The following is a 57,671-nucleotide window of genomic DNA, read 5'->3' on the forward strand; positions in this document are numbered from 1 at the left end:
CTATACGCGTATTGAGTTTGCGTTCGCGGGAACCATTCCGGCTATCCATGCGTTCATCGCTGCGCTCGTAACGTTCAGCACCAAGCTGCTCAGTTGATTCAGCAACCAGGACAGCATTAAGGCTGTCAGTTAAAAGCTTACGAAATGCCTCATCATGGTCTGATGACAATAATTGTAGAATTTCATCCTGATTTAAAGTAATATTGAGTTGAGCCATTGTGTTCTACCTCCGGTATTATTTAGGGTTGTGGTGATTCTATTATACCTAAAGGTAAGAGCCTGTGGCTTTTATAATACAATATTCAATTTACACCATTATAAGGACGTTACTCTTCTCAAGCATCAATCTCGCCTCTCGCGCAGAGGAAATCCTATTTTTTCTCAAAATATATGCGCAAATGCCTCTCTGCCTGGTTTTCTCGCGCCTCCTGCGCAGAGGAATTTCAATTTTTGGCGATTTTCTATGCGCGGCAGCATCTTATACCGGCTTACATCCCTCTCATGGCGCTGTCATCAGCCTTTGCCGTTATCATCAACCCTTGCCGCTGTCATCAGCCTTTGCCGCTGTCATCAGCCTTTGCCGCTGCCATCAACCCTTGCCGCTGTCATCAGCCTTTGCCGCTGCCATCAACCCTTGGCGCTGTCATCTGCCCTGTTTTGAGATTTTTTTATGCTCATACATGAGCTTGTCTGCTTTTCCAACCACGTCGCCCACTGCATCTCCTCTTAGGCGCTCTGCGATACCATAGGCAAAATCGATCTTGAAATCGCCGTATTTTTCGTCGCATTTTCCCTTATGCAGTACGCTGTCGATGGTGTCATTCAGTACTGGCTTGGTGTATTTGGAAATAAGGATAAATTCATCACCGCCAATGCGATACAGCGTTCCCATTCCTTTAAATGCGTCTGCCAAAGTCCTGGCCGTCGAAAAAATATACTGATCACCCACCTGATGTCCCATGGTGTCGTTGAATTTTTTAAGGCCGTTAAGATCGATCAAAACAATTGTGTTGTAATTATCCTTGATATGGGATATGGCCCTTGCATACGCATTTCTGTTGGGTAGCTCCGTGATTACGTCAACCTTATTGAACAAAGCAGTCAGCGCCAGATACATGAGCAAATATGAAATTCCAAGGCTTAACCACAAGGTTTTCAGATCGTAATTGATCCAGGATGCCAAAAATCCGATAAACATTGTCACTGCCACAAATGTAGCCAGGAACACATCCTCATAATCAAAGAATCTGCTCCTTATCATGTCCCATAGCAAAATAACGAAAGCCCCGTAGCATATAACATGCATTCCAAGCCCCCAGGGAACATAATACATATATGAATCCTTATGGTAGAAAAAGATAGGCCTGAAAATATTGACTATATCTGCAACCGCCAGAAGTGCGATAAGGGCAAGTCCGAGATTATGCCTGACTGTCCTCTTCCGAAGTGTGAAAATTATGAAAAAAGGGCTTAGAGTTACCGGCACCATCAGATAAACTAAACAGGTTATGGCATTCAGGATAAAATCTGTGTGCTCCGATACCGGAAGAAAATAAATACCCACATACCAAAACATGTCCAATGCATACAAGATGGCCAGCGCAATACCCGTGGCTATTATACCTATCCTTATATCCTTGCGAAGGTAAGAATTGTTAAGGGTAAGTACAGAGACATATATGACAATTGTGATGCCGATAATATCGGAAAATTCAATCCATTCAACCATATGTCATCTCTCCGGCCGGGTAAACATACTAAATCTACTTTAATTATCCAACAAATATATAAAATGCCTATAAAATCGGGCTAAAGTTACACTTAAAAAAATACAGCCCGTAGGCTGCATTTTTTGCCCTGTTTATTCATAATTAAACAATTGCGAAATAACCAAAATGGTGTATTATATATATTCATGAATAACTAAAGGAGATAAGAAAATGCCAAATATAAATCCCATGGCTATCATGGAACTTCAGCAAAAATTCAACGTTTTCAAGCAGGAACACCCAAGAGTACTGCCCTTTTTCAACGCAGTAAAGGACAACACTCCGGAGGTGGGATCTGTTTTTGATATGAAGATCACTAACCCTGATGGCACAGAAATGCAGTGCAATATCAAGATCACCGAGAATGATATTGAGCTTTTCAGAGCTTTGATGAACATGAAGGGTTGAAAACGTTTAAAAGATAAAAGCAGCAGGCCCAAAGCCTGCTGCTTTTTTGCGAATTTTCTTAATGTTTTAGATTGAACAACGCTTGTTATTTTTGAAAAATATGGATCTTTACGCCACCCTCAATGCCTTCTACTGTGCCGAAAAGTTCAGCGGTTTCAAGAAAAGCAAGGGCCTTGCTGTCTGTGATGATCTTGGGAGTTGTTGTAATCTCGCCTTTATCATTAATTACGCCGTTGTTCTCAATAAAGATGTGGGCGGGATTGCCCTCTTTATCGGTTCCCTCCAAAATATATCTGGCAGAAAGCTGTGTTGGTGCGCCGCCAAGCTCCTTCTGTGTATCTACGCCGCCGGGAAGGATTTTCCCTTTGAAATTATCGCAATCCACAGTGCCGTCAAAAAGGATCATTCTGGCTGTATCGGTACTGCCCTTAACTTCGTTCACTTCTGTGATTCTGACATTCACTGTAAGTACTTCTGTAGCTGACATCATTTATCCACCTCACTAAGTACCCATTCAACACCGCTAAATATATATTTATTCCAGAATACCCAGTCATGGATTCCGGGGCCCTCTTCATACTTGAGGTTAGCACCGTTCTCCTCGAAGAATTTTCTCATGATCTGGTTGTTCTCATAGAGGAAATCCTCTGTTCCAACTGCCATGTAAACTGCGGGAGTTTCTTTTCCGCTCTCCTTAAGACGCGTGAAAAGCACCTCAGGATTGTTATCTGACTGCTCTACAGTTGCAAGGTCTCCGAAAACTTCATGATAGTACTCGTAGTTAGCCACATCGTTGGATTCGCCGGGCTTAATGTGAGCGATCTCGTGAATGATAAGAGCTGATGAAAGAGCCACGATTCCGCCAAAGGTCTCAGGGAATGCAAGACCTGTGTGAAGTGCACCAAAACCACCCATTGAAAGGCCACCGATGAGAGTATCCTCTCTCTTATCTGAAAGGCCAAAGAGCTTTCTTGTAAACTCAACAACTTCTTTTCCTGCAAAAGTGCAGTACTGACGACCTGTAGCCTTGCGATCAAGGTAGAAATCATTGCCTGTTGTGATCATGATAACAGCAAGATTGTATCTTGCTGAAATATCCTCAGCCACGCCGTTATACTCCCAATCACACTCATTTCCTGAATATCCGTGCAAAAGATAAAGAGTCTTCATTGGTCTCTTATAATGCGGATTGTCACCCATCATCATCTCCGGAAAATCTGTAGGAATCACGAATCTGATGTTAACCTGTCCCCCCTGTGCTGCTGAAAAAAATCTTAAACTTCCTGTTGCCATACTATACCTTCTCCTTCTATTTATTTTATATCTGCGAAAAGATTCGCAGGTATATCCCCATTTAATTAAGCTGATATTTCCACATGTCCCCGTTGGGAACATACTTTATCGGAACTTTTCCCTCTGTTATTTCTGTGAGCCAGTCTACAGCATACCTTGCCCCCAGCTGCTCCCAGTTATAATGGCCGATATTGAAGCATGCCATATTTTTCCCAAAAGAAATCGCATCCCTAATATATGAAAGCAGGTTCCACTCAATGATCTCACCGGGAATAATGGCGTCAATATGCTCTTTTTCTATGGCTCTGATAATCTCTGTTGAATAATCCGTGTAATAGCCATCCTTTTCACTGGAAGGTATAAATGCCTCCGGATAAATATGTCCCACGATAGCTATTCTCTTGATCTTATCATCAGGTCTTCCGATGTATCTTGTGCCGTTCATCTCGTTTTTCTCGATAAACTCTCGGTTTATCTCCTCAACGGTTTTGACCTCAGGGAACTCGATGAGATATCCGAAAGGCACCTTGTCGTGAGTCCCCACAAGATAGTCCTCCCAGCCCATATATTTCAGCACACCTGTGAAAATGCTGTCGGGCGTGTGGGCATGCATGTGGTCGTGGTCCCTGTAGATAACTATACCATTATCCTCTATGAGCTTCTTCTTTTTTTCATATATTTCGCAGTCAAAATCTGCCTTCCACTCCGAATAATCCGGGGTCAGATAATATGTGGGCTCATGGATGTATAGAAAATTGTAGCCAAGCTCTATAGTTTTCCTGATAACCTCAATATTGGGCACCAGCGCTGAAACAACGCCGGTGCACTCTACGTCAGGATCTCCGCACTTCACCCCATCACATCCGGCATAATCAGGGCCCAAATCCGGATGATACTTATTCACAGCATCTATTATTTCTGTTATCTTCATAATTTTCCTTTGTTAATTGTTTTCCATGAAGCTTATCATGTCTTCCATCCAGTTTGCAGCAGATGTTCCTACGCCTGTAGCACAGCCGTGGCCACCTGTGGGATAGGATTTATGACAAGAAACTACGCCGGCTTTCTGCAAAGATTCGTACATTCTTGATGCATTGCTGGGAGGCACAAGATCATCATCATCGCAGGCCCATACGAAGGTCTTTGGATAATCCTTGGTCACATGGAGCTCAATTGACATCTTATCGCGAAGGCTCTCATCACCGCCTGTAAGATTGGTGAAGCTGTCCTCATGCTGCTCGGAAACGAAGCTTATAACGGGATAACATAAAACCACCTTATCGGGCTTCGCTGAAAAGCCTTTAAGATCACTTAACAGCTCGCTGTGATCCCTAGCCAGCTCTTCTTCCAGTGTTTTCTCTATTTCATCATAATAGGCTGCCTGTGATGCTACCAGGTGTCCGCCTGCAGAATATCCTACAACCATGAGATCATCCTGAAGGTCATACTCTGAGGCAAATTTTCTCATGCGCTTTATGGCAAGAGACAGATCAAGCTGCGGCACAGGATAGTGATTTGGAGCACAGCGATAATTCATAACAACCACCGCATAGCCGGCTTTTTCCAGTGCCCTTGCAGTATCCAGGCCTTCATTGGAAATCGCCACGTTGGAGTATGCTCCTCCGGGAACTACCAGTGCCATTTTTCTGCCTGCCTTAAAGGAATCATTGAATTTAAGAAGACCTAAATGCATTTTTTCTCCGTCAGTTACAGGGAAGAACCCTTCCGGCGTCTCCTTCGACCAAAGCTGCATGAAGGTATAAGCATCGGAATCGATGAGCTCGTGAATCTGATTGGCGATAGCTGCAACCCCTTCGCTAAAATAGGGCACTCCCCAGGGCAGCATCACCTTCTCTTTTACCTCTTCCAGAGTAGCATCCCGCAAATCCTCCGGAACCAGCTCAATGAATTCCATTGGCATCATATATTCAAAATGAGCCTTTACTACTTCATCCTTGAAGATTTCATTTATAGAATTTTTTATAGTGTACATTTGCTATTTCCTCCCTTTTATAGTGTGCTTATCAATCCTCGTTTTCAGACTTTTCTTCAAAATCTTCATCGTTCAGCAAATCGTAGGTAACACCGTATTTTTCTGCAATATCCGCAGCAAAGGACAGTCCTACCGGTGGTGCAAGACTGACTTTATAGGAGCGCACACCCTGCTCTGAATGAACGATAAGCGAAGCAGCCTTGAATCGGTCGCTTTCTTTGTTGAGTTCATCCACGTCGTATGCCAGCTTGTGCATATGGGTGTTGTATATGGTCCTGCATCCCTTACCAAGCAAGGCTCTTGTGCAGTCCCTTGCTATGTAGTAGCCCTCTTCAAAGGATGTGGTTGAGAAGGTTTCATTTAGCAGAATCAGGCTGTTTTCCGATGCATCGGTATAAATGGAGCGGAATCTCTTACACTCTTCGCCAAGTCTTCCAAGATCCAAAGTTTTGTCCTCATCCGCAGGGAAATGTGTGTAGATGGCATCCACGGGACGATATTCAAAGCTTGTTCCTGTTACATAGATTCCCCCCTGGGCCATGAAGAAAAGCTGTCCAATAGCCTGAGTAATTGTGGTCTTACCGCCTCTGTTGGCACCTGTCAGCAGATAAATGCAGTGTTCATCGCTAAAATCAAGGTCATTTCTTATAATATCTTCAATTTTCTCGATGTCCGAATCAAGAAGCTTCATATTGTAGACGCCAATAGAATTCATGGAAACGTCTGCATTTTCATCCATTATCACTTCCGGTTTGCAGAAGAAAAAGCCCTTATCCATGAGCTTTTCAATATATTCTGCCCATCTGATATAGTAGATAAATTCAGGCATCAGATCTGTGATGTCTGTAATTGTGAGCATGGTATATTTTCCGAGAACATCCCTTAAATGCCTTGCTGTGTTACTAAGCATCCTCTCGGTGATCTCGTCCATGTATTTAGTGATGCCCCTTGTGGTCTCATCTGCTTCAGAGACATATTTGAGACTCATGAAGGCCATGGGGCTAAATGCCGGTATTACAAAGGAGCCATCCATGGCATTCGGATTTTTAGCGGTGAATTCGTCGAATTTGTAATCACCCTTCCATTCATTGCCGTTCTGGATGTTATCTTTTCCGGAAACCCTGTCTATAAAATGACTTACAATATGAGACTTGGTAAAATGCTTGTTATTTATGGAAACAACGCCGATTCCGCAGGCTTCAAAGCGCTCGTTTAGGTTGATTCCTACTGTAACACTCTTAAGATTCTGCGTGTCCGCACGAAGAGCTTTTATATCCTTTTTAAGGCCGTCATAGCCGTTATCCGTGTAGAGTGCATGAACAAAATCACGAAGCTTCAAAAGACCCTCGGATTTGATGTCTGCGTTTTTTAGGCACACATACATTGAATCGATGCACTGAATATAGTCGTTAAGCTCCTCCAATCTGTGCACCAGGTCCCACACACCGGGCTCATGATCGTGGTCGTGCTTGTGACTTCCATACTCTCTAAGGAAATTTATTCTGTCAAAGAGTGTCACGATTTTATCGCGCATCTCCTTGTTTTTCATGATGTCATCGAATATCTCGCCTCTGTATCTGGCATTTTCAGGTGAATCCGTCATCATTTTCATGACGTTGTAGATGTAGGTCTGCTCATTTTTCTGAATTGTGAGCTTTGTAACGATGTTGTCCATGCCAATGTCATGGAGTGTTGTTTCACTTAATGTTTTAAAGTTGAGTTTCTGATTCGGAAACAAAAGACTAAGTTTTTCTGCCATTATTAATTCCCCGTAATATTATTTTTGTTTGTAATCGGCAAAGTTTTGACGCTTACTGTATATCCTCCAAAAGAACGCCGTCTCCGGCTATGGGCGTAACGCTTATACCCTCTCCTAAGTCATCATTCATCCACCCTTTGGGAATTACTGCAAAGGGTACGATCATGGGCCTTGCACCCTTTTCCAGATCATTAACCGAGGTGGTTTCCCCAGATAATTCCAGGGTAGTCTGGATCGCTGCAACGCTCTCAAAGTCCCATATCTTTACGATGAGCTGCTTTAAATCCTCCATAATCGCAGGTTTATAGGAAAATTTGCCATCCTTTAGCTGTATCAGCTCATCCTCGGGAACGATTATTATGAAATTAAATTCATCATCCTCTGTTACGTTCAGAATGAACATCCTGACTTCTGATAATCCGTGGTAATCAAAGCACACCTGCCTGAAATCATGGGAATAATGCTCATCTACTCCGATTGAAAAGTCCTCAAGGAGCTTTTCTTCATTCCATGAGATAATCTCCTCAAGAGTTTCATCCATGAATTCCATGTATCCCCCTGCAAATCTCAGGCCCTCTTCCTGCAAAAGTCCGATAAAATCTGCATAAATACCTTCATATATATCTTTTTTCCTGATACTTATATCTATTGAAAAATAAGCCGGCATCTCTCGCCACCTCCCAAAATTCCGTAGATAGCACTATTATATCAAGAAAAATGGAGATTTATGGAAAATAAATGGGATTTCGCACGCGAAATCCCAGTTGGTCATGTTTTTATGCAACTAAAAGATATCAGGATATTTTTAAGCATTGGTATTCTCCTGATCTGTACTGTTTGCAGCCATGAAGGAAAGTGCTACAAGATTTGCTGCATTTTTCTTAAGTCGTCTGAATATGTAGAACTGGAAAAAGAATATCGGAACTACTATGATCACTACCATGCCAGCACCAATATATACAGTTCTTTGTATTTCCTCTGTTATAGTCTCTACATTATCCCCGGCATGTATGAGCATGTTTGCTGCAAAAAAATCAAAAACAGTATGCCAAAACACAGGGACAAAATATGCAAGGAGGTATTCTTTTACTACAGACCCTCTGCCTGTTACTTTGTTATATCTGGCAAGTCCAAGATGTCTTCCCATGGCAAGCCCCAGCATCATATGCACTGTTATACCCGGCAACCTCATCAAAAGAACAGGAAGACTGCTACTATATACAAAGTCTTCTATAAGAATAAACCCGAATCCGACAGCACCTGCTATCAGCATATATTCATATACATTTCTAATTTTTTTCCTATAGATGCATAATACAATAAGCGTAATGATCAATTTTGCAAGTTCTTCATTCAGCGCTGCAGAAAAAAGCGCATGATTGAAACTGGCAAGTAATAGAGATCCATCTGTAGGTACAAACCCGGTTACAGCCTTGAATGCAAGACCGATTATCAGGAAAAAGACAAATGAAAGCGGCACCGATAAAAGTCCGAGTATTACCGGCAGCAAAGCTTGTCCTCTTGAAATTCTGTAATCTCCTTCCCAGGCTATCATATTCTTATAAAGAATCCCCACAATAATCAAACTTAGAACAAAACTGATAATCGATGTCATATTTTACCTCCTCATATTTTCATAATTATCCTCAAGATATCGCATATTTAAACTATTTCAGAAATCCAGTTCTTTTTTTCTAAAGAGCAAATATGCCAAAATAATGGAAATAGCACAGATCTTTGCAACATGCCAAAGAAGTGTAATAATTGCCGTGCCACCGGTAAGCAGCAAATCTACTTTTGCACATTCGAGGGCCTGTGAAAAAAAATGCCTGTCTATATGCCAATGATTGATCACAGGAATGACATTCAGCCCTCTCAGCAGTGTATCTCCAGCAAAAAGGAGGAATGCATCCACGAGTGTTGCATAGGCAACGTTCTTGCTCCAGAAAAGAATGATCATGGATATTGTTGCATAGCCCAGAACAATAAAAGCATTGGTTAGTATCGTGCTATATAAAAAGCTGCTTTCTGCTCCGTTCATCTTCGCTCCCATAATCAGACCTGTAATGGTGATAAAAAGTGTATAGATTCCATATGAAATAAAGGTTACGATTACGCAATTAATGAACTTGGCGATCAGGAGTCTCCTTCTTGAAATCCCTCTTCCAATAAGGCACTGCATCGAATTTGACGTGAACTCATCGGCATATACACTCACGTATATGGCTATTCCTATAAACAGGTTCATTGTGTTTATAGCTGTTCCCTGACTGGAAGCAAATGAAAATCCACTCATCCCGCCGCTACCTTTTGATTGAATAGTCCAAAAGAGTGAAATAAGGAGGCAAATTCCAAGTACAATCCAATATGACGTTTTTCTCAGGATTCTTTTCACATCTGCAAAAATTAGATTTTTCAAAAGTCAAACTCCTTTCTCCGGAAAAAATAAGTCGTAATCGCCAGTGCTGCAAAAAGATAACAGACAGCTGGCAGAAGCTGCCAGGGAGCCGCTCCCACTTCTATTCCGGTATATGCCCAATCCAGCAACCCGTCAAAGGTATAATCATATAATGAAAGAGAAGAAAAAAATTCTACTATGTTAAACACCAGTTTAAATATGGCCGTAAACGCGATACATGCGATAATACCAAGAACTGTAGAACCGGAAATGTACATGATCATGGCGGAAAAAACAATGTAGCCAAAATGTCTAAGCCACCTCAGGATGATATATATAATAAGATTCACCTGTTGCTGCGGGCTTAATACGATTGCCGATTCTGTATTTATTACAATAAGAGCCGCTACAATTATGACCAGATAAAGGCAAAGAAGTAAAATGGCAGCATCAAGAAGCTTGGCGATTATGAGCTTGTCCCTGGTAATACCATGACCAAGCACAGTCTGCATCGATTTTGAAGACAACTCATGTGCAAAAACAGCATAGAACGTGGGAAAGACTATGAAAAGAGCTATAGGTGCCCCGCTAAGTGATTTCTGCACACCATTTATCAGTCCGATTGAACCATCATTTACAACACCTTCAAGAACTGTATATGAGATGTAGATCAGCGCAAGCAAAAGACCAAAGTAAATAAGGCCAACCCGAAAGATACGTTTCAAATCTGCTCTTAACAAATCTCTCATTCTGCTGATCCTCCAATGAGTTCAAAGTAATAGTCTTCCAGAGTAACTTTCTCTTTTCCTTCCTTTAGGACATCAATACCATTTTCCGCAAGAATACTTTTGGCTCTTTCCAGATTACCGGCAGAAACTGTCAGTTCTACTTCAGGGCGCTTTGCAGAAAGGTCATCCTGTGTGATTTCTTTTGCTATAACTCCATTGTGTACTATGCCGAAGCGATCTGCGGTATTTTCCAGCTCCCCAAGAATATGGCTCGACACTATGACAGTCATACCAAACTCATCCCTGAATCGCCGTATCATGTGGCGGATATCAGCTATACCCTGAGGATCAAGACCGTTGGTCGGCTCGTCAAGTATGAGAATATCAGGATTGCCAAGGATTGCATTGCCTATTCCAAGACGCTGTTTCATTCCAAGGGAATACCCCTTGGCTTTCTGATTTTCTTTACCATCGACGAGACCCACAACCTTCAGAACACGATCCACCTCCTGCTTCAGCGCTTTTCCCCTGATACCCTTTGCAGCTGCATAGTATTCAAGATTTGCTCTCCCGGAAAGATATCCATAGAAATTGGAGCCTACGAAAAATCCAACCTTTGACCTGTTTTCAAACAGCTCTTTTCGATTCTGCGAGCCGTCTATAGAAACACTGCCGGAAGTGTATTCCGACAATCCAAGAATCATCTTGAATATCGTGGTTTTTCCTGCACCGTTTTTGCCCACGAGACCATAGATGTCGCCTTTATTAACCTGCATAGTGACGCCTTTTAGTACGTCATGCTTGCCATAGCTCTTGATTATGTTATCAAGCCTTATTGCTGCATTTGAAATCTCTGATCCCATAATTAGACTCCTTCCTGAATAAGACATCACCAGACATTGACTCTTCTATCCGGGCTTAAGTACATTCCATCTCCCGGCTTAATATCATAGGTTTCGATGAATTCATCATATTGCTGAAGCATAATGTTTATTCTGTAGAATGGAAGGGGATGTATGTCACTTTTCATTGTTCCAAGCTCGTTTTCCTTAGTTGTCTGCTGCGCATATTGCCTTGCAAAAGCTCTGAAAAACTCGTCATAATCAAAATCAGGCCATTCCCTTGCCACATATAGAACTGACTTGATGCCTCCCATATCAGCTATGGCTTCATCTTTTATAATGCTTCCATTCACTTTCTGTTGCCCGGGAATAGGTCTTGCCAGTGAGAAATAACCAGCAAGCATTGATCCCTTTTCATCCATCTTTGACCTGTCCTCTACAGCCATCCAGTCAATGGCAGTTATATTTTCATCAAACTGCCGCCCATACAGATCAAACTTTGTTCCATTAGAATCAAAGCCATGAGTTATCTCATGACCAATAGTAGTTCCTACGATTCCCGCAAACTGCTCAATTGATGAATCCTCTCCGAATGCAGCATCGCACATAGCTAAATACCCCGCCATTATATAGATGCCGTTTTCGGTTGTATAATACACACAGTTAACCTCTGTAGTAGTTCTATCTGCGTCATAAATATCCCACTTGAATCTGTCCCAATCCGGACTCTTACTTATAGCTGCCCTGTGAGCTTCCACTACACGCCTGCCTTCAGCAGCAGCCTCAACAAGGTTGCCTCCTTCTTCGTAGGATTTTATTTCTGCCAGGGAATAGTCCGCAACATTATCAGGCTTTATGAGATGCAGCGCCATATTTTGCAATTTTTCTTTTGCAGCAGTTTTTGTATCATCTGACATCCAGTCTTCTTCATCAAGTATTTGCAAATAAGCCTTTATCAGTGCATCAGTAAATTCTTTTACCTGATCTGTTTTTTCGCTGCCCTTAAAATATTTTTCCAGGTATAAAGTATCCAATAATGGAAGAAAGCCGCAGATTTTCATATCATTTCTAAAGAGAACGCTAAGCTGCCCATCTGATAATCCCTCATGGTTGCCGGCGCTTGGCATATAAAGCATGGCCATCTTTTCATATGATTCGCGGTCATAAAGATACTTGGTCGAATCAATGGTATGGACTATAAGAAATGACTTGATATCCTTAAGATTCTTTTCGGTATAAATACCGGACAGAGACTTAAGATATGTATAATCCACATAAAAACTATCGCATCCCGAATAGCCTCTGCTATCCAGTATCTGTAAGAGCGGATAGTCCCCCTGCAGGGCACCTATCCCCTCTCTGTTATTTTGTGCCTGTGTAAACATTTCTCTTATGCCGAAGTTATCTATATTACTACTTCTTGCGATAAAAGTTTCTATTCTGTAATTGCCTTTTAAGGTATCTTTGATCTCTTTTTCAGAAAAACCAAGTCTTCCAAGATAATATCCAATTACATCATCGCATCTTTCCTTTGCTGATAATGTGCTACTTGTATATTGCACATATGAAGAGGCAGATCCGAGGGAAAGATTTGGAGCCTTAAGATTTAATGTACTCTTGTCCGGGAACTGCAATTGTACTCCTACGGATTCCGGTATTAGTAACCCAAGGCCAAAGGGGTTTCTCGTGGTGCTTCCCTGATATTCTGTAAGGTCACTTATAGAAGATATGCTCTGTATGTCTGAAATGTATTTTTTTAGTGGTTCTACACCAAGCTTATTTCTCTCATTCCAATCAGAGTGCAGCTTTATCAGGGTTTTGTATTTTAAAGCATTGTCGTCTGTCATAGTATCGTCAGAGGCAATTGCCATACATCTTTCATATACCAGCTTGGATGCATCAAGGACTATACTGGCCTCTTCATAAGCAGGATCCATAACCGCAGACAAAATATAGTCTTTATTCGCAGCCGCAGCAAAGTCGTCCTGAAGACGTATGTTATCTTCCTGCTTGACCATGCCGGAAACGTCAGAATCAACCCATTTTCCTCCTCCGGGCACTCCGGAAAGATCTGAATTTTCTACTTCCTGAGAAGATATGTCAGAGCCTGCCTTGCTTTCTTTGTTTCCACATCCGGCAGACATTATAGCCAAAGCAGTCAAAAGTATCACTGAAGTAGTTTTTCTGAATACATTCCATCTTTTGCCTATCATTAGCTGTCCTTCTCCTTTTTGAGTTTAATGTTACTTATAGCTTCATCCATGATGGCCGGGACATCTGCCCCCACAATATCAAGACCGATTGCCTTAATTATTTCCACATTTTTAATCCCATAAAAAATCTGGGCAAGTGCTTTTATTGCTCCTTTATCTTACCACCAAGGAAAACTATCACTACGATAAATACCCCCTGAACAAGGGCGTCAAATACAAGGTCTGATATATTTAGATTGGTTGAAACTGTCTGTATCCCGAAACCATTTATGATATATAAGGTTACATTGTTCAGAATATGATAAGCACAGGATGCCTCAAGGCCCCCGCTGATATATACCATAACTCCCATGAGAATTCCGGATATGAGTACAGATAGTTTTCCGGTGATATTATATGGATGGATTACGGCAAAGGGGACCGCCTGAAGAACGATCGAAACGATCGTAATTCTTGTCCACCCGCCAAATGTCTGCATCAGAAGCCCTCGAAAAATATGTTCCTCCGCGCTGCATTGACAGAATCCCAGCACCACGCAAATGATAAAGCCGGCTACGGTAAAATGAATCTCCCCTGTAGCTTCACCTTTGATGAAAGAAGAGATTATCAGAGGCAGAGCGACAACGATCAATCCCATCACAAAATATATCAGGAAATGCCGCATTCTCCATTTACCGGTGACGGACTGATATGAGCCAAACGGTCTGTAACCCACGACTAAAGTGGCAAAAAAGAGTGCAGGTAATGAAACAGCAATACTTCCAATGTTCATGATGGCACCGACAGGTGAATACATATCTACGGTGTCATACCCACCGCTATTTCCGGAAAGTATTTCTCCCAGACTTATTCCTGACAACTGTCCCGCCAGTAAAGCCATCAATAACACAATTCCTAACAGCACTGCATAAAATACTATGGTAAGCAGAATGACCTGAAGCGGTTTGAACCATCTATATCCTTCATATTCTCTGCCAAATAGCACAAAATTTGGGTCTTCGTCTCTCTTCATACACACGCATTTCCTTTATCTGTTAAATGCATAACTAATGGAGACTTCAGTCTACTATATTTTCATTGTATTAGATATCGACTGATCAAGTCTACTTTGCAAGATGAATTTAGACTTATTTCAGAAAATCTTTATATTGAATAAAAAAGAAAGCCCCAAATAAACTTAGGGCTTTCCCGTCAGACTTTCTCATCTTGTCATTGTAATATCGTCAGCGATATGATCCTGATCATCTATCCAGATGATTGAGCTGTCATCCACGATCTGAATACTTCCGGTTCCGTCGGTGTAAGCAGTTATATCTGAATCGATCTCACCATTCTCCTGAAGTGTGTAGTCATGTTTCTCGCAGTCGCTGTAGGTAATCGTTTTTGTGGCTTCATCATAATCGCCGTGCATTACCCACTCGCTGTGCTCTGATGCGCTGCTTCCCCACCAAACCTCGATGAGATATCCATCACTGCCTTTACCGGTTATGCTAAGATTGCCGCGACCTGCGTAATACTGTCCTTCAAATGGCACTCTCTTTTCCTGAATATCATCATCCTCAAATGTAGATGAAAGCGGCTCTTCCTCAGGCTCGATCACCTCTGTTGCAGCTGTTTCTTCTGAGGTTGCATCTTCAGCTACATCAGCGTTTTCTGCAGATGTCTCCTCTTCAATGATCTCTTTTTGCTCACGTTCAATTGCAGCCTCCGGCTCTGCGGTGCTCTCTGCTGCTCCGCATGCTGCAAGCTGCAATGCAAGTGAAGCGAAAACAATAGTAGCTACTATTTTATTTCTCATAAACTAACTCCCCTCCTCATAACAGTTTACTTTGAAACTATATCAAGGCGAGTCCAACAGATGTCCAACACAAAACGCTACTATTTTTTGTTTATTAAAATACTATAATTCGTAACCCTTGGATTTGAGTACTGTGCATCTGTCTGTAAAAATCTCATTACAGATGCGAAGTTCCAATTCCTGTCTGTGCTGCAAATGCTTGATAAGTTCTTCTTCTCCGCTTACGCCATGCTTTTTTGCATAGGGGCAATCATTAAAATATCCCATCATCAACGGGAACCAGAGCTCATTCCCCTTGTCATCCGACCTTTCTTTTCTGATAACATCGATATTTGCCTTTACATCGTCTGTTTTCAGATAGTAGATGTGGTAATCTTTTCCATCAAGGGCTTCTCTTACTTCCTTATAAAAGTCCACAATCTCATCATCTGTCATCACACGGAAAAGGATCATATCCTCAACTGTGTTCTGTAAAAGTGAACACTCAAAAATGGATTTATCTCCGGTCCAGCTGCGATATCTGCCAAGTACTATCTCCTTGAACTCAGCTAAATCCCTTCGTCCGTTGTAAATCTCATACTGCTCAAGATCCTTATGAAAACCGGGAACATCAGTGAGTATCTGCGTGTAGCACACTACCATCTCCCCATTTTCTTCAAAGCTCTTGGGCTCGATCATGGATTTGATCTCACTGTATTTTTCCAGAATTTCACTGTACTTCTCTTTACTTATATAAGCGCACCATGCCAGCTCAACAGGAGAATAATCCCCTTCTCGCACTGCCTTAAAGTCCGGGTGCTTTTCAGAAAGCTTCCCTACTAATGTGCTCTTTCCGCTTCCCTGTAATCCTTCAACAAAATAGTTCATTATTTCTCCTCTTTTTTATTGGCTTCCTGCCATCCATCAAAAGGCTATTACCCCTTAAATTTGCCTCTGTAACTGTGTCTTAAGTGAATTGCATATAATATTTCCATATTCTTACACCTCCTGTCCCAAATTCCATGCAAAACCTTTGGCGCTTCTTAAATCCGGATCTCTGAAATGATTACCCTCATTCCATTCGAGAGTGCAGTTTACTTTCTTTTCATTGAGAAAAGCCTGTGCCTCGCGGATTCTGTCTCCGACTGTAGCCATCACAGGATTCCTTGCCTTCTCCTCCTTGTTGCCAAGACTCAGGTAGACATTCTTACACTTAATCTCCTGCTCTTTCATATAATCATCAAATCCGGGAAACCACATGGAAGGCGAAACAGCCGCAACGCCTTTGAAAAGGTCTGTTTGATATACAGCCCAAAGCGCAAAAAGCCCCGCCAAAGAATAGCCACCTATGTAGTAGCTCTTTGATTCATCCTTGCAATAATCCAGAATCTCTGCCAGGGTATCCTCTGCACCTTCGCCAAAATCCTCGTTTCCGAAAACAGCCGGGGCTTTCCATGGAGATAGGTCGCTATTCCAGTTATCTACCTGAAAAGCGACCAGTAAGAAATCTTCCCCCGTCTTCTCTTTGATCATTGCAATTTCGTTTTCTATCACCTCAAGGTCATGGCCATCTACAGGCTGCACAAGTACCTTAGAAGCTGACTTATCCCCAAATTCATAGACTTTTTTCAAAGGAACTCCCCTCCCGTAAACTATGATAGTTATCTAAAAAGCGTCTACTCCATTATATCCCTATCTTATCTTTACCTCCAGTTTTCTCTTTAAAACTAAAATCCACACGCCGGAGACCATTGCCGCAACCGGCAGAAAAAATGGCTGCTTCTCCGTAACCTGTGCGCCTGTCCAAAAGGATGGCATGAAGGCCAACAGGTAACCGTAGGTTTTTGGCATAACATATGGAACTACGGCTCCAAGCATAAGTAGTGATGAAATCTTAGTAAGGGCCATCCCCTCCAGTTTATTGGAAGAAAGCGTCACTACCAGCATGGATATTATGATCGCCTGTAACGTTCCCCCAAGCGCCATTGAAAACATCTCAAATACAGACAGTTTTGATATGCAAAAAATCGGCAAAACCGCCATGGTTACCACAAATGAAGCTGCCGCAGGGATCACTATTCGGGAGACAAAATAACCGCTTCGCCCAAGCTCCGTCACGAAAAGATACCTGTCTATGTGATCGTCGTGCTCCTCCAGCATTACCATTGCCGCGATAAAGCAAAACATTACAGGTGTTATTGCAGCATAGAAAATGTCAAAAAGGCTGTAATAGGGCTGAAGAACCGCATTTGTGCCAATAGCGTTCGTAAGTAACTTTTCTATATAGGGAATCCCCAGGCGGATGACCACGCCAATCAAAAATGGCAAAATTCCCGCAGCAAGAAGCATCATGTCCTCTCGCACGAATCCTAACATGTGAAAAAAACTAATCTTTACAGCTCTCATATCTTCACCCCACCCTGCTCCTGCCACATTTTCTCTACGCAGCGGCAGGCTGCATAAGCCAGAAATCCAATCAATATAAGTGTTAAAAGAATCCCTATTACAGAAATCCCGCTACCAGCCACCATTTCCATGCAGGCACTTGCAGGATAAATCCTTCCCCAGACTCCGGACACCCCAAACAGGTGCAAAATAGCCGGAACAAAGCCAAATATCTCCACAGGAATAGTAAGCAGCAGAAACTGGTTAAGGCTGGAGGTTTTGGTTGCAACAATCACGCCAAACAGCGTAAAAACCGATCCTGCCAAAAAGGTGCCAAAAAGCGCCAGCCCAAGGGATTTTGTGCCTGAAACTATAGATAAAACCGCTGCTACCACCAGAGCAATGGCATTTAATGACAGCACCTTTGAACTGACATATTCAAAGGCCTTAATGGGTGTTATGGCCATAAATGATGTCACGCGCTGGCTTTTTTCAAGAAGTACGATGGCTCCCATGAAAAACAGTCCCATAGCCGCAGGATCAGAAAAGATCAGCATTGCTGCGACCTTACTTTTTACTGAAGAAGGCAGAGCAAAAAGTACCGCCATATAAAAAATCGTAAGAAATCCATATAGCAGGTAAAAGCCGTACCTTGCCTGAAATCTCATATCCCAGGCGAGAAGATTTCTAAATCTCATACAAGAGTCCTCCCTGTTATTTCAATGAAAATGTCGTTTAATGTAGGCTCGCTGCTGTGTATGGACTGCAAGCGGTTTTCTGCTATAAGCTGTCTTAGCTTTTCATCTCCAGATACCGCATCTAACTCGCAAGTCGCCGTCTGCTCACTGCCATCAATCCATGAATATGTGATTTTCGCAGCTCCCTTGGACATTATCAGATTGTGAGGAGTATCCAGCGCATATATCTGACCACCCACGATAAAGGCAACTCTGTCACAAAGCTCAGTGGCATCCTGCATGTTGTGAGTAGTAAGAAGTATAGTTTTGCCTCTCTTCTTCTCTTCCAGTACCATATCCTTCATAAGTCTGCTGTTGGTGGGATCAAGGCCACTTGTGGGCTCATCCAGGAAAAGCAGCTCCGGATCATGTATCAGAGCCTTTATGAAGTTCAGTCGGCTTTTCATGCCCTTTGAATAATCTGAAACCCTCTTATCGGCGTCGTTCTCAAGTCCCACAGATGCAAGAAGGTCATCAATATTGCGGACTTTCCTCTTATACAGGGATGAGAAAAATCCGAGATTTTCTCTGGCAGAGAGCTTTTCATACATGGTTGAATACTCAAAATCAACGCCTATTGACTGATAGAAATCAGAATTATGCTTCTTACACTCAGCTCCTCCCACCGTGGCAGAGCCCTCATAACCGGGAAGCATACCCAGAAGGATTTTCTGCAGAGTACTTTTTCCGGCACCGGAAGGCCCAAGAAATCCGAAGATTTCCCCCTTTTCCACGTTGAAATTCATATTTTGAATAAAAGGTTTTCCTGTGTAACTAAAAGTAAGATCTTTTACCTGTATCATGGTCATCTCCTCATATCTTTTTGACTACTTTCGAATAAATAGTCAATAAATATTTTTATTTAAAGCCCGACGAGTCGCCGGACCTTATTGTTTTATGGTTAGCCAATTCTGATAGCCTGACCCTATCCTCTTCTTGAGCTATCACATTATCTGCTTCACTACTCCGTAAATCAGCATCCTCAAGGCTTCATCATAACTTTCTTCTCCAATATCCGCCTTATGCAAAGTAGCGAAATATATTGCATGAAAAGCTGCACTTATGGCCTTAACGTCCACCTTCTTTTTCATAGGGAACATGGCAAGCATCTTCTCGATAGTGCCTGTATCCTCCTGAAGATGTGCTTCAACCACTTCTCTTGGAAGCTTTCGCACAAGAAGCTCCACCTCGTCAGTGTTAAGAAGCCTTAAAATGGGCATCTCCTCTGTCTTTTTAAAAAAATCAAAGATCAGATCAGTAAAAGTATCAGCCGACATATCCTTTACAGAAATCTTCGAAAGCGCCTGTGCCAAACCATTATTTATGGCATCGTGCTGCTCCTGAATCACCTCGAACAGGAGGATCTCTTTTGATTTATAAAAAAGATAAAAGGTACCCTTGGGAATGTTAACCCTTTTTACAAGCTCATCAACCGTAGTGCGTCGAACTCCGTACTGGGCGAGGCACTTTGCTGCTTCTTCCTTCAGGCGCCTTATGATATATTCTCTTTCCTCATCCGAATAACACTTAGGCAATTTCTTTTCACATCCTTTTTGACTAATTCTGTTTATATGGTCAATATAACTCCGGTTAGATTTCTTGTCAATGTTTTTTGTGACATTTAAATATTCCAATAGCAGGCATCTCTGGTCCACTTCAGACTTAGATATAAATTGACATCCTAACCATTCTGTTATATTATCTCAATAATATTTAACTATATTTATTTTAGGTATTTTTAAATGAATAGATAGGGAGATTCAGATGGATATCAATGGAAAAGAACTGGCACACGGGATAATTCAAAGTCCCGTAGGAATGCCTGCAAGAGCTATTTATACTCCTCTTCTGGAAAATCTGGAGAAGGGCAAAACCTTTTTTGCAAAGAAGTGCAACAGCTGCCTTACAGCCTGTCCTAAAGGTGAAAACATACCTTACTGTATCAGCAGAGCTCTGATTGCCGCTGTTGAAGGAAATCGAGAAGAAGGTCTTTTCTTCTGCGGAGAAAATGCATCAAGAGTTAACGAAATTGTGACAGTAAAAGAACTTGTAAACGAACTAATTTACCAGTAACCGGGCAATTCACTAATGTGGGCCTATAAACTCTTCTAAATAAACAAAGCCGGGCATTAAACCCGGCTTTAAATCAAATAACTGTAAGTAATTTCTTATCGATGCATACTGACGCAGCAAATACTTTTTCAGCAGAATCCTCAAAAAGCACTCTGATCTTGCCCTCAAGAATGGCTTTAACTGTGCCTTTTCCATACTTTTTATGTGATACGGCGCATCCTTCAGGGATTACATTCTTGATCTCGTCATCGGTAAGCTCCGGAAGAGCAGGCTTCTGAATGGGAACAACCTTCTGTACAAGAGGCCTTGAAACTGTCATGGTCTTAACCTGTTTAGGCTCCTTGCTTTCAAGGTAGTTCTCGCAGAGACAATCAAGAACAAACTCAAGATTCTCATTGGTAAAGAAATAGATTACGTGAGACAGCTTCTTCTCATCAGGATTCTGAAGCAGTCCTTTATTACCATTTCTGATAAACAATATTGCCTTACTTGAAACCTCTTCATACTGAGCTACAAGCATCTCAAGCGCTTCTTTTTTGCTCTCCTTGAGCACTATGCCAAGATTAGCGGCATCTGCCTTTCTCATAAGAAGGTTATAGTCCTTCTCTGTAGCATAGAGAACGTAACGGCTCTGCATTACAGTCTTTACATGAAGTGATGAACCATTTTTGGCAAACTGCCAGATGAACTTATCTTTAGCTCCCTCCCTCTCATACTGATCAAGCTTTCTCTCTTTGATCAGGTCACAAACTTCTTCATAAATATACAGTGTATTGTTCATGGTTTTTCCTCGCTAAAAATATAAGTCAGAAAACCCATTATACACTTTTGGTGTTTTTATTCCATTACCAATTTTTTCCAAAAAAATCTGCAATATTTTCCTTCGAATCAGCAATACGTCAATTTACAGGGCATACTCGATCAAAAGACGAAGCACATTCTCTGCGCCATCTCTGTGGCTTCTCTCATAGCCATGGGAAGCATAAACGCCTGCTCCGATAAGTCCGTGCTTTAAGTCGTTGCCGGCTTCAAGAGTGGCTTCAACATCACTTCCGTAGTGAGGGTAAATATCGACAGCATAATCTGCGCCGCTCTTTTTAGCTGCTTCAACCAGACCCTTTACGATCTCATAGTTGTAGGGGCCACCGCTGTCCTTAGCGCAGATGGAAACCTGCTTCTCTGTGCAGGTAAGGCCATCGCCAACACATCCCATATCTACAGAAATAGCTTCTGTGCAGCCCTCGGGAACGCTTGCGCATCCGCCGTGTCCAACCTCTTCAAATACCGTGATATGAGCATAAAGCGCTCTCTTGGGAGTGATCTTTTTCTCGCTGATATACTTTGCAAGTCCCAGTAAAATTCCTACGCTGAGCTTATCATCAAGGAATCTTGACTTGATATATCCGGTCTTTGTAACCCTCACATTGGGCTCAAAGCAAACAAAATCACCCACTGAAATACCAAGCTTCTCAGTATCTTCCTTGCTCTTAACGTCCTCATCAAGAACAACCTCGCAGCTATCCCATTCTCTCTTGGTATCGTTGTATTCACCATTTACATGGATGGACGCATTATTGAGCTGGAAGGTACCCTCATAAATTCCGTCAAATTTGGTCACAACGCGAACATTCTCTGTCTCTGCGTTGTTGGGATTCATACCGCCAAGGTTTGTTAGCTGCAGTCTTCCGTTATCCTTGATAGTTGCAACCATTCCGCCAAGAGTGTCTGCGTGAGCCTCAAGTAAAAGACCGTTTTTCTTATCCTTACCTGTCAGGTCCACAACGACGCCTCCCTTATTGGTCTTTGTAGCTTTAAAACCGAGCTTTTCAAACTCTTCCTTCACCCAGTTTGCAGCTTCCTCTGTATATCCTGTGGGAGAATCAATATTAAGAAGTTTCGTGGTCTCTTCCACTATAAAATCTGTGTATTTGTTTAATTGTACTTTTTTCATGTTCGCATCTCCTGTCTTAAAATTAGTCTACTTCAATCAGTATATACCTTTATTGCGGAAAATGCGCCAAAAATCACACACCTGTCACCTGAAATTAAGGATTTTCTTAAGATTCTTAAGTTTCCGCATTTTTCCTTAATGTTTTCTTAATTCGCTTTTCTTTTCAATCCTACTCTGATATATTCGCTGGTGCAGTCAATTTCTCAGACCTGCATTTCATTTGGCAGACTGCCAATTTCCCCAGACTTTACCGGTATTGTTAAGTTATAAAATTAGTTTGAAAGGAAAAGAATGGAAAATAAGAATTATAAATTCATGTCTGCCAAAGGCAGACTTCAATACAACATGACTAATGACTATATGTTTCGTATAGTTCTGCAGAAAGACCGCGAAACTTTGATCGGACTTATATGCTCTGTTTTGCATTTGTCCAGAGATGAAGTTGATGATGTGATTATTGAAAATCCCATCACCCCGGGCGAAGCTATTGATGATAAGGAATATCAGCTTGATATCTACGTATCTCTCAATAACAACACCTATATAAACCTTGAGATGCAGGTACTAAACTATAACAACTGGCCTCTGCGCTCTCTTGCATATCTAAGCCGAAAATTCGACAACCTCCACAGAGGCGAGGATTACTCTGTAATTAAACCCGTTTATCAGATTGGCTTTTTGGACTTTACTTTGTTCGAAGACCATCCTGAATTTTTCGCAAGATATCAGATGCGAAACGCTCGTGACGGCTATCTTTATACTGACAAGTTCAATCTTCTGGTGGTAGAATTAAATCACACAGATATGGCATCAGACGAAGATAAACAGTACGGTATTGATGTCTGGGCAAGACTTTTCAAAGCCAATAGCTGGGAGGAAATCAAGATGATCACAAAGAATAATCCTTCACTTAGTTCTACAGCTGAATCAATTTATTTATACAACTCCGATGAGCAGGTTCGTGAGCTGTGCAGAAGGCGTGAGGACGCCATAGCACACGAAGCTTTCCAGAAGAAAAAGATTGAAGAACTGACTTCCGAGAATGCGTCCCTTACATCTGAAGTCGAGTCTCTTTCCTCTAAGAACATATCTCTTGTCTCTGAGAACGAATCCCTTGTCTCTGAGAACGAATTACTACACTCTGCTATTTCTGATAGAGATGCAAAATTGCAAAAGTATATAGAATTATATGGTGATTTGGATCAATAAATACAGTGCATTTATACCTCATTAAGAAAGCTAGCCTATAAACAGGCTAGCTTTCTTTAATTTCAGAACATATTCGCAATTTTCGTGTTGATCCGCAGAGTTCTTCGATTCACACCCCTGTCACTGTTCCGTCTGCGAGGTGAACGATGAGGCGGCCTGTTCCGTAGGCGTCCTGATGTTGACCTCTCTGCAATACTTCCTCGATGACACCTGCGCAGGAGGTGCAGACCTGCCTTGATTTCTTATTCTTATCAAGATCCTCTAACTCTAAATCGAAGGAATCCTTCACATTGGTATAGTGGAATTGCTGCAAGCCTACAGAATAAACCTTATTCTCATCAATGGGAGCTCCCTGGAAATTGAACTTTAAAAATGAATGACTTTTCTGGTCATACTCAACCTCAAATCCTTCAGAGAGCTGATAAAACTCAGTGTGAGCGCCTTCTAAGGCCTCATCTCTAAGCATTCTTAAAAGTCCGTGCTTAATCTGCGCTCCCGTCCAATATGTTGCAAAGACACTATCGTCATAAGGGAAATTCTCATCCAAATCCTTCTTGGTCACAACAGGCCCCAATTTCTCTGTTCGAATGGAACCTGACCCCAGGAAAAACATATCAAGTCCTAAGGTTTCGCACAGTGCATCTGCGTAAAGGTCCCCCAGCTCTGTCTCTCTGATTCTTGACGGATGTGTCAACTGGCGAACAAATTTTGTGATGATCCTGCCATATTTTTCGTCAGTGCTGTGTTTATAGTTATTTATTATCTCCTCTATGCCCGGATCCTTGGGGCAGGTAGACTCGTTTATGGGAATCGCTTTCCAGCTGTAGCTGTTTATACAATTGTTATCCGTATCAATCAGGATATCAAATCGACCAATCTGGTCAGTACCGGTACCCGCTTGTACAATCGGGATTCCATTTACTACCGCAGGCTCCTCTATAAAGGTATGTGAGTGACCTCCGATGATCACATCAACACCCCAGGCAGGGTCAAGCATCTCAGCAAGCTTCTGATCCTCCTCAAAGCCAATATGGGTAAGAAGTACCGTAAAATCAATATCCATGGCATTGTAGGTATCACAGATTCGGCCTATCTCCTCTGCAGCTTCATTCAGTGTTACAAAGGTTCCGATAAGCTTATCAGCCTTAACCTGCATAAGCGCAACCTCGGTTATGATACCGATGAAAAGTATCTTCATTCCGCCTATCTCAATGACTTTGCAGGGCTCGAAGAGTCTCGCGTTATTGGTTTTTATATGAAGATTGGCATTTATTATCGGGAACTCCGCACATTTTTCCAGGAAAAGAAGGTGTGCTACTCCGTAATCTACTTCATGATTTCCAACAGTTACGATATCCGGTGAAAGCATATTCATGATCTGAATTGTCGATATTCCGTGAAATTCTGAATCTATTACCGACCCACGGAACATATCACCGGCAATAGCATATAAAACATTTTCCTCTTCATGGCGCACTTTGCTGACATAACCTGATAAAAGGGATACTCCTCCCACCAGATCCTTATCAATTTCCTCAGCCAGAAAATCGCCATGCATATCATTAGAATGTAATAGTGTCAGTTTCTTTAAATGTTTCATTATTACTGTCCCCCTATCATTAAATGAGATGTAACTTAATTCTGTCCTCAACTACCGCATCCTGATGTAGTCCGTTCTGAAGCATTTCCTCCAAAACCTGAGAACATGACGTAGCTACAGCGCGCAATGAATGATTTTTCTTAAGTTCCTCCTGAGTCAGATCGAAGGAATCCGGCAGATTCTTGAAATGATATTCCTGCATTCCCACAGAATATATCTTTTCATCATCAATAGGCTCGCCTTCAAAATCAAACTTCAGAATTGAGTGGGTTTTCTGGTCGTACTCCACCTCCAAGCCCTTGGATAACTGATAAAACTCCGTGTGCTTACCCTCAAAAGCCTCATCCCTAAGCATTCTAAGAATGCCATGCTTTAGTTGGGCTCCTGTCCAATAGGTGACAAATGCTGCATCGTCATAAGGAAAAGTCGCGTCAAAATCGCCTTTTGTAACCACAGGTCCCAGCTCTTTAAGTCTCACTGACCCTGAAGCCAGCAGGAATATATCCACTCCCAGAGCATCCTTCATAATATCTGCGAAAAGATTGCCAAGCTCTGTCTCCTGATATCTGGAAGGATGGGTTAGCTTTCGAACAAATTTTGTGATGATTCTGCCATATTTTTCATCTGTGGTATTTTTGTAATTTAAAATAATATCTTCGATAGCCAAATCCCTTGGACAGGTCTTATCGCTGATGGGAATTGGCTCCCACTTATAACTGTCTATACAATTCTTTGAAGTATCCACAACCAGGTCAAATCGGCCAATCTGGTCCGTGCCGGTTCCTGCCTGAACAATGGGGATACCATTAATAACGCATGGCTCCTCTAAGAAGGTATGCGAGTGGCCTCCGATAATTAGATCCACTCCCCATGCGGGCTGCAGCAGCTCTGCCAGCTTCTGATCCTCCTCAAAGCCTATATGGGTCAGCAAAACCGTAAGATCAACATCAATAGCGTTATAAGTATTGCAGATTCTGCCGATTTCGTTAGCTGCATCCTCCAAAGTAATGAAGGTGCCTATCATTTTGTCCATCTTGCACTGTGCCAGAGCCGCCTCAGTTAAAATACCGATGAACAGAACTTTCATGCCATTTATCTCAATGACCTTGCAAGGATCAAAAAGTCTTGTGTGATTGGTTTTTATGTACAAATTAGCGTTTATTATCGGGAAATCTGCGCATTTTTCCAGAAAAAGAAGATGTGCAACACCATAATCTACCTCATGGTTACCCACAGTAACAATGTCCGGTGCCAACATATTCATAATTTGTATTGTCGAAATTCCGTGAAATTCAGAATCTATTACCGATCCTCTGAACATATCTCCGGCAATAGCGTATAAGACATTTTCCTCCTCATGACGCACCTTGCTGACATAGCCGGACAGCAACGAAACGCCGCCTATAAGCTTATCGTCTGCCTTTTCTGCCAAAAAATCGCCATGCATATCATTTGAATGTAACAGTGTCAGTTTCTTCAGGTGTTTACCGGGTTTCTTCTCCTTATGCTTCATAGAATTCCTCCACATAGCACCGAGCTTCACAGGCTAAATTCAAATAGCCGGTTGCTACTTTCACAAAATCCTCAGTTACTCTGAAATATCGAGACATTAAGCCTGTTTTGGCTTTTGTTTCTTCTCTGTCTTGCTGTACATGAAAATATCGAAGGCTTTGCCCTTTTTATAGGAAGAATCCTTCATATATTTAGTGGCTTCGCGGTTTTGATGTACATTATTCATCCCGGATTTGAGGATAGAAACATAGATAAAACCTATGATTATCGATACAACCAGGTCGATTATCGCAGCTTTCGCTGTGATTCCGTTACTTCCAAAGAATATTATTCCCATCATTATAATTATGAAGGGAATCACTGTTCCAAGAGCGAATCTTATCCAGTACAGTCCCTTATCGATAGGAAGAGAGCCCACCATCCTGCCGCTTTGGCCATTGATTCCGAAAGTATAGGTATTCCCCTCATATTTGGTGGTCATCATCCAAACAGGAAGCATGGCGTATTCTGCCTTGGCATTGGATAAATTAATGTTCTCGCCCTTCACATCCACGGTATCGTAGCCGCTTACCTGCTCTCTCATCTTATCTCTGAAGGTATTAAGGACACGCTCATTGGCTCTTGGCTGGGCATCCTTCTCCTCTTTATCATATCTGTCAGCAAGATAACCGCTAAAATATGCCGCATCGTACTTCACAGCCTTAGCCATATCGAAAGGCTCCAAAGACTCCATAACCGTGGCGTCCATCTTACTGGAAGCATCTACGGGAATCTTCTCAAACTCCATCTCGCCGCTTCTTTTTACGCGATAAAAGTCGCTCTTTTCATATGTAAAATTGCTGTCTTCACGGGTACTTTTCTTGACGCCTTCAAAAGTCACAGAGCCATCTGCTTTGCAACTGTAAAGCCAGAACGGAACATACAATCCCGTAATAGAATCTATTCTGTTATTAGCTGTGAATGATTTGGGAAGAAGCTTTTTCCCTTTGACGAATTCCTTAAGCTGAGCCTTCGCTTTCTCTTTATCCACTGCAAAAGGCACCACATAATCCGGTTTATACATACCGGAGAAAGAATCAGGAATTATGGCCTGATTACCGCAATATGGACATTCGGTGGCGGCGGTATGCTCATCAGCTACCATTTCCGCGCTACAGGAAGGACATCTGTAACCTGCAACCTTACCGCTTTCATCGGTTATAAGAAGCTGCTCTGTGGTAGTCCAGGTCATACTGGAGGATGCTGCATCCTCAGCCTCAGCTTCCTGCGCTGCTTTTGCCTGCTCCATGGTAAAGCTGGCCTCGCAGAACTCACAGGTCATCTGCTCTGTCTTGCCGCTAAAAGTCAGTTTAGCCCCACAACAAGGACACTTAAAGTTCAGTATATCTGCCATAATCCCCCTCCTGATATGCAATGGTAGATGTCTTAAACCATACTTAGGTACTATTAACTTACAGTATAGCAATAACATTTTAGCAATTTTTGAAATAAAAAAACACAAACAAAAGGCTTTTTGTGAATTAATTTTTCACAAATTTTTCCACCTTTTTTCGTTTGTGTTTTACGAATTCTTAATTACTATTTTAAATCTGATATTACTTTTGAATTTCTTTTCCTGCCAGAATGGGACGAGCAACGTGTACATTGAAAAACTCAATGAGAGGTCCCATGAAAAATGCGGTAATGATGGTTCCGATTCCGGCAATTGTAGGGATACTCATGACTTTTCCACCGGATATAAGGAACAAAACCACACCCAGGATAACGCACACAAGATCTGTGATGATCCTGACGTACTGAAACTTACCCTTTTTCCAGGTGTTGCAGATAATAAGCGCAATAGCGTCATAGGTAGATACACCAAGATCTGCTGTCATATAGAACGCAGAGCCAAAGCAGATGATGACTACGCCCACTACAAGGCAGAAAACCCGCACTATGATAGATGGATTAACTATCACTGTCTGCAGGAATTCATAGGTAAACTGAGTGATATATCCAAGCAGGAAAAGATTTATAAAAGTAGCAATTCCGATGTAATGCCTGTCAAAAATCAGGGCAAAAGTCAGCAAAACTGCGTTGGTTATCACATAAAGTGTTCCAAAGCTGATGGGCACCACCAGGTCAAGCCCCGCCATAAAGGATTGGAAGGGATCAACGCCAAGAGCCGCTATTTTAAATATTCCAACGCTTATAGCACAAATAATTACGCCAAAAAGCGTCATACAGGTTCTTTTTGCCAAATTCTTATCTTTCATTTCCGTTCCTCTTACTCACTGTTTTATTACGGGGAGAATATTGCTTTTCTTTTTTCATCCCCGTAATTTTTAGCCATTTTTCCGCCATTCTTACGTGGATGAATCTCATTTCTCTAAGCACCCCCGTAATTCTGAGCCTTTTTTCCGCCAATCTTACGTGGATAAATCACATTTTTCCCATTCATCCCCGTAATCCTGAGCCTTTTTTCCGCCAATCTTACGTGGATAAATCACATTTTCCCATTCATCCCCGTAATCCACTTCACCATTTCCTGATTTTCTTACGTGGATAAATATTGTTTTTCACGATACCCACGTAATTAAAAACAGCAACTGTAAAAAACTAAAAAGCAGCTAATGATTGACCGGCCTTCCATAAATCATTTGACACTACCGTCTTTAATCGCAACCACGAAAATATACCAAACCTTAAAAGCTCCATCTACTTACATTTATGGGCATGGCTACTCATTTTTTGTCATGAACTTCCCTAACAGACTCTGCATCAATAGTGGAGGCTCGCTAATTATTCCTAAGCCCCTGGTCCAGAAGCTTTCGATACTCATCAAAACTGATGGTGAAACCACCCATACTCTTAAGATGCTCCGTCTCAAACTGGCAGTCGATCATCACATAATCATTCTGTAAAAGCACATGCGACAGGATTATCAGAGCAATCTTAGACCCGTTTGGCAGATCAGAAAACATGCTCTCCCCGAAAAAGCATTTACCAAGGCTAACTCCATAAAGGCCCCCGGCAAGCTCGCCATCAACGTATGATTCCACGCTTAAAGCCAGCCCTTTTTCCGCCATTTGGCCATAAGCCTTTTCCATATCATCCGTTATCCATGTGCCCACGTTATCCTCTCTCTTTAACCTGCATCTGTGCATAGTATCAGCAAAATCGCGGTTTATGAGGATATGAGTTTCATGCTTTTTAAAGAACTTTCGCATTGAATGTGAAACATGTACTTCGCCGGGCTTTATGATAAATCTCTCCTTAGGGGCCCACCACAAAATAGGCTCTCCCTCGTTATACCAGGGAAAAATGCCGTTACTGTAGGCAAGAACCAGCCTTTCCACAGATAGGTCACCGCCAATTGCTAAAAGCCCGTCATCATCTGCCAGAACAGGATTGGGAAAATATATTTCTTTATCATCTAACTTATAAACTGCCATAGATATCCCACCGCCTTAATCACAAGTCCGGACAAAACGGTCAAAACTCAAATCACTTACCCTTCCCGCCGGCTGCAGTAACAAACTCACCATCCTTAACCGTAAGGGAGATTTTTCCGCCGTTTTTGAGCTTTCCAAAGAGAATCTCATCCACAAACAGCGGCTTAATATCGTTTCTTATCACGCGGTCAACCTCTCTTGCACCAAATTCCTGGCTGATTCCGCGCTTTTTAATGAGATTTTTCGCCTTTTTATCAGCACTAAAGCTTATCTTCTTAACAATAAGCTGATCCTTAAGCTCAGCGAGCTTCTTTTCAACAACCAGCTCGGCCATCTTTTCATCCATGCTGTTAAAGGATACGATTTTACTTAGCCTGTTCCTGAATTCAGGCTGGAACACTCTCTTAACTTCTTCCATAAGGACGCTGTCATCGTGACCTTCGCTGACAAAGCCTATTCCACTCTTTCCAAGGCGGTTAGCTCCGGCATTTGATGTCATGATCACAACCACATTCCTGAAATCTGCTTTTCTGCCCTGATTGTCTGTCAGAGTGGCATAATCCATAACCTGCAAAAGCACATTGAAAATATCAGGGTGTGCCTTCTCTATCTCATCAAGAAGCAGCACTGATGAGGGATTTTTCCTGATGGCCTCTGTAAGTATTCCGCCTTCCTCATAGCCCACATAACCTGCAGGAGATCCGATAAGCTTGGCAACAGCGTGTTTTTCACCGTATTCACTCATATCAAATCTCACCAGCTTTACTCCAAGCTCTTCTGCAAGGCGCCTTGCAATCTCTGTCTTACCAACACCGGTAGGTCCCACGAAAAGAAGACTTGCAAGAGGTTTATTTTCTTCTGAAAGCCCGGCTTTTGAAAATTTAACTGCATTTACAACCTGGCTGATAGCCTCGTCCTGACCGAAAATTTTGCCCTTCAGTCTGTCCTCTAAGGTTGAAAGCCCTGTAATATCATCTGTTTCCACAGTTTCGATTGGCACACGGCATATCTTTGTCAATATTTCGTTTATAACTTCTTTGTTAACCGTGTTGGTCTTCTTGCCTGTGGGATGTAGCTTTCTAAAGGAACCTGCTTCGTCAATAATATCTATTGCCTTATCGGGAAGATATCTCTCGTTGATGTACTTGGCACTCATTTTCACAGCATAAGGAAGCACCTCGTCATCATATTTTACGCCGTGATATTCCTCGTATTTTTCCTTAAGGCCCTCGAGAATCTTAATGCTCTCATCCTCAGTAGGTTCTTTTATCTCCACATTCTGAAAACGCCGCACTAAGCTCTTATTTTTCTCAAAATACTTCTTATACTCTTCATAAGTTGTGGCACCGATAAACCTGATATGTCCGTCTGCAAGATAGGGCTTTAACATGTTGGAAGCATCAAATGAACCCTCTCCCACAGCGCCGGCACCTGAAAGATTGTGAATCTCATCTATGTAAATAATTGGCTTTTCTTCTTTGCCAATTTCTGAGAGAACCTTTTTAAAGCGCTTTTCAAAATCGCCCCTGTACTGGGTTCCGGCCAGCATTCCGCCAAGATCCAGCGCAAATACCTTGGCACCCTTAATGGCATCCGGCACCTCGTCCTTTCTAAGAAGTTCCACAAGGCCGTAGGTAATGGCTGTCTTACCTACACCCGGCTCTCCTATATGGAGGGGATTGTTTTTATCCTTCCTGCAAAGTATCTGTATGGTACGCTCAAGCTCTTCTTTTCTGCCAATAAGCGGATTCACATCCTCTAAGGTCTCATTGAGACATGGCGCAAAAATCTTCAGATTACCGGTATCTTCCTGCTTCTCCGGATTCCCTGTAGTGGCACTTCCGCCCTCTATCTTATTCTCATCCTCGATATAGGACAGCTCCTGCAAAAGATCCGCCTCTGTGAGCCCGTCCTGTTCCATATAATAGACAGCGTAGCTGTTATCAAGGTTCCAGATCGCATGAATAAGATGCCTTATGTGAATCTGGCTGCAACCGCTGGAAAAAGCGCTCTGCCCCGCAAAATTCACCATCTGCTGCGTAGCAATGGATAATTCCGGCTCCTGGCCACTTGTTTTATCAATATATTTCCTGATATATGACATCAGATTCTTACTAAGTGCAACAAGATCCCCGCCGCAGGACTCATAAGCCTCTGAAAAAGAGGGATCATCCAATATCATCAGCAGCACCATCTCAGGTGTCACATATTCGTAATTATTTTCACTGGCCATTGCTATCGCTTTCTGGATAGCCTCCATAGCCTCTTTTGACAGATTCATATCACGCCTCCTCCACACTCATGCGGAAAGGATAACCTTCCTGTTTTGCCCGCAGCAGTGCCGCATTCACCTTGGTGGATGCGATATCATAGGGGTATTTCCCCACAACTGCCTGTCCCTTTTTATGTACGTTCAGCATAATGGACTGAGCTGTTACTTCATCCTTATGAAAAATATCAACCAGCACATCCACCACAAACTCCATGGTGGTGAAATCGTCATTGTACATGATGACGTTAAACTGCCTGGGTTCTTTAATCATGCTCTTTGTTCGCTCTTTTGCCTGTCCCTGGGTAGCCATATCTATATTTCCTCCATAAAAAGCCGGACTTATGAAAATCCGGCTTTAATAATACTATTATACATATTCCGATCTTCCGGTAAATACACCGTCACACCGGGCAAATCACCTTATTCTGATATCCGTCAGTGCTACCTGATCTCCGGTAAGAGCCACATAAACCTCAGCCGGTGGATCATTTATCGTAGTGATGTTCTCTAATGCTATGCCAAGTGTTTCAGATTTTATTGAGACGCGATTTCCTTTTTTTCTGATCTGCACTTCGCATTCTATGCCGGCCTTACATGCTTTTCTGAAATTATCCCAGTTCGTAAATTCGCTTGTTTTTTCCACAACAAACTTATTTGTGGCATATTCGTTGGGAACATTACTTTCGCCGTTTAGCTTAACCATAGCATATTCACGGTAGTTTTTGCCGCCTACTTCCTTATCATCAGATGAATAAAGCACAACATAAGGACAATGCCAGATAAGTGTAGAGGATGGCAGACTTAAGGAGTGGAACTTGAGGGTCAGATAATCTCTGATGGGAACGCCCTTTGTAGATGCGGAGCGGGTCCTGTCTACCTGAATGTTAGGGATATCTGACTCGATTCTATCAGTATAGTAAACATCATCTGCTATTCTTGGAATTTCACCCTCATGAACCACTTCAGCCGTATCTTCTATAGTAATGTTCTTTATATAACAGTTCTCACCTGTAAGCCCTATATATGCTGACTTCGATTTATCAGGCAATGCTGCTACTACCTCAACAATCTTGCTTCTACTTTCAAGAATGACCTTAATATGATCCTGATATCTGTAGGAAGTTATATTGTATTTCTCTTCTTTGATCTCGGAATCCTTATAAGGCTCAGCATCCGCCTTGGACTTATCACTTACATTGACCTCCATGTTTCTTACAGATGTAGAAACATAGTGGCCATCAAACCAGACCTCACCATATTCAACATAATGATAAGCGGCTATACCCTTCTCAGTCTTGTGAACCGTCTCATCAAAAGAATCAAACAGGATTATGGCAGGTCCGCTGAAATCTTTTTCGTTTGTGGCAACTGTAGACAGACAATCGAAATTTACCTTTTTTACATGATCTTCGATTGATATGCCTCTTGTAATGGAACCTCTGTAGTTATCACATCTGATCTCTTTTTCTACAGGTATTCTCTCACCCTGACCATACTCATTGGCGTCAGCATCAAGGATTCTGACCATAATATCCGTGTAGTAGGGATCAAACTGAATACCGCCTCCTCTGATAAACTCTTCTCTTATAATGGGCTTTGGCAGCTGATCTCTGTATCTTTTCTTGGATCTCATGGCTGCATAGGCATCGGCAATCGCTATTATTCTCGACATCTCCGGAATTTCATCGCCCTTTAGTCCCTCTGGATAGCCGGATCCGTCATATTTTTCATTACAATATCTGGCTGCAATACTAAGATACGGATACTCCGTAATATTTGAAAGTATCTCTCCGCTGACGACAGGCTTATTCTTAACGATTTCATATTCTTCCTCCGTCAGATCATCATCCTTACCTATAACACTGTCAGGAAGGCCGATCATACCTACGTCGTGAAGCAATGCAGCATAATATATCTCATCACACTCTTCCTCAGTTTTTCCTGCAGCCTCTGCAATTTTCCTTGAAATACTTGCCACACGGGTGGAATGTCCACGGGAATAATCATCCTTTTTTTCTACTGCAGTAATGAATGCAGTAGCCGTCTGATCAAAGAGGCGCCTCATACTCTTTTTATCATTCTGCAGATTCTCCATCTCCATCCTGTGAACCCGCAAAACCTCATCGTTAACGTCCAAATATGAAAAGATGTAAAGAGATATGGAAACCAGCACCATCGACATATTAACAATGGAAATTCCATACGTAAAAATCTGCAGAATTCCTACAGCTATCGGTACAAAAATATACAAAAACAGAGCTGCGTTGATAAATTTACTGAACTTTCTTCTATGCTGAAAAGCAACTGTATACTGCACAATCGGCCCCACTACGGGGATAAGGTAACAGATAAGGAATCCCGGGCCTCTGTGGTATTTGTTGGTTTCATCAAAATAATAGTAGAACCCTGTAAACTGGGATAATACAACCAAAAGCATACCAAGAATAGATGCAACGCCGGTAAAAATAAGTCTTCTGGGCGTATTTGTGACTTTTCCTTCATTACTGAGAAGATCTATAAGATATAGATTAAACGTGAAGACTATACCTGAAGTCAGGAAAAATACCATGAAGTTGGATATTCTTACCATATAAAATGCGATTCTGCTTGGATTTCCGGAATACAAATATGCCTGTCTGTCAAAAAAGAGTAAAAATGTAGCTACCAGTTCCATGCCTATAAGAATCCATTTCCTTCTCCGGGGCAAAAATCTGGTAATGCCAAGCAGAAGTGCCATCATCATACACATGGCACATAATGCAAGCATAATATCCATTTGATTTGCTCTTATAAACTCAAACATCTACCGGCTTCTCCTTCGGTTAACAGTTACAACTCTTCTATAATTATCTGTGCAGAATGAAAAACTCCTGCAGCTTCTCTATAAGCTCTGCTCTATCGATGTTTTTAAGGAAGTACCCTTCAGGTTTCAGGGCAACAACCTTCATAACACTTTCCTTATCGCCTTTACCTGTAAGGAACATAACCGGAATATCTCTTGTCTCCGGGTCACTTCGAAGCATCTCAAGAACCTGTGGTCCGGTAGTAACCGGCATTTCATGATCCAGCAAAATAAGATCAACTTTATTCTTGGCAAGCCACTTGATGGCTCTGAGTCCTGAATTAGCCATGGATACCTTGTAGATTCCCTTAAGCCATTCCCTGACAAGTGTCAGATACTGAGGATCATCATCCACTATAAGAATGCTCTTTTTAAAATCACCGGAAGCCATCTTTGAAAAATATTCCGATACCGTTCTTGCAAACTTCTCATTATCCACAGGTCTGCAGAAGGTCTCATAGATAAGCTCTTCAGGCAGGTGCTTGCGAATCTGCTCAATATCTATCTGCTCACCTATAAGTATCATCTGAAGATTTCTCTCATCCATAATATCCGTCAGATAATGAAGGACATCCTCGTGAGGCATCGTGTTATCATCCAGATAAAGTGTAATGAGCGACACATCCTGTATCTTGGCGTTAATGTCATCCACACTCAGATGAACAAACTCCGTATCGCAGCCTGCGCCCTGCGCTTTTTGAATAAGCACACGTACTATAAATGATTCCTTTTCTCCGATAACTATCATCTTGTTTGCAGCCATCGTCTTTTCCCTCTCTAATTCTAGGTATAATATCAAGTTTTATAAGGAAAGTAATTCTTCCATAGCATCCCAGTCAAAGGTCCTGAGGAGCTTTTCCAGTTCGCTTATCTTCTTTTCATCCTCAGGTGACAGCTTATAATTCTTAAGCTGCCCTATTATCATCTCAACAGCATCATAATCCATCTGCGGAACCACATCTGCAAGGGCATCATAAGCATCCTTCAGCTCATCCTCAGGTATAGGCTCCTTGCTGTCATCCTGTTCATCTTCGACGGTAAGTTTTGAGAGCTTTTCCTTAAAGGACAAATAGTCAGCCATGAATTTATCGGTATGGGCATCAATAAACTCCACATCCTCATGATTTCCTGCATCCTCAAGACTTGCCGCCATCTTGGCCAGCTCTACCGCACCAATGATTCTTGCAGAACTCTTAAGTGCATGAACCTTGATCGTATAAAGCCTTATATTGCCACCGTTGTAAGCATCCTGAATAACCTTGGAATTGGCATCAATGGTCTCAAGGAAAAGCTGCAATGAAATGATAAAGCTTGAAATACCACCTGAGTTTTTAATACCTTCATCGACGGAAATCTCATGGACATCATTGATCCAAAGCATGTTCTCCGGAAGCTCCTTAAGATCTTCCACAGCATCTGCAGCTTCTGCCTTCTGCATTATCTCCTCGGGAAGATGTCGCATGATGGTCTCTTCCAAAGCCCTACTGTCCACAGGTTTTGCCAGATAACCGTTAAAGCCTTTATCCGTATAATACTTCTCTCCGAGAGCTGCATTGGCGGTAAGCGCATAAACAGGCAGATCCTTATATCTCTCCCTAATCCTTGCAAGGGTCTCAATGCCGTCCATTCCCGGCATCATATGATCAAGGAATACCACGTTAAACTTGTTTTCAGCAATCTTATCAAGACATTCCTCTCCGCTGGAAGCCGTAGTTACAAATACCTTTGTCGCCTTAAGAAGCCTTTGGATGACGTTCAGGTTCATGGGATTATCGTCCACCACAAGAATATCCGCATCCGGCGCAACGAACTTAGGCACATAAGGTCCATCCACCGCATGTTCTTCATGCTCTACGAAGTTTCCGAGAGGTGTTTCATCTACTATCTTCTGGTCTACAGTCAGCGTAAATTCAGATCCCTCACCGTATACACTTTCGCAGGTGAGAGTTCCGTGCATAAGCTCAGCAAAACGTCTTGATATATCAAGTCCCAGACCTGTTCCCTGTATTCCACTGTTTTTCTCTTCATCAAGTCTCTCATAAGCAGTAAAAATCCTGGGCATATCCTCTTCCTTGATACCCATACCGGTATCTTTTACGGAAAAGGCCACCTTACAAGTATCATCTTCTCTTCTGAGCATTGTTACATTAAGGACAAAGCCGCCATAATCCGTGTACTTTACTGCATTAGTCAAAAGATTAATGACTATCTGCTTTATCTTTTCCGAATCGCCATAAAGTTTCTTGGGCAGCATCTCGTCCACCACGACATCAAAGGTCAGCTCTTTCTGGGTACTTCTTACTCTGACCATGGATACAATTGACCTCAGCATATCCTGAACATCATATTCTATCTCTACAGCGTGCATTTTGCCGGATTCTATCTTAGACATATCAAGAAGGTTATTGATCAGTCCAAGCAGAGATTCTGAAGCATTACGTATATCATAGGCATAATTTATCATGGACAGGAAGTAACTCTTTGGTACATCTGTCGGATCCTCTCTCATGATCATCTCGTCCATACCCATTATAGTGTTTATGGGTGTTCTGATCTCATGAGAAATATTGGCAAGGAACCTTGTTTTGGCGGTATTGGCTCTCTGCGCCTCATCTCTGGCCTGCTTAATCTCATCATACTGCCTTGTGATGATGGTAGACTTCATTATTCTATATACTACAAAGCCTGCAGTAATTGCCACGAGCAACGCCATAAACAATCTGAACACCAAAAGTTCTCTCAGTCTTGGCTTTTTCACTATTTCAAAAACTTCATCAATAATGACGTCCTCATCATTACTTCCAAGTACCTGAATATGAAGATGATAATCACCATAGGGCAAACCGGTATATTCAAGAGGCGTAAGCTCACTTCTTTTCAATGTGATTCCTGACTCCTCACGGCCTTCAAAAAACAGTTTTACAGTGGGATTCAAGGTTGTATAATCCATTACAGCCGTATGGATTCTGATACGTTCATCGGATGGCGGTATTACATATCTGCCATTTTCATCCGGAAGAATCCTTGTATCACCGTTATAAACGGAGTTCACTGCAATCTTTATATCAGTACTTTCTTCATAATAATTGTCAATGTTAACCCTGATAACACCATATCTGCCGGGTATATAAAGATTACCGTCACTATCAAGAGCGGCGTTTGCGTTTGCCGTTATTGCATAGGGTAGACCATTTGCTATAGTATAGAGTCTGTAATTTTTGACATCATCATCAAGAAGTTCCTTAGTATCCACCTTATAGATTCCACAAGATGCCATTACCCAGGCAGAATCATTATTGTCAAAATAAAGGTCATAGTTGTTGTTATAAGGGAAAGAGGTTACGGTATGCGTAACTCCATCTTTCAAATACTGGATCGAGTTGGAGGTAACAAGCCAGATCACACCATTGACGTCGTCCTTGATAATCTTCATTATTACGTCACTGGTCAGTCCATCCTCGCGTCCAATTTTTGTAATGGTATCACCATCTATTACATATATCCCATCACCATCAGTAGCCGCAAAAATCTTGCCGCCATTTTCAACCATAACTGCTAAAATAATTGTGTTTTTCAGCCCTTCTTCATGACCATAGGTCTTAACTATTTTACCGTTCTTTAAGATTGCCACTCCGCCATTGGTGCCTACAACCAGGCTTCCATCCGCTGCTTCGTAAATACACCTTATCTGATCATGGGGCATTCCATCTTTGGTTGTATATGATGTTATTCTGCCGTCTACGTCAAAGCATACTAACCCCTTATCATTGCTGTAGCCTGCTACCCACAGATTCTTTTTACTGTCCTCCATGATGGATCTGATGCGGGTTCCTGTCATATAGTCAGTCAGCGCATCGTAAAGAGGAGTGGAGTCATTATTTAGTACATAAAGACCATTATCAGTTCCTATATATAACCTTCCCAAATGTCTACAGGTAGCGTTTACAACATTCTTCTCGATACCCGCTACCTCAGCAAGATCAAGGAAATTATTAGCAACAATTTTCATGGCGCCCTGAGATGATGAAGCAACCCAGATATTGCCCTGATAATCTGATGTAGTCATTTCTATGGAGCTGTTTATAGGCAGATCGGTAAGTGCGTGAAATTTCGCCTTTGTATCAAGATATCCTATGCGGCTTGTTGATGAAACCCATACTCTGTCGCAATCGTAGCTAAGCCAATGGACGTTATCAATAGGCGCAATCACTATCTTTACCATCGTAGGTCCTTTATCACCAAAGGCTCCATAGTATAAATACTTACTCTCTGTACCGATGTAGACATATCCGGGCTTGTTGGGATCTGCCAATATTGTGGTTATAGGCTCCATTCCCAGTTCATCGCTTGTAAAAACATCTGTTATTTTACAATTCTCTATAGAGAAAACCTTGCCGTTCTTGGTCTGTCCGTATATCCTTCCGTTGGAATCCGAATCAAGCTTTAGAACGCGCTCTTCATTAATCCTGCTATCATCGATGGTATGAAGCTGTCCCTCCGGGTCCACATAAGCAACACCCGCAATAGTTCCCAGGAAAACATTACCCTCGTTGTCTTCAGCAAAAATCCTGATTGAAGATGACGGCATACCGTCTGCGTAGGTATAGTGAGTCCTTGTCTCACCATCAATCACAACAACACCGTTATCATTGGTTCCTACCCATATTCTGCCCTTACTGTCCTCAAAAAGACCACGACCACTGGTCAGACCGTCAGAGGTATCAAGCCTCTCAAACTCAGTGCCGTCATATCTCATGATTCCGCTGTAGCCGCCAATCCAAATATATCCGTTGCTATCTCCCATAATATAGTTGGCATCTGAGGTGATAAGTCCGTTGGAGGCATCATAAATCTCGGCCGTATAACCCTCCTGGGTTATCTGACCGGTAATCGCATAACCGCCACCCGCCTTTTCTTCGCCATCTTCTGCAGCTGCAACGCTCTGTGACTGACATAACAGTGATAAAACAGACAGGATTGCAATTGTACTTATGAAGTTTTTATATCGAAAATACTTCAATGACATGCAACCTCCAAATTACATACGATCGTATTTCTTCAGAATAACTTTTACTTCAGAAAGCGATTCTATAAATACTTCCACGCATTTTGCATCAAACTGTGTTCCCGCACCTTCCTGTATGATCTCAATAGCTTTATCTAACGGATATGCAGGCTTATATACTCTTGGCGAAGCAAGAGCATCAAAAACATCGGCAACAGCCATGATTCTGGCTGAAAGTGGGATAACCTCCCCGTGAAGCCCCTCGGGATACCCATTGCCGTCCCATCTCTCATGGTGATATGCAGCCATATTTCTGGCTTCCTTCAGGTAACTTCCGCCCTTAACGGTGCTGATCGCCTTTTCTATTATCTCTTTACCGGCTGTAGTATGAGTTTTCATGATCTCATACTCTTCTTCGGTAAGTTTGCCGGGCTTATTCAGGATCTTATCGGAGATATTGATTTTTCCTACATCATGCAAAGGCGCTGATCTGACTACATCAGAAATAAATTTAGGGGTGATCTTCTCTGCGTAATAGCCCTTTCTTTTCAGGCCTTCGACGATGATCTTTACATAGGCAGCGGTCTTCTGGACATGGGCGCCGGTATCGGAGTCACGACTCTCGACCATATCTGCCATTGTTATGATAAGTCCGTCCTGCATCTGCATAGTAGATTCAGACAGATGTCTTATGCTTCTCATCTGCTCAGCCTGATTCAACGTCAGGTCGCAGATTGTCCTATAAAGCGCCTCTATCTCATCTCCTGTATGGATATTCAGGGACCTGATTCTTCGCACATTATTATCAAGACTCACCTGATCGTCGCCGGCTTCAGCGAAATCTTCCACACAGCTTGTCATTGCTCCAAGAGGATATGTGGTGTAAATACTTGTGGTCCACAACTCAAAGGCAATAATAAGAATGAACAATCCCGCCATTATAAGCAGAATCCTTATGATGAAATCGATCATATAATCTGCCATGTACTCAAGAGAAACATCGCAGATGATATAACAGACCAGCTTCCCTGCACTATTCTTAAGGGGATAGCCTATAGTAAGAAGCCAGCCTTCATCACTTTTTGATTCTATGGGGGCTATCTCTTCACCTGCAAGAATAGCGTCTTTATATGGTAAAAACTCATCCTTGAAGGGCAGCTTTGTTCCTATGTCATAGCCATACTCTGTTTCCGTATCCAGATCAAAAATTACATAGCATCCATCCTGCTCGACTTTGATCAGATACAGGTAATCAACACCCAGTGAATTATTCCGTATCTTGTAGAGCATTTCCTTTGTTTCAAGATAACCCGGAGTATTTTCGCCCTCCATCATATATGTATCAATCATGTCGGGATCGACTATCTCTGCAGCAAACCTGCAGGCGTCGCTGGCGGCCTCTATTCTGTCATTTTTAGCACTGTTAAAATACAGGGTAAGCCCAATCCAGGCCATAGCAATTACCAGTACAAATGAAGTCAGAAGCAGCTTACTGCTCTCCCTCCATCGTACGGACCCCTTTGAATCAGCCTTCCACCTATATATCCTGTTTTCTTCCTCTTCAGTCATTACGCGCTGCTTTACAATACTGTTCGCGATTCTGGTAGAAATATCATCCGGAAGAATACGAATAACCAAAACTGCCAATCCAAGGGAAATACCTTTATCAAAGACATTAACCAAAACATCAAGCATCATAGCTGCAGGCAAATATGGAAATCCCGTTGCTGCAGCAAACTCAATAGCTGCGTTGTCAACCACAGAGCCCTGCGTATCCATCCCGATAAATCTACGGATAATGACACTAAGTATGCCCGATATCATCGCTAACATCAGGATATAACCAAATACATCTTTAACTTTTCTAAAGGAGTGTTTTCTTGAGAAAACTGAGGTATGAATAGCTATAAGAGCATTTATAACAGAAAAATACATGTTTGTTGGATTAAACAACATAGAAACAGTGTTAGTCACAACCGCTGTTAAAATGCCAAAGAAAGGACCTGCTATCAGAGTGACATAAATGGTCCCCGTCGTATCAAGATAAAGTGGCAGTTTAAGGCTGCTCATAATAAAGCCCAGTAATACGTTGGCCGCAATTCCGGACAGCACAAGTGCATCGCGCAATATTCTGTTTTTATCTTTATGCGAAATGCTTATCTTCACTCTTTTCCCCTCATGAAAAGATACTTGCCCATAATACAAGCACTATATAGTAAATGATAGCATTTACGCAGCTTTTTTCCTATTAAATAAATATGAAAAAAAAATATAATATCATACAAAAAAGCTGAAAATAACGATAATAACGTCGTTTTCAGCTTTAAATTTTTTTATGTATTTCTTTTATCTATCAGCCTTTGCTGCTGCTCCCTGAGCTATCGGAATGAAGATCATCGCAATTACATAGCACAGAATGTACATGGGAATAAATGTACCAATAAATGCAAAGATAAATGCCGGAAACGGAGCTCCTGCAAATACCTGAACATTGAGCAGGTTCATTACCAGTCCGATTATTACGACAAAGATAACTACTACAGGTACATTACCAAGGAATCTGCCGGGTACACTCTCAGGATCAACCTTAAAAAGCTTGGGAAATCCCATTGCGATAAGCGGAACCGGTACAAGAGCATTAACTACGCATGCAAGAACAAATCCCACCAGAATGTTTATCGCAAGTGAAGGTGTTGTGAACATCTTGTCCGCATTTCCTGAAAATACCATTCCCCCAATTGACATCGCTGTAGCAAGCGGAATATTCATAACCAGATTAAATACAATAAAGAATTTTAAACTAGGTTTACCCATTTTTTCTCCTCCCTTTATATCAAGCCTTAGACGGTGATGGTGTAGGCTCACATACAGCTGTATAGTGTGCTTTACGTGCCTTGAATTCAGGATCCTTAAACAGATTCATAAGTCTGCCTTCGTTCTGGAAAATATCATCGCCGTGCATCTTTTTACCTGAAATTGTGTCGTGTGCCTTAGCCTCATCAGCGGGATCGAACTTGAACTTGAATGCACCGTCTACGATTTCAAGAGTTCCGTGAAGTCCGCAGAGCTCACACTCACAGTCTGTTGTGCCGGGATGAATATAGAAGTTGTTACCATTACAGTGAGGGCATGCGCCGGGCTTTCCCATCCACTTAGCGTGCTCAATATCACCGGCAGCTTCTACAAGGTTGCGGCCGATCTGCTTCATGCGCTCAATCTTGTCATCCTGCATGATAACGTCCTTTGACCATGAGAAGTAATCGTTATCAATTACAGTCCATGCGGGACTCATTGCGAGCATAGCGTGATCTGTCTCTACGCGGCATGCCCAGTCTGAACCACCGATACCGACGAATGAAATAGCCTTTTTCTTAAGATACTTGGGATCAAGTCCGGGAAGTCCCTGCTCCTTAAGCTTTCCGTCAGCCATATAGAGCATTCCGATATCATGTCCGGGACCCATTCTGTCACAAAGTACATGGAAGAGTCCTGATCCGCCTGACTCATAGATAGGATCTACGATGAGAACACCGTCAGCCTCAGCCATCTTATCAAAAAGTGCAGCATAATCGTCCTTCTGAGAACAGATCATACCCTTACCCATTACAAGTCCTCTGGAGCATGCAACGCAACCAGAGCAGTACTTAATATCCCAGTCAAAAACATGGATGAACTCGATCTCAGCCCCCATCTCCTTTGCAGCCTCAAGGGCAACGCGGCACATTGTATCATTGTTACCGTTTTTTGTCCCACAGGACAGTCCTAAAATTTTCATTGAAACCTCCTACTTATAAAAGCTTTTTGTTATTTAATGCATATATAAACCGCCTTGCGGTCGCATTTTATTTTGTTGCATGTTTTCTATAAACCAGGTAGTGAACCGGTTTCTCAATCACTATACTTGTGATAAGTCCTATTACATGCAGAATCGGATATGTGGACCACCACGCATTTATAAGGTTATTCCCTATCCCCACATTGATGATCGCCATAGAAAAGCTGACGATGGTCACATAAATTGCATTTATGATGAAATTCCTGGTCAGCATCTCCCAAAATGTTCCCTGCCTTTGTTTGCAGATATCTTCTGCAAACCATTTACCGATTATCCCCACAGGAATGATAATTGCAGCTACTGTATTTATTGTGAAAGCGCAGCAGCATCCTTTTACCCAGCCCTGGAGCGTATCACCGCCTGCAAGAACCACTGCAGCGGTGTTGATGGACAACGCCATACATATATTGGTTATGATGTTCCATCTGAAAAATTTTTCATTATCCATAGATTTTTAAGGTTTAATTCGTCTTTACGTATTAGTTGCTATTCGCCGGTCTTTTGATAAGGAGCGTACATACTGTAGCCACCGCAATAGCAGCGATCATTATCACAAAAATGCTCATGTAAGAGCCTTGTTTATCGTAGATTGCCCCTGCAAGAGTTCCTCCAAAAGATGCCAGAAGCAGATTCAGGTTAATAATGGAAAAGTTCACAGGGTAATTCTTTACACCAAAGAAATCCATGATAAACGCTGAATTTGTTGGAGTTACTCCACCGTAGGAAAGACCGAAGAAAACAAATCCTGCAACCACAAGAGGGAGACTATTTGCATTAAGGCCTGCCATTGTAATAAGGACCGAAACCAGATACAGCCCATTGTTGATAAGCATGGTCTTCTTCTGTCCAAGCCTGTCATACAGACCTCCGAAAATGACTCTTCCGATTCCGTTGAAAACAGAAATGAGTCCTACTATAGTTGCTATTGTTCCCGCTGTTAGGCCCGCTGAACTCTCATTTACAATGCCGCTGGCCTGTGCTATAAGTGCCAGTGCTGCCGCACTCATGAGAACTGCCCAGATAAAGTAGAGCCAAAATGAGACCTTCGTAATCATCTCTTTGGTGGTGTAGTCATCGCCTTTTTTTGATGTCGCACTGCTTTCTGATTTTGAATAAGCCTTTGCCTCTTCTGCTGAAGGCTTTCTTACGATCATTCCGTCAATGAAAATCACGATAAATACTGCGATTCCAAGCATCCTGAACAGAACTCTCCAGTCATAGGTGGCAAGCATTGCAGCATAGATTTTGCCTACAATAAATGCTCCTATTCCAAATCCCATAAGGAGGACTCCTGAAATCAGACCTTTTTTATCCGGGAACCATTTAGTCACACTTCCCATAACCGTGTTGTATGAAAAACCCGCGCCAAGTCCTGCCAGAACTCCAAATCCAAGGTATAAAAGCCCAATGCTCTGAATGGTACTTACCAGTACAAATCCTGCGAGAAGTAAAATCGCTGAAATTATGAATAGAATTCTTTCTTTGACCTTTCCAGCCAGCAAGCCAGCCACAAGTCCTCCAAGACAAAAGAAGCTCATGGCAAGAGTGAAAGTAAGAGAAAGTGATCCCTTGCTCCATTCTGAAAACTCAGCGGCTATAGGACTTGATAAAACGCTCCAGGCATAGATAAGTCCGGCAAACAGTAAAATTGCGACTCCGGCAACAGCATAAAGCCATCTGTTTATATGTTTCATATCAATGTCTTCCGTAGTTTTCTACGGGTTACTCCTTATTCGTAAATCCTTGCTTTTTCCTCACCTCTAAGAACTCTAAGTGTTCCTTCGGCAAGAGCTTTCATCTCGTTTTCTCCGGGAATTATTTCGATAGGGCCGATAAAGCCTGCGTGCTTCTTGATGGAGTTAACAAAGTTATCAGAATATGCAAGTCCTCCTGTAAGGACGATATAGTCAACCTTTCCGTCTACGGAAGGAGCAATTCTTGCGATAGTCTTGGCAGTATTAAGGGCCATTGCCTCAAATACCAACTCAGCTTCCTTATTGCCTTCGCCAACCATTTTTTCTACTTCGCGCATATCAGCAGTGCCAAAATATGAGATCATGCCGCCTTTTCTCTGAAGATTCTTCATCATCTCTTCTTTGGTGTAGTTGCCGCTGTAGCACATATCTACAAGAGCATATGTGGGAAGTCCGCCTGCTCTCTCAGGTGCAAAGGTGCCAATCTCATCATTGAAAAAGTCGATGATCTGGCCATTGGAGTGGAGATTAACTGTAATTCCGCCTCCAAGGTGAGCAACGATTATATTTACTTTGTTGTAATCAATGCCTTTATCCGCACAGAGCTTAAGCGCCGCTGCACGGGTGTTAAGGTTGTGACCCTTTGCAGGAACACGAACACCCTTAAGTCCTGTGATTTTGTTGACCTCTGTCATCTCATCAACAGTGATCGCATCATAGATATAAGCCTTTACGCCGATCTGCTTAGCAAGCTCATAGGCTATTCCTGCACCAAGATTGCTTGCATGCTGATCTACAGGATGAAATCTAAGGGTATCAACCATTCGATCATTTACTTCATAGGCACCGGTTTTTACCGGAGGAAGCGCTCCTCCACGGCCTACGATTGCGGCGAAGGATGAAAGCTCATCACCGTGAGCTGTAAGGCATGTTTCTATCAGACTCTTTCTCATTTCAAGCTGGTCATAGATAGTGGTGTAAGCCTTTAATTCTTCAAGGCTGTGACTGATACTCTCTATCCACTGCTGTTCATCAGCCTGATAAACAGCTATCTTGGTTGAGGTTGATCCGGGATTTATCACCAGAATTTTCTCGTTTGTCATATACTTCTCCTTACTGCGCTGCTGCAGCGGATACCACGATAGAAAGGTACTTTTCCTCTGCTGTGGATCCTCTTGAAACCATTACAATAGGGCACTTGGCGCCTACAATGAAGCCAGCCATCTTACCGCCGCAGCTGATGGCGTACATCTTACCCATGATGTTCCCTGCATGAATATTGGGAGCAATAAGAACATCAGGATCTCCGGCGATCTTAGACTCAAGCCCCTTGAACTCTGCAAGGTCTTTTCTCATTACACAGTCATACTGGATAGGACCTTCAACGATGCAGTTCCTGATCTCGCCTTTTTCATTCATCTCCTGAAGCTGAGCAGCTTCTACGGATTCAGGCATCTTAGGATTTACTTTCTCGACACAGGCAAGAACACCAACCTTAGGGCACTCATAGCCCATAGAGCGCAGTGTTTCTACTGTGTTCTCGATGATCTGTTTCTTCTGCTCAAGATCCGGATATGTTACCATTCCGCCATCTACGGGGAGAATCAGCTTGTGATATGAAGGAATCTGGAACATGGTGAAATGGCTCATAAGCTTACCTGTTCCAAGGCCATATTCCTTATTAACAACCTCCTTGAGGATGATCTTTGTATCCACTTTGCCCTTCATCAGGAAATTGGCTCTTCCCTCGCGGACAAGCTTAACTGCTGTTTCGCATGCCTTCTGAAGATCTTCTTCAGGTACATCAAAGATATTTTCCTCAGGGATTTTCTCCTGAAGTCTGTCTAATATCTCAAGAATTATCTTCTTATCGCCCACAAGAAGAGGCTCGATGATACCCTCGCGGCGTGCATTAACCACAGCTTCAAGAGTATGGTCATCGTTTGCACATGCAACTGCCATGATCTTTTTCTCGGGAGCCCCCTTAACCTTGGCTATAAGTTCGTCAAAATTATGAAAAACCATTGTTAATCCTTTCTGTTATCTCATCTGTATCAATAATGCAGATGCGTTCTTTCTTACTTTCTTGCGGCTCTTCCAATCTCAAGGCCCTTATCAAAAGCAGCTTTGTTGAGAGGAAGAAGCTTTGGCTTACTGCCAAGCTTATGTTCTACTGTTCCCCAGACGATTTCCGGAGCAACAACTTCCGTATATCCTACATAGACACCGAGCATTATTACGTTCAGAACCTTTGAATTACCCATTTCAAGAGCAAGTTCTGTTACAGGTGCCTCAACAATCTCAACGTCAGTTCTGTCAATTTTGTCCTTTACGATTGAACTGTTGATGAAAAGTCTTCCGCCGGGCTTAAGAGTTCCGATAAACTTCTTAAGTGATGGGCCGTTCATAACAATAAGATCATCCATTACATCCCCAAGGGGTGCACCGATCATTTCATCTGAAATAACTACATAGCAGTTAGCTGTACCACCACGCTGCTCCGCACCGTAAGAAGGAAAGAATGTAACATTCTTATCTGTAGAATCACATGTTGCAGAAGCAAGAAATTTTCCAAGGGTCATAACGCCCTGTCCGCCGAATCCGGCTACGCATAAATTTGTTTCCATTTGTTCTCCTTCCTCAGCCTTTATCCCTGATAACACCGAGAGGGTATTCTTTCAGCATGTTTTCCTCGAGGAAATCAAGAGCCTTAAGTGAATCAAGTCCCCAGTTTGTTGGGCAGCTTGTAACTATCTCTACAAGTGAAAATCCCTTGCCTTCTATCTGATATTCAAAGGCCTTCTTAATAGCCTGCTTGGTCTTTATGATATTTCCGGGATTGTTACAGCTGGTTCTTACCAGATACTGAGGAGCTGTAAGCTTATCCAGAAGCTCGCATACGTGCATGGGATAGCCATGTTCCTCTGCAATTCTGCCCTTAGGGGCTGTTGAAGCCTTCATTCCGAACAGAGTTGTGGGAGCAAGCTGTCCGCCTGTCATTCCGTAAATACCGTTGTTTACGAAAATAACAGTGAAGTTCTCTCCTCTGTTAGCTGCTGATACGGTCTCAGCAAGACCGATTGATGCAAGATCTCCGTCACCCTGGTATGTATAGTAGATGGTGTCGGGGTTAGCTCTCTTAAGTCCTGTAGCTACGGCGCAAGCTCTTCCGTGGGGTGCTGTTGTGTTGTCATAAGCCATGTAATCCATCTGAAGACCACAGCAGCCTATTCCCAGAACTGCAGCTGTTTTATCGATAATACCCATCTCATCAATTACTTCGCCGATGAGTTTCATAACTGTGGAATGCATGCATCCGGGACAAAATCCGGATACCTTATCTTCCTGAATTGTTTTTGTTCTGCTGTATAATAATTCCGCCATGTTAAGCCTCCTGTCCTGCTATCTTCATTACAGCCTCAAGCACGGCCTCTCTTGACATTACATTACCGCCTGAGCACAGGCACTTTTCTACAGGGCAACGTTTTCTTACAACTGCCTCAACATCTGATGCATACTGAGCCGGGATAGACATCTCAATATCAAGAATTGCCTTTACCTTTGAATAATCAAGCTTCTCGAAGCTTTCAACCGGGAAAGGATTGAGAGTTATAGGTCTGATCAATCCAACCTTAATACCCTTATTTCTGAGGATATCTACAGAAGACTTAGCGATTCTTCCTGATATTCCATATGCTGTCATGATGATCTCAGCATCCTCAACCTTATACTCTTCAACCATTACGTCATTGGCTTTCCATGACTCGTACATAGCTGCAGCTTCTTCGTTGCACTGCTGCATCTTTGTTGTCTGCCACTGTCCGGGCTGGATCCATGAACGGTTTTTATAATCAAGGGGATGACCTACAAGGGCCCAATTTCTCTTACTCTCTTTTATCTCAGCTACTTTTTCCTCTGACATCATCTCGGGAAGCTCTACAGGCTCCATCATTGTTGCGATAACACCGTCAGCCAGAAGATGAACGGGATTTCTGTCTCTGTCAGCAAGCTCAAAGGCCTTTACTGTAAGGTCTACAGCTTCCTGAACTGTTGAAGGAGCAAGAACGATCATCTGAAAACCGCCGTTTCCTGCAGCCTTTGTTGCTTCAAAGTAATCCATCTGAGCAGGCTGGATTGACCCTACACCCGGGCCTCCTCTTGCGAAGTTGGCATACACCATGGGAATACGCGCGGATGCACAATATGAAATTCCCTCGCTCTTAAGCGCGATTCCGGGACTGCTTGATGATGTCATAGCTCTGACACCGGCTGATGCAGCACCATATACCATGTTGATGGATGCAACCTCAGACTCACCCTGTACGAAATTTCCGCCTACCTCAGGGAGCCGTCTGGAAAAATACTCAGGTACTTCGTTCTGAGGGGTAATAGGATAACCTGCGAAAAAGCGGCATCCTGCTCTAACAGCAGCTTCAGCAACAGCTTCGCTGCCCTTCATAAATGTTCTTGCCATTTTTACTCGCCCTCCTTATAAATCTCAATTGCTCCATCGGGGCACATTCTGCCGCAGGTAAGGCAGCCCACACAGTCTTCCTGTCTGGCAGCCACAACATATTCATAGCCTTTGGCATTTACGTCGTTGCCTACCTCAAGTACATTTTTAGGACAGTACTTGATGCAGTAGCCACAGCTCTTGCAGCGCTCGGCAACAACATTAATCTTAAATTTTGCCATTTTGAAACCTCCTATTTGGCTGTTTATCTAACAATTCCAATCTGAAATCATTCAAATTAGTTCTTTAACCACTCATATGTGAGATAGAGATGAATAGGCATGATAGAACGTGAATTTGCTTGTTCCGTCTTTTTTGAAAATTCACCGGCGACATCCTCTCCAACACAAGTCATTTCGATAGGACGATACTGGGAAATGAGTTCATGCATTTTCTCTGATCCTGACACAACCTCTTCCAAGGTAGTTGTAATTCCTGCGTTTGGATTATCCACGAAGTGGATATCATCCAATGTAAGTCTTGAAACCGCCAATATCTCTGAGAGAAACTGATCTATATGATCTATGTCCTGGCAGAAGGGGCGATAATAGTTAAGGACGTACATTACGCAAAGCTTGGATTTATCGGTTCCCATCATGAAACCGCCAATTGATCTTGCGCCTATGTCGTCACCACCAACATCCATTACAACTATGCTGTCGTGGTCATGCAGAAGTGCTCTTACGCCACCTGCAACTGTGGGTGCGTCGTAGAACTGCTCTTCAAAGTGGAAATTGATTCCCGCCAGTTCCTGGCTATCCAACATGTCTCTTGATCTGAAAAGCGGTTTTGTCATGTCCATATCAAATAAGTGGACTTCCTTATCACCGGTGTCTGCAAAAAACTTTGCAAGGTTCAATGCAATTTCACTTTTTCCACAGCCCGCTTCACCAATCAGTATGAAATTGGTTTTTCCCATTTTTAAGGCATCTTCAATAAATCTCATAAAAGCCTCATTCTATCTGTTAACTCTCAAAATCACTTATCTCATAGAGATAAAGCCGCGATACTGAGAGAGGTTATCGGAAGTACATCTGTCTCCAAGGAATACTGAAGCGATGTTGTGCTGGGGCTTAAGGAACGGGAATTCGTCCTGCTGTGCCCACTCGGGTTTCTTCAGCTTTTCCTTTGCTAAGTTTACGCAAAGCTCGTACCACTCTTCGGGACCTTCGAACCATACTTCAACTACTCTGTCGAACTGTGCGGAAGGTGCACCGTAATTAACTGAAACCTTGCTGCTGACAAGTCTGTTTACTCTCACGCTTCCTGTAAAGAATGGAACCAGTTCCTCATGGAACCATCTCTCTCCCTCTTCCTTTGAGCATCCTTCGGGATACTGAATAAGGAACTGCCAGCGGAAATTGGGACCATCCTCAGGTGTTCTTTCTTTTCCTTTAAAATCTTCTTCCCAGTTGATCGGAACAAAAGCAAAGATAAAGGGAGGGAAATCACCGCCGCCTACTGCTCTTCCGGCATCACCGGATTCTGCATTATTATGTACGGTTGCGGAATCTACATCAGGAATGCATCCCTGCCATCTAAGTACATCCATTGGCATGTATTCCTGGAATATGTTGTTTGCCATCTCCGGAAGATGTTCGTTTACGAGCCAGTAATGCTCAGTGAGCTGCATTTTCCTTGCTCCGAATCTGTCGCCCTCCGGGGGAGTGGGATATGCCTGATAAAAAGCATATTTTGTTACATATGGGGAAAATTTACTGATACTTTCGGGAACGTGATATTTATAGAGCCAGTTCTCGAGTTTCGCTCTGTACTCTTCTTTTGCAAGTCCTACATAGATAAGACTTCTAAGCAAGTTGAATTCATACGCCATAAGATAAACCTCCTGGTCAATGTTGTTTTTGACAAGGAGAATTATAGCCACAGAAATCGCCACAAAAAAAATACCAAAATTTGAATGTTTTGATATCAATTTTGGCATTAGACTTTTTTCTCTTATACAGACTATTCTTTTAGTAAGCGTATCGGCGTATTTTGAAGGAGGTTACAAAATGAGCGATAAATTCTACGCAAAGAGTCCCGGTAACGAGGGTTATATAAAGAACATGGAAGTCCTGTCACATCACGACTGCGACAACCATTACTTATTCCAGTCACAGCTTTATAAGACAGCTGACGGAAAATACTATTTATATGGAGGATGCTTTTACGGAAACGGCGTTGAGATTCTTGACGTAACAGATCCTTCCAATCCCAGACATGTACAGTACATGCCTGTTATGGATCCTGAGAAATATACATATATGTCTACTCCCAAGATCCAGATTGCAGATGATCTTATGATAGTTTCGAACGGAAACTGTCTTGAATTCCTGCATGGACCTGCTCCTAAGAACTTCACTCCCGCCCCCGGCGGAGTTCATATCTTCTCTTTAAAAGAAGACCCCGAACACCCCAAAAAGCTCTCATTCTGGTCAACAGGAGAGCCCGAAGGAACTCCCGGTTCAGGTGTTCACCGTTTTACATATAACGGCGGAAAATACATGCACTTATCCGCTACTGCAGTTGGATTTAAGGACTTTATCTATAGAATAGTAGATATCTCCGATCCCACAAATCCTACAGAAGTAGGTCGCTGGTGGAATCCCGGACAGTTCTTCGGAAATCAGACCGAAAAGACACGTAAGAAGGAATGGAACGGATGGCAGGGCTACAACACATATCCCGGCTTTGTTCATTTCCCTTATGTTGGCGATGATGAAAAAACAGCTTACCTTAGCTGTGCCGGCGGCGGATTCAAGATTCTTGATATCTCCAACCCCGCATGGCCCCAGGTAATTGGCGAATGCAAGATGACACCGCCGTTTGCTACCAAGTTCGGCGGAGCACTTTGCCACACATTCATGCCTGTACTTGGCACCAACTACGCAATCGGCATGCAGGAAGGCGAGCGTCAGTGGACATACGGCCGTGAGCAGTATGAGCACTTCGGAGTTCACTCCTTCTGCGGAATCGAGATGTTTGATATAAGCAATAAGGAGGACCCGGTACTTATCTCCATCCTTCCTTATCCTGAAGTTCCCGAGGATTTCCCCTACAAGAACTTCAATCAGCTGGGAGATGACTTCCCCACATCCTTCGGCCCTCACAACCTGCATGAGCCCATGACAGGCAAGCCCTGGATTGAAAACAACAAGGATCGTGCCTACGACTGCTATTTCCATGCAGGTCTTAGGGTTTATGATATCTCCGATCCTTATGTACCGAAAGAAATTGCATACTTCATACCTCCGAATCCGGAGAAGCTTTGCTTTGATGTGAAGATGCCCAACAAGCCTCTTGGCACTGCTGAAGACGTTGTTGTGGATGACAGAGGCTATATCTACCTTAATGCAATGCACGACGGCGTATATATCCTTAAGAGCCTCGTGTAAGAATCAAGACTCGCTTGGAAGTTTTGCACGCCGGAGTTTAAACTCCGACTGAGTTAAATCGCTAGTTTCTACCATTACTATAGACTACCTTTAAGAAAAAAGTGGCTTTCATGCCACTTTTTTCTTTGGTATTATAGTGTCTATGAATGATAAACAGATAGAATGCTTTTTAGAAACAGGTAAATATCTAAGCTTCACCAAGGCCGCGCAGAATCTATATCTTCCGCAGCCTGCGGTAAGCCGTTATATCTCCGCTCTTGAACAGGAGTTGGGGACTACTTTGTTTGTGCGTGAAAACAGCAGAAATATTGCACTTTCAGAACCCGGCAAAGTATATTTCAATTTTTTCCAGAGATATTATGCAGAGTTCACCAACATCAGACGCATGCTGTCCAATAGCACTACTCTCATAAGACTTGGCTACAATGTCGGATGGAATGTCTCATATTTTTTGCCTGAGGTAGTCCGTAAATGTCGCGAGATTGACCCTGATTTCAACATAATATTTGAATGTCTTGGTTTTAAGGAGCTCACCCATTCCCTTGAGGATAAGCGACTTGATGCCATTATCACCACCAACGATTATCTTGAGAACAGAACAGAATTTGTGCGAAACAAGTTCACGTCGATAGACAGAATCATTGTATATTCGGAGCTTCTTCCGGGATTTGAATCAGTAAAATCTCCCAAAGATCTGTCAGAATATACATTCTATATGGTGGATGATCCCAGAATCGGTGAATTGTGTCAGGATATTGAGATCATATTCCGTCCCTACGGTTTTGTCCCTAAGTTTACTGCAGCTGCAAACATATCAACTGTTTTTGCAAATATCGAGAACGGACTTGGCGTGGCCGTTTTGGATGGATGGTATCAGGGAATACATCATCCCGGAATTCACACCCTGAAACTCAATAAGGATCTGCCCATATCCATGGCATGGCACAGAAGCACTGTTTCACCATCAATTGAATTATTGTATAATCAGCTTGCTGAATATTTTAATATGCATAAAGAGGAGGAAAAATAAAATGGAACCTGTACAGAGTATTGATGCTGAAGACGATCAGTTTGCATATCGCTATGACACACAGCTTCTTATCGACAGACGTGATAAGGACTTGGATGAGGATGAAATAGCAGATTATATCACTACACATTTTGAAGGAAACTCTCTTATCGCCGCAGGCGACGAGGAGATCGTTAAAATCCATTTCCACACAAATGAGCCCTGGAAGATCCTTGAATACTGCAATACCGTTGGAGAAATCTACGATATCGTAGTTGAGGACATGATCAGACAGTCAGCGGGTATGCAGGGATAATACCGCTATTATTGACAAAATGAAGAACGCTGCAAGGCACATCATTGCACCGGTAATACCCATGGCTCCTGCCAGAATGCCTGTAAGTGCTGTGAACACAACGCCACCTATACCCGTTGATACAGTTATCATCGCGGTTGCGGTGGCCTTTCTTTTTCCTGAGAACTGCAGAAGTGTGGTCAGAACGCTGGGGTAAATGGCTCCGCAGGCAAAACCAAGAGGAATGCAAAGAGCCAGCACTACAGCTGCACTGTTCATCTGAGCTATGATCACTGTAATCACGGGAATGGCTATTACTGAAGTAATGAGTATTTTCTTAGCATGAGCGGAGAAATAGCCCACCAGCACGCGGGACGGAATCATAACCGCCCAGAACAGCGATAAAGCATATTTTCCAAGGGATGACTTTAAAACATCAGTAAAAAGTGTATCTACGAAGAATGCAAAACCATTCTCAAATCCCACATAGATGCACATAACTACGCAAAGCAGAAGGACTCCGATGATAATAAACTCTCCGTCTCCCACTTTTTCATTATCTGCAAGATCCTTTACCTCTCCTGTGCTGTCTCGATTGGCCACAATTCCCACCAGAGTGATCACCGTTCCAAGGGACAATGTAAGGAAGAACATCCTCCAGCTAATTCCTCTTTTCAGATAAAAATCCACAAAAAGTGGCGAAACCAAGGCTCCAAGGGCATACATGGAGGTCATGATTCCTATCTTCTTTTTACCTGTTAAGGGATAGCTTTCCGCAAGAGCAGCGATAGCTATGAACTGAAGCGCACTTGTGGTCATTCCAAGGAAAAAGATTCCCACAACGAACAGCATCTGAATGGAACTTATGAAAATAGCGCAGGCAAAAGCAGCCTGTATCACCTGCAGGATAAGAATACATTTAAGTTTATCTGATTTATCTGCCCAGTTTCCAAGGATAAGCGGTGCAAGCATAGTTGCCAAAAGCTCTACGGCAGCAAAAAGGCCCATATTTGTTATGGACAGATCATAGGTTTGGCCAATACTGTACAGGCTTGCCTGATATCCACCGGCTTCAAATCCATTGATGAACACTACAAGAAAAAGGAACAGCCATAATAAATCTTTTTTTCCGTCTCTGGTCTGATTCATAAGCACCCCTCCATGCTCAGGATCTGATGATTATCTGGATTCCTTTTCATCAAGCTCATCCAGGGCCTGATAGTAGATATTCTCGTCCTTTACGCCCCCATCTGTTCTGAGTTTCATGGACATTGAGACCTTAATGGTAACGCTCTTACCATTAACCTCATTTATACCCTCAATGCTTTTCTTAAGCTTTGCAGCCAGTTCTTCAAGTTTTTCTCTGGAATCAGTGTATGTAAGCACACTGAAATAAGCTTCCTTAATTCTCGAAGCAGCTGCGCTCTGACCGATACATTCTATTATCTTTTCACCTATTTCACGAACTACTCTGCCGGCCTGCTTTTCACCGTAATCCGCAGTAATCCTCTTATGGTTCATGTTATGGATGATAATTACGCCGTAATTTCTGCCGGCGTCGTTATACTGCATCGCATAGTCCGACATAACATCCATATATGACCTGAAGTTCATAAGTCTTGTCATATTATCCAGCTTTGACGGGTTAACCAGCTTCTGAACTCTGTAAAGCTCCTGGTCGATATCCGCGAAATTACCCACAAGACCTACTATTTCGCCCTTGTCATAAAGGGGCATCTTATTACAGATGATGTTGTGAACGACACCGTTAACTATGCACTGTCCACGGGCATTAAAGATAAATTTGCCCTTTCCGATCACATCCAGCTCATCGCCCTGATAGGGTCCGTCATCGACATGCCAGTGCATCTCCTCGTCTGTTTTACCGATAATTTCATCAAGAGAGCCAATCTCATAAAAATCCAAAAATGACTGGCTGACACCCCTGAATCTCCGTTCTTTATCCTTCCAGAAATGCATGGTTGCAGAATTATCTACTATATTTTCCCAGATTAATGCGTATTCCTTAACCTTCTCAGAAAGCTCAGGACTGTCATGTCCTGCATCTCCGTATGTCAGATTATCAAGAGCCTCACCCATCTCCCTGGATAAAGTATTGATCGTGAACAGATATTCATTTCCATCGGTTCCGGGCACCATAAGAAGTATGATCGTTCTCCACTTATAACTGCCATCCTTTTGGCGAAGCCTGAAGTTTCTTGCGATATAGCCCTTCTTACTCTCTTCTCCCCTTTGCTTGATGGTATTTGTATCAATAAACGCCATAAATGAAACACGTTCATCGGGATATACGCATTCCTGAACAAATAGTGAAACCATCTCATTTAAATTCTGATAGATATTAGCGCCGCCTGTCATATATCTGTAAGCGCCAATAAGAGGTGATGCCTTATTTGTACTTATATTGATCAAAAGAACAACTTCAAAGAGGTTATTGAGCTCTCTTAGCCTGTAATCCAGCCTGTCTCTCTCCTTGATATTCTGGTCCAAGGATATATTCGATATGGTAGTTTTGAACAGATAACGGTCATCATTTTCTGCCAAAACCTTGCCCTTAAGATAGTAATAATTTCCCTTATCTGTATAATAAAAACTTTCATAATTCCTGCTTTTTATGGCTTTTTCAAGGAACTGCTCATGCTTGTCCAGAAGCGGTGATGCAGGGTTATAAATAACGCTGTCAATATACTCAAGATCATCTGTAGT

General features: G+C 42.5%; 54 protein-coding genes (1 of these 54 running past the window's edge). 6 read left to right on the forward strand and 48 right to left on the reverse strand.

Annotated features, from left to right (window positions below):
• Together G610_RS0112845 and G610_RS0112850 are read right to left on the reverse strand one after the other, a co-directional pair.
• On the reverse strand, positions 1-217 hold a 217-nt coding region (locus tag G610_RS0112845; protein WP_026525125.1), incomplete at its 3' end, for a transposase.
• A 426-nt stretch (positions 218-643) separates the two neighbouring features.
• Complete coding sequence (locus G610_RS0112850; protein ID WP_026525126.1) at positions 644-1,729, reverse strand: GGDEF domain-containing protein; 1,086 nt, start codon at positions 1,727-1,729, stop codon at positions 644-646.
• 211 nt (positions 1,730-1,940) lie between these two features.
• On the opposite strand from G610_RS0112850, the gene G610_RS0112855 reads away from it, so the two are divergent.
• Complete coding sequence (locus tag G610_RS0112855) at positions 1,941-2,177, forward strand: hypothetical protein (protein WP_026525127.1); 237 nt, start codon at positions 1,941-1,943, stop codon at positions 2,175-2,177.
• 85 nt (positions 2,178-2,262) lie between these two features.
• Here the strand turns inward: G610_RS0112855 and G610_RS0112860 are convergent, their stop codons facing one another.
• From G610_RS0112860 to G610_RS0112955, 19 genes are all read right to left on the reverse strand, one after another.
• Positions 2,263-2,667, reverse strand: a complete 405-nt coding sequence (locus G610_RS0112860) for a DUF3237 family protein (protein ID WP_242829651.1) — start codon at positions 2,665-2,667, stop codon at positions 2,263-2,265.
• Positions 2,664-3,470, reverse strand: a complete 807-nt coding sequence (locus G610_RS0112865) for an alpha/beta hydrolase (RefSeq protein WP_026525129.1) — start codon at positions 3,468-3,470, stop codon at positions 2,664-2,666. The genes G610_RS0112860 and G610_RS0112865 overlap by 4 nt, the downstream gene beginning before the upstream one ends.
• 61 nt (positions 3,471-3,531) lie before the next feature.
• Positions 3,532-4,401, reverse strand: a complete 870-nt coding sequence (locus G610_RS0112870) for a Nif3-like dinuclear metal center hexameric protein (protein ID WP_026525130.1) — start codon at positions 4,399-4,401, stop codon at positions 3,532-3,534.
• A gap of 12 nt (positions 4,402-4,413) precedes the next feature.
• Complete coding sequence (locus G610_RS20860; RefSeq protein WP_051197991.1) at positions 4,414-5,463, reverse strand: alpha/beta hydrolase; 1,050 nt, start codon at positions 5,461-5,463, stop codon at positions 4,414-4,416.
• A 31-nt stretch (positions 5,464-5,494) separates the two neighbouring features.
• A complete protein-coding gene (locus G610_RS0112880; RefSeq protein ID WP_026525131.1) occupies positions 5,495-7,222 on the reverse strand; it encodes a MutS-related protein in 1,728 nt (575 codons plus the stop codon).
• Positions 7,223-7,274: 52 nt separating this feature from the next.
• Positions 7,275-7,889: a hypothetical protein gene (locus G610_RS0112885; RefSeq protein WP_026525132.1), complete on the reverse strand. Its 615-nt coding sequence runs from the start codon at positions 7,887-7,889 to the stop codon at positions 7,275-7,277.
• 138 nt (positions 7,890-8,027) lie between these two features.
• Positions 8,028-8,837, reverse strand: a complete 810-nt coding sequence (locus tag G610_RS0112890) for a PrsW family glutamic-type intramembrane protease (RefSeq protein WP_026525133.1) — start codon at positions 8,835-8,837, stop codon at positions 8,028-8,030.
• Between the two features lie 57 nt (positions 8,838-8,894).
• Positions 8,895-9,617, reverse strand: coding sequence for an ABC transporter permease (locus G610_RS0112895; RefSeq protein WP_242829653.1), 723 nt, complete (start codon positions 9,615-9,617; stop codon positions 8,895-8,897).
• A gap of 20 nt (positions 9,618-9,637) precedes the next feature.
• The gene (locus G610_RS0112900) at positions 9,638-10,369 is read right to left on the reverse strand and encodes an ABC transporter permease (protein WP_026525135.1); all 732 of its coding nucleotides are present in this window, start codon (positions 10,367-10,369) and stop codon (positions 9,638-9,640) included.
• Positions 10,366-11,211: an ABC transporter ATP-binding protein gene (locus G610_RS0112905; RefSeq protein ID WP_026525136.1), complete on the reverse strand. Its 846-nt coding sequence runs from the start codon at positions 11,209-11,211 to the stop codon at positions 10,366-10,368. The genes G610_RS0112900 and G610_RS0112905 overlap by 4 nt, the downstream gene beginning before the upstream one ends.
• A 26-nt stretch (positions 11,212-11,237) precedes the next feature.
• Positions 11,238-13,403 (reverse strand): M13 family metallopeptidase, encoded by a 2,166-nt coding sequence (locus G610_RS0112910; protein WP_026525137.1) that lies wholly within the window; start codon positions 13,401-13,403, stop codon positions 11,238-11,240.
• Between the two features lie 142 nt (positions 13,404-13,545).
• Entirely contained in the window at positions 13,546-14,415 is an 870-nt protein-coding gene (locus G610_RS0112920) for a CPBP family intramembrane glutamic endopeptidase (protein ID WP_026525138.1), read from the reverse strand.
• Positions 14,416-14,604: 189 nt separating this feature from the next.
• Complete coding sequence (locus G610_RS0112925; protein WP_026525139.1) at positions 14,605-15,201, reverse strand: hypothetical protein; 597 nt, start codon at positions 15,199-15,201, stop codon at positions 14,605-14,607.
• A gap of 102 nt (positions 15,202-15,303) precedes the next feature.
• Positions 15,304-16,068, reverse strand: a complete 765-nt coding sequence (locus G610_RS0112930; RefSeq protein WP_026525140.1) for a hypothetical protein — start codon at positions 16,066-16,068, stop codon at positions 15,304-15,306.
• Between the two features lie 111 nt (positions 16,069-16,179).
• Entirely contained in the window at positions 16,180-16,812 is a 633-nt protein-coding gene (locus tag G610_RS0112935; protein WP_026525141.1) for an alpha/beta hydrolase-fold protein, read from the reverse strand.
• Between the two features lie 60 nt (positions 16,813-16,872).
• Positions 16,873-17,586: an ABC transporter permease gene (locus tag G610_RS0112940; protein ID WP_035797553.1), complete on the reverse strand. Its 714-nt coding sequence runs from the start codon at positions 17,584-17,586 to the stop codon at positions 16,873-16,875.
• Entirely contained in the window at positions 17,583-18,263 is a 681-nt protein-coding gene (locus tag G610_RS0112945; RefSeq protein ID WP_026525143.1) for a fluoroquinolone export ABC transporter permease subunit, read from the reverse strand. Before G610_RS0112945 ends, G610_RS0112940 begins: the two co-directional genes overlap by 4 nt.
• Positions 18,260-19,105 carry an ABC transporter ATP-binding protein gene (locus G610_RS0112950; RefSeq protein ID WP_026525144.1) on the reverse strand — a complete coding sequence of 282 codons (846 nt, stop codon included), beginning with the start codon at positions 19,103-19,105 and terminating at the stop codon, positions 18,260-18,262. Before G610_RS0112950 ends, G610_RS0112945 begins: the two co-directional genes overlap by 4 nt.
• A gap of 141 nt (positions 19,106-19,246) precedes the next feature.
• Positions 19,247-19,837 (reverse strand): TetR/AcrR family transcriptional regulator, encoded by a 591-nt coding sequence (locus tag G610_RS0112955; RefSeq protein ID WP_026525145.1) that lies wholly within the window; start codon positions 19,835-19,837, stop codon positions 19,247-19,249.
• A 229-nt stretch (positions 19,838-20,066) separates the two neighbouring features.
• Between G610_RS0112955 and G610_RS0112960 the strand changes: the two genes are divergently transcribed.
• Positions 20,067-20,375 (forward strand): nitronate monooxygenase, encoded by a 309-nt coding sequence (locus tag G610_RS0112960; RefSeq protein ID WP_026525146.1) that lies wholly within the window; start codon positions 20,067-20,069, stop codon positions 20,373-20,375.
• Positions 20,376-20,448: 73 nt separating this feature from the next.
• Here G610_RS0112960 and G610_RS0112965 read toward each other — a convergent pair whose 3' ends face one another.
• Positions 20,449-21,156, reverse strand: coding sequence for a hypothetical protein (locus G610_RS0112965; RefSeq protein ID WP_026525147.1), 708 nt, complete (start codon positions 21,154-21,156; stop codon positions 20,449-20,451).
• 123 nt (positions 21,157-21,279) lie between these two features.
• Entirely contained in the window at positions 21,280-22,326 is a 1,047-nt protein-coding gene (locus tag G610_RS0112970; protein ID WP_026525148.1) for a M42 family metallopeptidase, read from the reverse strand.
• 291 nt (positions 22,327-22,617) lie between these two features.
• Here G610_RS0112970 and G610_RS0112975 point away from each other — a divergent pair, with 291 nt between their 5' ends.
• A complete protein-coding gene (locus tag G610_RS0112975; protein WP_026525149.1) occupies positions 22,618-23,535 on the forward strand; it encodes an Rpn family recombination-promoting nuclease/putative transposase in 918 nt (305 codons plus the stop codon).
• Between the two features lie 109 nt (positions 23,536-23,644).
• Here the strand turns inward: G610_RS0112975 and G610_RS0112980 are convergent, their stop codons facing one another.
• The 23 genes from G610_RS0112980 to G610_RS0113100 form a co-directional block, all read right to left on the reverse strand.
• On the reverse strand, positions 23,645-25,135 hold the full coding sequence (locus G610_RS0112980; protein WP_026525150.1) for a bifunctional metallophosphatase/5'-nucleotidase: 1,491 nt from the start codon (positions 25,133-25,135) through the stop codon (positions 23,645-23,647).
• A gap of 19 nt (positions 25,136-25,154) precedes the next feature.
• The gene (locus G610_RS0112985; protein ID WP_026525151.1) at positions 25,155-26,648 is read right to left on the reverse strand and encodes a bifunctional metallophosphatase/5'-nucleotidase; all 1,494 of its coding nucleotides are present in this window, start codon (positions 26,646-26,648) and stop codon (positions 25,155-25,157) included.
• 96 nt (positions 26,649-26,744) lie between these two features.
• On the reverse strand, positions 26,745-28,040 hold the full coding sequence (locus G610_RS20865; RefSeq protein WP_051197992.1) for a hypothetical protein: 1,296 nt from the start codon (positions 28,038-28,040) through the stop codon (positions 26,745-26,747).
• A gap of 202 nt (positions 28,041-28,242) precedes the next feature.
• The gene (locus G610_RS0112995) at positions 28,243-28,905 is read right to left on the reverse strand and encodes a YczE/YyaS/YitT family protein (protein WP_026525152.1); all 663 of its coding nucleotides are present in this window, start codon (positions 28,903-28,905) and stop codon (positions 28,243-28,245) included.
• Between the two features lie 522 nt (positions 28,906-29,427).
• Positions 29,428-30,084: a leucyl/phenylalanyl-tRNA--protein transferase gene (gene aat, locus G610_RS0113010; protein WP_026525153.1), complete on the reverse strand. Its 657-nt coding sequence runs from the start codon at positions 30,082-30,084 to the stop codon at positions 29,428-29,430.
• A 52-nt stretch (positions 30,085-30,136) separates the two neighbouring features.
• Complete coding sequence (locus tag G610_RS0113015; RefSeq protein ID WP_026525154.1) at positions 30,137-32,365, reverse strand: AAA family ATPase; 2,229 nt, start codon at positions 32,363-32,365, stop codon at positions 30,137-30,139.
• 1 nt (position 32,366) lies between these two features.
• The gene (locus tag G610_RS0113020) at positions 32,367-32,666 is read right to left on the reverse strand and encodes an ATP-dependent Clp protease adaptor ClpS (protein WP_026495550.1); all 300 of its coding nucleotides are present in this window, start codon (positions 32,664-32,666) and stop codon (positions 32,367-32,369) included.
• A 105-nt stretch (positions 32,667-32,771) separates the two neighbouring features.
• The gene (locus G610_RS0113025) at positions 32,772-35,159 is read right to left on the reverse strand and encodes an HD domain-containing phosphohydrolase (protein WP_026525155.1); all 2,388 of its coding nucleotides are present in this window, start codon (positions 35,157-35,159) and stop codon (positions 32,772-32,774) included.
• A gap of 43 nt (positions 35,160-35,202) precedes the next feature.
• Positions 35,203-35,961, reverse strand: a complete 759-nt coding sequence (locus G610_RS0113030) for a response regulator (protein ID WP_026525156.1) — start codon at positions 35,959-35,961, stop codon at positions 35,203-35,205.
• 39 nt (positions 35,962-36,000) lie between these two features.
• On the reverse strand, positions 36,001-40,218 hold the full coding sequence (locus tag G610_RS20870) for a hybrid sensor histidine kinase/response regulator (protein WP_242829652.1): 4,218 nt from the start codon (positions 40,216-40,218) through the stop codon (positions 36,001-36,003).
• Positions 40,219-40,236: 18 nt separating this feature from the next.
• Positions 40,237-42,369, reverse strand: a complete 2,133-nt coding sequence (locus G610_RS0113040) for an HD-GYP domain-containing protein (protein ID WP_026525157.1) — start codon at positions 42,367-42,369, stop codon at positions 40,237-40,239.
• A gap of 180 nt (positions 42,370-42,549) precedes the next feature.
• Positions 42,550-43,017 carry a hypothetical protein gene (locus G610_RS0113045; protein ID WP_026525158.1) on the reverse strand — a complete coding sequence of 156 codons (468 nt, stop codon included), beginning with the start codon at positions 43,015-43,017 and terminating at the stop codon, positions 42,550-42,552.
• 19 nt (positions 43,018-43,036) lie between these two features.
• Complete coding sequence (locus G610_RS0113050; RefSeq protein ID WP_026525159.1) at positions 43,037-43,978, reverse strand: flavodoxin family protein; 942 nt, start codon at positions 43,976-43,978, stop codon at positions 43,037-43,039.
• A gap of 67 nt (positions 43,979-44,045) precedes the next feature.
• Positions 44,046-44,486 (reverse strand): DUF2798 domain-containing protein, encoded by a 441-nt coding sequence (locus G610_RS22290; RefSeq protein ID WP_051197993.1) that lies wholly within the window; start codon positions 44,484-44,486, stop codon positions 44,046-44,048.
• 31 nt (positions 44,487-44,517) lie between these two features.
• A complete protein-coding gene (locus G610_RS0113060) occupies positions 44,518-45,732 on the reverse strand; it encodes an OFA family MFS transporter (protein ID WP_026525160.1) in 1,215 nt (404 codons plus the stop codon).
• A gap of 35 nt (positions 45,733-45,767) precedes the next feature.
• Positions 45,768-46,835, reverse strand: coding sequence for a butyrate kinase (gene buk / locus G610_RS0113065; RefSeq protein ID WP_026525161.1), 1,068 nt, complete (start codon positions 46,833-46,835; stop codon positions 45,768-45,770).
• A gap of 10 nt (positions 46,836-46,845) precedes the next feature.
• Positions 46,846-47,757, reverse strand: a complete 912-nt coding sequence (locus G610_RS0113070) for a phosphate acyltransferase (protein WP_026525162.1) — start codon at positions 47,755-47,757, stop codon at positions 46,846-46,848.
• Positions 47,758-47,810: 53 nt separating this feature from the next.
• On the reverse strand, positions 47,811-48,359 hold the full coding sequence (locus G610_RS0113075) for a 2-oxoacid:acceptor oxidoreductase family protein (RefSeq protein ID WP_026525163.1): 549 nt from the start codon (positions 48,357-48,359) through the stop codon (positions 47,811-47,813).
• Positions 48,360-48,372: 13 nt separating this feature from the next.
• Positions 48,373-49,116, reverse strand: a complete 744-nt coding sequence (locus G610_RS0113080; RefSeq protein ID WP_026525164.1) for a thiamine pyrophosphate-dependent enzyme — start codon at positions 49,114-49,116, stop codon at positions 48,373-48,375.
• 1 nt (position 49,117) lies between these two features.
• A complete protein-coding gene (vorB, locus tag G610_RS0113085; protein ID WP_026525165.1) occupies positions 49,118-50,206 on the reverse strand; it encodes a 3-methyl-2-oxobutanoate dehydrogenase subunit VorB in 1,089 nt (362 codons plus the stop codon).
• A gap of 2 nt (positions 50,207-50,208) precedes the next feature.
• Entirely contained in the window at positions 50,209-50,427 is a 219-nt protein-coding gene (locus G610_RS0113090; RefSeq protein WP_026525166.1) for a 4Fe-4S dicluster domain-containing protein, read from the reverse strand.
• 56 nt (positions 50,428-50,483) lie between these two features.
• Entirely contained in the window at positions 50,484-51,191 is a 708-nt protein-coding gene (locus tag G610_RS0113095) for an ATP-binding protein (protein ID WP_051197994.1), read from the reverse strand.
• 36 nt (positions 51,192-51,227) lie between these two features.
• Positions 51,228-52,079, reverse strand: a complete 852-nt coding sequence (locus G610_RS0113100) for a hypothetical protein (protein ID WP_026525168.1) — start codon at positions 52,077-52,079, stop codon at positions 51,228-51,230.
• 178 nt (positions 52,080-52,257) lie between these two features.
• On the opposite strand from G610_RS0113100, the gene G610_RS0113105 reads away from it, so the two are divergent.
• The 3 genes from G610_RS0113105 to G610_RS0113115 all read left to right on the forward strand — a co-directional run bounded on the left by G610_RS0113105 (position 52,258) and on the right by G610_RS0113115 (position 54,965).
• Complete coding sequence (locus G610_RS0113105) at positions 52,258-53,640, forward strand: LVIVD repeat-containing protein (protein ID WP_026525169.1); 1,383 nt, start codon at positions 52,258-52,260, stop codon at positions 53,638-53,640.
• A 142-nt stretch (positions 53,641-53,782) separates the two neighbouring features.
• Positions 53,783-54,670, forward strand: a complete 888-nt coding sequence (locus G610_RS0113110) for a LysR family transcriptional regulator (protein ID WP_026525170.1) — start codon at positions 53,783-53,785, stop codon at positions 54,668-54,670.
• Between the two features lies 1 nt (position 54,671).
• Complete coding sequence (locus G610_RS0113115) at positions 54,672-54,965, forward strand: hypothetical protein (protein ID WP_026525171.1); 294 nt, start codon at positions 54,672-54,674, stop codon at positions 54,963-54,965.
• Here the strand turns inward: G610_RS0113115 and G610_RS0113120 are convergent.
• Together G610_RS0113120 and G610_RS22295 are read right to left on the reverse strand one after the other, a co-directional pair.
• Positions 54,945-56,093 (reverse strand): MFS transporter, encoded by a 1,149-nt coding sequence (locus G610_RS0113120; RefSeq protein ID WP_026525172.1) that lies wholly within the window; start codon positions 56,091-56,093, stop codon positions 54,945-54,947. The two genes, G610_RS0113115 and G610_RS0113120, sit on opposite strands and share 21 nt — an antisense overlap.
• Before the next feature lie 30 nt (positions 56,094-56,123).
• Positions 56,124-57,671 carry the 3' portion of an EAL domain-containing protein gene (locus tag G610_RS22295; RefSeq protein ID WP_051197995.1) on the reverse strand. Its footprint extends 942 nt past the window's final position, so the window shows 1,548 of its 2,490 coding nt (coding positions 943-2,490); its start codon lies off the right edge, out of view — the gene reads right to left on this strand; its stop codon occupies positions 56,124-56,126.

Origin of the sequence: Butyrivibrio sp. MB2005, from assembly GCF_000424285.1 — a bacterium.
Taxonomy (GTDB): domain Bacteria; phylum Bacillota; class Clostridia; order Lachnospirales; family Lachnospiraceae; genus Butyrivibrio.

Coding starts and splice junctions, on each gene's coding strand:
- G610_RS0113090 (WP_026525166.1), bottom strand. CDS start 50,427: ATGGCAAAATTTAAGATTAATGTTGTTGCCGAGCGCTGCAAGAGCTGT.
- G610_RS0113100 (WP_026525168.1), bottom strand. CDS start 52,079: ATGGCGTATGAATTCAACTTGCTTAGAAGTCTTATCTATGTAGGACTT.
- G610_RS0112865 (WP_026525129.1), bottom strand. CDS start 3,470: ATGGCAACAGGAAGTTTAAGATTTTTTTCAGCAGCACAGGGGGGACAG.
- G610_RS0112920 (WP_026525138.1), bottom strand. CDS start 14,415: ATGAAGAGAGACGAAGACCCAAATTTTGTGCTATTTGGCAGAGAATAT.
- G610_RS0112980 (WP_026525150.1), bottom strand. CDS start 25,135: ATGAAACATTTAAAGAAACTGACACTATTACATTCTAATGATATGCAT.
- G610_RS0112880 (WP_026525131.1), bottom strand. CDS start 7,222: ATGGCAGAAAAACTTAGTCTTTTGTTTCCGAATCAGAAACTCAACTTT.
- G610_RS0113070 (WP_026525162.1), bottom strand. CDS start 47,757: ATGGTTTTTCATAATTTTGACGAACTTATAGCCAAGGTTAAGGGGGCT.
- G610_RS0112900 (WP_026525135.1), bottom strand. CDS start 10,369: ATGAGAGATTTGTTAAGAGCAGATTTGAAACGTATCTTTCGGGTTGGC.
- G610_RS0113045 (WP_026525158.1), bottom strand. CDS start 43,017: ATGGGTAAACCTAGTTTAAAATTCTTTATTGTATTTAATCTGGTTATG.
- G610_RS0112850 (WP_026525126.1), bottom strand. CDS start 1,729: ATGGTTGAATGGATTGAATTTTCCGATATTATCGGCATCACAATTGTC.
- G610_RS20865 (WP_051197992.1), bottom strand. CDS start 28,040: ATGGCAGATATACTGAACTTTAAGTGTCCTTGTTGTGGGGCTAAACTG.
- G610_RS0113015 (WP_026525154.1), bottom strand. CDS start 32,365: ATGAATCTGTCAAAAGAGGCTATGGAGGCTATCCAGAAAGCGATAGCA.
- G610_RS0113095 (WP_051197994.1), bottom strand. CDS start 51,191: ATGAGATTTATTGAAGATGCCTTAAAAATGGGAAAAACCAATTTCATA.
- G610_RS0113025 (WP_026525155.1), bottom strand. CDS start 35,159: ATGTTTGAGTTTATAAGAGCAAATCAAATGGATATTATGCTTGCATTA.
- G610_RS0112890 (WP_026525133.1), bottom strand. CDS start 8,837: ATGACATCGATTATCAGTTTTGTTCTAAGTTTGATTATTGTGGGGATT.
- aat (WP_026525153.1), bottom strand. CDS start 30,084: ATGGCAGTTTATAAGTTAGATGATAAAGAAATATATTTTCCCAATCCT.
- G610_RS0112925 (WP_026525139.1), bottom strand. CDS start 15,201: ATGAGAAATAAAATAGTAGCTACTATTGTTTTCGCTTCACTTGCATTG.
- G610_RS0112995 (WP_026525152.1), bottom strand. CDS start 28,905: ATGAAAGATAAGAATTTGGCAAAAAGAACCTGTATGACGCTTTTTGGC.
- G610_RS0113030 (WP_026525156.1), bottom strand. CDS start 35,961: ATGGCTGCAAACAAGATGATAGTTATCGGAGAAAAGGAATCATTTATA.
- G610_RS0113105 (WP_026525169.1), top strand. CDS start 52,258: ATGAGCGATAAATTCTACGCAAAGAGTCCCGGTAACGAGGGTTATATA.
- G610_RS0113120 (WP_026525172.1), bottom strand. CDS start 56,093: ATGAATCAGACCAGAGACGGAAAAAAAGATTTATTATGGCTGTTCCTT.
- G610_RS0112940 (WP_035797553.1), bottom strand. CDS start 17,586: ATGAGAGCTGTAAAGATTAGTTTTTTTCACATGTTAGGATTCGTGCGA.
- G610_RS0113080 (WP_026525164.1), bottom strand. CDS start 49,116: ATGGCGGAATTATTATACAGCAGAACAAAAACAATTCAGGAAGATAAG.
- G610_RS0113110 (WP_026525170.1), top strand. CDS start 53,783: ATGAATGATAAACAGATAGAATGCTTTTTAGAAACAGGTAAATATCTA.
- G610_RS0112860 (WP_242829651.1), bottom strand. CDS start 2,667: ATGATGTCAGCTACAGAAGTACTTACAGTGAATGTCAGAATCACAGAA.
- G610_RS0113060 (WP_026525160.1), bottom strand. CDS start 45,732: ATGAAACATATAAACAGATGGCTTTATGCTGTTGCCGGAGTCGCAATT.
- G610_RS0112965 (WP_026525147.1), bottom strand. CDS start 21,156: ATGAACAATACACTGTATATTTATGAAGAAGTTTGTGACCTGATCAAA.
- G610_RS0112885 (WP_026525132.1), bottom strand. CDS start 7,889: ATGCCGGCTTATTTTTCAATAGATATAAGTATCAGGAAAAAAGATATA.
- G610_RS0112975 (WP_026525149.1), top strand. CDS start 22,618: ATGGAAAATAAGAATTATAAATTCATGTCTGCCAAAGGCAGACTTCAA.
- G610_RS0112870 (WP_026525130.1), bottom strand. CDS start 4,401: ATGAAGATAACAGAAATAATAGATGCTGTGAATAAGTATCATCCGGAT.
- G610_RS0112910 (WP_026525137.1), bottom strand. CDS start 13,403: ATGATAGGCAAAAGATGGAATGTATTCAGAAAAACTACTTCAGTGATA.
- G610_RS0113050 (WP_026525159.1), bottom strand. CDS start 43,978: ATGAAAATTTTAGGACTGTCCTGTGGGACAAAAAACGGTAACAATGAT.
- G610_RS0113075 (WP_026525163.1), bottom strand. CDS start 48,359: ATGGAAACAAATTTATGCGTAGCCGGATTCGGCGGACAGGGCGTTATG.
- G610_RS0112960 (WP_026525146.1), top strand. CDS start 20,067: ATGGATATCAATGGAAAAGAACTGGCACACGGGATAATTCAAAGTCCC.
- G610_RS0112985 (WP_026525151.1), bottom strand. CDS start 26,648: ATGAAGCATAAGGAGAAGAAACCCGGTAAACACCTGAAGAAACTGACA.
- G610_RS0112945 (WP_026525143.1), bottom strand. CDS start 18,263: ATGAGATTTAGAAATCTTCTCGCCTGGGATATGAGATTTCAGGCAAGG.
- G610_RS0113020 (WP_026495550.1), bottom strand. CDS start 32,666: ATGGCTACCCAGGGACAGGCAAAAGAGCGAACAAAGAGCATGATTAAA.
- G610_RS20860 (WP_051197991.1), bottom strand. CDS start 5,463: ATGTACACTATAAAAAATTCTATAAATGAAATCTTCAAGGATGAAGTA.
- G610_RS0112855 (WP_026525127.1), top strand. CDS start 1,941: ATGCCAAATATAAATCCCATGGCTATCATGGAACTTCAGCAAAAATTC.
- buk (WP_026525161.1), bottom strand. CDS start 46,835: ATGACAAACGAGAAAATTCTGGTGATAAATCCCGGATCAACCTCAACC.
- G610_RS0112930 (WP_026525140.1), bottom strand. CDS start 16,068: ATGAACTATTTTGTTGAAGGATTACAGGGAAGCGGAAAGAGCACATTA.
- G610_RS0113115 (WP_026525171.1), top strand. CDS start 54,672: ATGGAACCTGTACAGAGTATTGATGCTGAAGACGATCAGTTTGCATAT.
- G610_RS22290 (WP_051197993.1), bottom strand. CDS start 44,486: ATGGATAATGAAAAATTTTTCAGATGGAACATCATAACCAATATATGT.
- G610_RS0112970 (WP_026525148.1), bottom strand. CDS start 22,326: ATGAAAAAAGTACAATTAAACAAATACACAGATTTTATAGTGGAAGAG.
- G610_RS0112950 (WP_026525144.1), bottom strand. CDS start 19,105: ATGATACAGGTAAAAGATCTTACTTTTAGTTACACAGGAAAACCTTTT.
- G610_RS0112905 (WP_026525136.1), bottom strand. CDS start 11,211: ATGGGATCAGAGATTTCAAATGCAGCAATAAGGCTTGATAACATAATC.
- vorB (WP_026525165.1), bottom strand. CDS start 50,206: ATGGCAAGAACATTTATGAAGGGCAGCGAAGCTGTTGCTGAAGCTGCT.